We start from the raw sequence: 56,419 nt of genomic DNA, 5'->3' as shown, positions 1-56,419 counted from the left end.
CTGGTCCAGCACTCGGAATTTTCACGCCGGCAGCAGCCAATACGCTCGTTAGCGCCCTGCTTCCGCTCTCGTGGTGGGCGATCGTGCTGAGCGGGATCATTGCAGGGTGGCTTATGGGGTTGGCAACCTGGCTCGTCGCTGCCGGCCGTGATACGGCCGGTCAAGTCCTGCTGATCTGGATGATCACGGGCATTATCGGGTTCGGCCCCTTCCATCATGCCCTTCTCGGGACGACCGAAGTACTCTCTGCGATGTTCTTGGGCCAAGGTATCACTCTCGGTGAGTTCGGCCACTTCCTCGTTTGGACAACGATCGGAAACGCCGTGGGTGGGACCGTCTTCGTTGCATTGCTCAACTACGGCCAGGCGATCAAAGCGGGCGATCCCGGGGATATCGAGGTTGATCCCGAGAGTTTAGGCAAATCGTGATCCGTTTCGGCACTGTTAATTTAGCAGAGGATACAGCGAGGACCTATACGACCGAACCAAGATCGACGAGGAGATCTCAGCGTCGACGGCACAGATGTACTTCGCGTACGTTCGTGCTTTCCTGTCCTGGTGTGTTCGAGACCAACTCCTCGAGACGAACCCAGCGGACACGACCGAGGCGATGGATCCGCTCCCTGAGGACGACGGGAAGCGCAAAACGCAGTACTGGTCAGATGACGATCGCGAGCAGCTCATCAACTACGTCACCAAGCGCGTCGACATGGCGCTCGAAGGAACGATCCGGGTCGATCGAGAGACTGCGTTCCGCGATAGAGCGATCGTCGTCATGCTCGACGGAACGGGTGCGCGTGGAGCGGAACTGTTCTCAGATCCGAAAGACGAGAAACGTGATGGCCTCCGCTGGTCTGACGTCGATTTCGAAGAGCGGTCGATCGAGGTCTATGGGAAGTCACGAGACTACGAAACCGCACCGTTTCCCGAGAGCGTTCATGATGTCCTCGAGCGATCTGTGACAGTCGGTTCGTGAGGCGACGACGACCCGCTCGGGGCGGGCGACTGTACCGAATTCGCGAAGTGAAAAGTCACAGCGGGCCGGGGCGGGCCCACGGTGAATGACGATAAGGGCGGGTGGGGAGATGGGATCGCTCTGTCGCGTGGGAGAGGTACGCGACAGTGGATATGTTCGGCGCAAGGGTTAATCAACCCAGTCACGATTCTAACAGACTCGGAATCGGCTCTTCACACCCTGTCACTTGCGGCCTCGACACGGCTACCGATCTGTTGGAATCGTTGGCGAGCAAGTTCTCCGAACGGAACTGTTCGGCGAACGACACTCGATCACGAGCGCGTCTCGTACAGGGCTCTATTCGACATTCGTTGCGGCCAGTTATCTGCCGATACCTCGCTCCGCTCGGCTTTCGGACGGAATTCTCTCGCTGAATTAGGCCTAGAACACTCCAGTGCCGACAACAGTATTACGCCACCTATCTTGATGCTCCAAGTACTGGTAATTATTGACGTTTTCACACTCTGATGGACGTACGAAAAGAAGTGGCTGTCAGGCAATAGCTTCCTCTCCGATTTCGATAGTTATCTGTCTTGACCGTCCGTAAAACACTACGCGCTACTTTCTGTCAATCCTTTACAACCAAATCCAAATTTATTTGCCTTCCAGCAGCTAGTAGTATGATATGACGATTGTTGCTTCAGTTGATGACGAAGAGAGATCGAAAGCAGTAGTGAAGGAAGCGGCGACGTTAGCCGATCGCTTTGACGAACCGCTTCACATCGTGTCCGTGTATGAAGAGTCGGAGCACGACCATCTCCTCAACGAGAAAATTAACATCGATGAAAAGGCGACGGATGAGGACAGAAAAGAAATCGCTCGAACGGTCGCCGAACGGGCTTCCGAGGGGATTTCGCGGGAGCACGAAGTGATCGGACGAACAGGAAACCCCGCTGAAGAAATCCTGAACTATGCTACCGAAGTAGATTCCCGATATCTCGTGCTGGGAGGACGGAAACGATCGCCAGTCGGCAAGGCGCTATTCGGAAGCGTCACTCAATCGATCCTTCTGGACGCGGACCGACCGGTAGTCGCGGTAATGGACAGCAATTGATCTGCTTTGCTGTGTGAGCTCCCCAGATTGTCTGTTGGCTCACCAGAAGGTATTCGACGACTCGCGATCCCCTCTGAAATGCGAGTACCGGTAGTGTCGGACCGGTGAACGTATCGGCGACCGTTTTCGGATCGTCCTCCGTTCGGAGGCGGAACGTCCCGCGTGACTGATGAATCGGAGCGTGTGTGATGACAAGCACCAAATTAACTCTGTGACCTGCTCATTCCTCAAACTGGCCTAACTAGACGGTGCCGGACAGGGTGTTTTCAAACTCTTGAATGAATTCAAGTAGATTCACAGCATCAAACGCCAACGGAAGAAGTCGATATGGTAGTATCTCCGTCAGCACGGTACATAACTAACTTAACTGATTAGTCGTCGCAGAGATTCGTCACTCGCATTTTGGGCTCAAGTACGGCCGTCTGAAAATCAGCGTCAGCGACGACGAGGTGATCACCGGTCGAACGAGCGGTAGCCGCAATCATGAGATCCCGAACGGCCATCCGTTCACCTGCTGCGAGGAGTTCGTCTTGGAGCCGAGCGGCTTCGAGCGCGAGATTCTCGTTGAACTCGAGGGCACGGACACCACTGAACCGCTGTCGTTCCGCGTTGACATCGGTTGCTCCCTGTCCAAGCGTCCCAGCCAGAACTTCGTAGACGCAAATCGACGACGTGAGATAGGGCTCGTCCTGCGATTCGACGTACTCGACGGTTTCATCGACTCCCTCAAGCATGTCGATGATAACCGACGCGTCGAGAAACGTCATTGCCCGAAGCTCTCTCGAGAGCGCTCGACGGCATCACGGGCATTATCCGCTGTGTCCGAATCCCACGCACCGATAGTGATCGGTTCCTCTTCGTTTGCCAATCGCGCTAGCAACTCGTCGAAACTCTCGTCATCGCGCTTGAGGCGATCGAGTTTTTCTTTCGTCTCGTCTGAAACGCGGATGGATGTGCTCACATGTATGCATGATGTATACATACTCTAAGTCCTTTCGGTGTACCCAGTTACGTCTCCGCTAGACCACCGCTTTCTGTGAAAGCAGAATCACTCTTCTAGAGAGGGTCAGATACCCTATCTCGGCGAAAGCATATTCCTGCGTCTGTATTGCGGAGGGGGAGGGGATACTGAAACGCTCGGGCTGGCCATTTTCTGGCTCATGAGGAAAGAACGTAGAACGACTGGCACGAGACGACCCCCATTTACAGACGAAACAAAAGCTCCGAGGCGACCGATAATCGGCAGTACAGCGTCTTCATGACGAATCGCTATTCACCCTCTGCCATCGGGCACGGAGCACGCTGGGAGATCGAGAGCGGATACAAGACCATCAAACGGTTTATGGCCGCAACGACGTCGACGGACTTCGTCCTGCGATTTTTCTACTTCGGGTTTGCGTGTCTCTTGTTTTCGCTCTGGCGATCAGTCAATCACCTCGTGCTAATGGAGGTCTTCTGGCGGACACTACCTGATGCTGGCGACGACCCCACTGCGTACGACGAACAGCTTGAAGATTCCATCTCCCGGGCTCGGTTAAATGGAGAGCCAGTCAATGTGGATATCGATCGATGCTCTTTTTCGAGGGAATGAGTGTTGAACCGGGCCACCCATTCGTTGAAGCTGTTGTCAATGCTGCGGACAGCGTGGGTATAGATTCCGAACCGGTCGGGTTCAACGCAGCGAGCGATGCGCGTTACCTCCGCCGTCTTGATATTCCCACCGTCCTTTTCGGCCCGGGTAATATTGAGGACGACGTTCATACCGTTGATGAGTCCATTAACGTTGACAATCTTATTTCGAGGCCAAAACGTACAAAAACGTCCTCAACCGAACGTTAAGCAGCTAATTATCAACGTATGATTGCAACCGTCGAGGTTCGGGCAAGAACTCACAAGTCGATCTTACGATGAAATCTCAACTCCATTCGGTTTGAATAGAGGAGACGAGATTAGTTCGACGAAACGGCTGTCATTGGTCTTCCGCTAGCCGAGTGGTTGCCTATTTCCATGACGACAAGTATCGACTACCTTCGTTGCTCCGGATGCCACGATTCGTATGAAGAGCTGCTTCGCTAGAGACTCAAAATAGGGGTAGACAGTAGACGGTTGTCGAACCCACGTAACAGTATAGTCGGGGGCATATTATTTAGAGATATTGGGACACTCTATGAGTTCAGATTCGTCGTGATGGGACGGCGGTTTCTATCAACTAGTCATATAATATATCCCAATACAATTTATATATTATATACTTTTATATTCAAGTTATAGCTAATGAGTTAAATTTATTTATGATTACTATGTAGGAAGAAATATGAAGGAGAAAAACCAAGCGGTCTCCTCAGTAGATGAGCTCACAGTCGTAGATACCGATCTTCACCTGACGGAACAGCAGGATGACATCCTGCCATACCTTGAAGAACCGTTTAACAAGGTTCTTAACGTTAACAATCAGGAAAAACGAGGACAGGTAGAGGGCGGGTACCTGAGCCAGTTGTACCCTTCCGCAGGCCACCTCACTCCGACTGATACCGGTCGAGCCGAGACCGACGACGTTCGGAGTCCCGAAGACGTTGAGCGCGCGATGGAACTACTCAATCTTGACGACGCCATCCTCACGCCTGGCCTGAATCTCCGCCTCGGGTTAGTCCACCATGACGAACTCGCGGCAGGATTCATGACAGCCTACAATAATTGGTTACTTGATACCATTCTTGATGAAGGCTATCACGGTTCGATGGTTGTCACACCCCAGAAGCCCGAGAAATCAGCCGAGGAAATCGACCGGCTAGCTAGTGAATCTCAAATAAAGGCGGTTATGATTCCTGGCGGTGGTGTCCACCCTCCGTTAGGCCGTAAGCAATATTTCCCTATCTACGAAGCTGCCGAGGACGCCGGACTCCCAGTAATGATTCATAATGCTGCGACTGGCATCGTTGGTAACTACCCTATCCAGTGGCGCGGCACGAAACGCTATATCGAGGTCCACGTTCCTTACCACTCCGCTGAACAGATGTGGCACCTATCAACCATGCTCACGAACGGCGTTCCGGTCCGGTTCCCTGCCCTTGATTTCGTCATTCAGGAGTCTGGAATTGGATGGATTCCGTACTTCATGCGGCGGTACGACAACGAGTATGGCAAAAAGCAGAACGACGCGCCCTTGCTGGAAAAGCGCCCAAGCGACTACATCCGCGACCAGTTCTTTTTCACCAGCCAACCGACTGAAGGGATCGATGATCCGGAATACCTCTGTCACACTATTCGGATGTTCGGCGGTGCCGAGAACCTCATGTTCTCAACCGACTATCCCCACTACGACTTTGACTACACTGATGCACTGCTGAGTTCACTCCGCACCGAGTTCAACGCCGATGAGATACAGAATATCTACGGCCAGACTGCTGCAAATGTATTCGACCTATGAGTGGGAAACAAAAACACTTTGTTACAACTGCAGACGACCTCAACGATGGCGAACACGTTATCGTGGACATCAGGGAGCGCGAGATAGCGGTATTCAACCTTGACGGAGACTACTACGGTCTCCTCAATTACTGTACCCATCAAGGTGGTCCTGCCTGTGAGGGGCGACTAACCGGAGAACTCGTTGAAGATGATGATGGAGAACTCCGCTACGAGCGTGATGGTGAATTCGTCTGCTGCCCTTGGCACGGCTGGGAGTTTGATATTAAGTCAGGCTATAACCTCGCTCGATCCGACGAGTATCGAGTCCCTACCTACGAGGTTGTTGAGGAGGGCGGTGACCTCTACGTGATCCTCTAATTGTAGAATGTCACAGGACACATCCAGCGCCGTTGAGGCTATTGCAGACCGAGATCCCGGAGAAGATGACGACCCCTACGATGAGATTGAAGTAGCATCTCTTCCTGATTGGTGGACGGATGCAGTTCAGGAGTTTGAGGCTTACAACCTCCGAGCGTACCGACCACCGCGGTTCGCTGACGGAACGCTCAAGCGCGCCGTCGTTAAGAAACTAGAGACGAAACTCGGAGTTTCCATCCGGTTCGTCGGCCGAGACGTCTCGTATCGGGACGACTGGGAAGTCCAAATCGACGGCGAAAAGATGACCGACATTGGCCGACACCGGAGTCCAGACGGCTACACAGTATTCGAAATTGAAGCTGACGAGTTCGTCGACAAAGTTACAGAGGCACTTGAAGAGTAATGTCTGAGAATATCCCAGGGTCTACGTTTATTGAGGGTGAGAAAGTCCGACTAAAGACTGTAGAGGAGGGCGATTTCGACTTTTTACGGAACAATATCAACGACTCTCGGATTCGACGAGCGATGCTCGGTGACGGCCCAACCAACACTAAGCAGTTACGTGACAACCACACAGAGAAACGTGATTACCAGTTTGTTATTGCCACCTCAGACTCTCGCGTCGGGTATATCTCTATCCATGAGGTGAGTTACACGCACGGCACGGCAGCTATCAGTTACTGGGTTGATCCTGAGAAGCAGGGACAGGGCCATGCAACCGAAGCTATCCAGTTACTCCTTCAGTACGCATTCGACCAGTTACGACTCCATAAGGTTCGGGCCGATGTGCGAGAGTTCAATAATTCCTCGCGTCGAGTCCTCGAAAAAATTGGGTTCAAGCACGAGGGCGTACTCCGGGAAAGTCGATACGTGGACGGTAAGTATTGGCACCGCCACCGATATGGCTTTCTAAGACACGAATGGGACTCCTCAACAGTAGAGTGTCAGGAGGTTTCGACTACCGGGGATTGGGGAGACTCACCTGATTAACCCAGCACCCAGCTTATCATTCTGGACGATACCGCCGTCGCGCTGGAGTGACTTCTTCGCATTAGTGAGCTTAGAGACGTTTCGGAGGTTATCCTCGGCGAAGTTCGCGAACGCATCGTTGTACTCAACGTTGTCTGCAAGGAGTATCGCGTTGGCTTCCATTCCTTTGGCGGCAGCATCAAACTCAAATGCCATGTGGTCAGCATCGTGGTTGGAGTCATGGAGGAATAGATCTATTGTGGTCTCAGCTGCGATTTCGGGTAGAATTTCACGGGCGTCGCCAATTCTCAGGTCCCAGTACGATTGTAAGTCATCGGGAACCGTCCAACCTGGAGTAGGATCTTCAATGTCGCTCGGCAGAATTTCGGGGTCCTTAATATCGATAGAGTGCAGTGTTCCTCCTCCGTTTACGTCGAGTGCTCGAAGCAAATACGCTGAACTCAGTCCGTCGAAGACGCCAGTTTCAACCACAGTATCAGGCGCTTGGAAACGGACGAGAACGTAGAGCACGTCCCGCCAGTTCGGTCCAAGTTCGTCGGGTCTAACGCTAGTCTCAGCTAACCCAGACTCAATAATGTCGTGGAATGTCTCATCGCCTCGAATCTCTCTGTACAGCCTTCGAACACGGTCAGGCTCAACATCAAGCAATGACGTAACGAACTTGATGCACTCCTCTTCGTCTATCTCACGCTCGAAATTATAGAAGCAGTCCGAGTATGGACTATCGTTATCCATGGGATTTAATTGTCAGTAGATTAGTTTAATCTTTCGGATAAAGATTATTAGAAATTAGTCCAGAGCTATCGATCGATTCGGTACTTTTCGACGTTGGATTCATCGACGGTTATACCGAGGCCAGGCGCCTCAGGTATTGGTAGTGTCCCGTCGGATAAATCGAAGGGTTCTTCGATAATGTGCTCATCCCAAGCGTAGTAGACACTGTCCGGTGGCAGGTTAATTGCGGGTGTAGTGGCGACGAGATGAGCCAGCGCTGCGGACTTTATGCCAAGATCAAACGCACAGTGGTGGGACAGAGAGATTCCAGCATCGTCGGCGATGCCTGCAAGTCGCTTAGCGGCCTGCAATCCACCCGCGGGAACCATATCGATAACGCCCGCGTCAATGGCGTCTCGCTTGATGAGCTCGAGCAGATTGTGTCGGAAATACATATCCTCGTTGGCAGCGATAGGTGTCTGGAGTCGCTCACGTAGGCGCTTGAATGACCCGAAGTTGTCGATACGCATCGGCTGTTCGAGGTACTGGAGGTAAATTCCCTCGTCTTCGAGTGAGGCAGCGACCCTGACGGCCTCCTCGGTGGTCCAGCCCTCATTAGGGTCAAGTCGGAACTCTAGTTGGCCGTCGACCTCATCGTGCATTGCCACGATGCGTTCGATGTCCTGTCGCCAGTCGCGGCCTGCTTTGGTCTTGAGTACGTCGAACCCATGTTCGAGGGCTATACGGGCGTGTTCGCGAGACTCCGCCGGTTCAAGTACGCCAAGGCAAAACGAGACATCGACCTTCTCGCGGACCTTTCCACCAAGGAGCTTGTAGAGGGGTTGTTCGAGGTACTGACCCCACGCGTCCCACATTGCCATCTCGACGCCACCGAGGAAGGGATCAATGTCGAAGTATTGGAACGAGTCGAATCGCTCGGGAAGTAACTCAACGGCCGAAACGGGTTCATCGATGAGTTTGTCTGCAATATCAGTCTCGATGATCGCCTTTGTAGAGTCAGTCGAGAGGGTCGAGCGCATTTCACCCCACCCGGTGATATCGCTATCGGTGTCGAGTCGAATGAGGACTCGCTCCATGTCGTAGAACTCAGTGTACGTTGTCACGTAGGGTGCGATGCCGAGTGATTCTGAGAGGGGACATATGTCTAGCCGAACTGGTATCGCTTCGATTTCGGTTATTTTGGGCATTTCATATCTAATAGTTATCTTCTATGACTTTAGTTTATTGATTCAAAACTAGGTTATAATATGTTTATATCTTCTAGTTGCCTTCATCAGCTCTACTCATCAAATCTTGGCTGCTTTTTTGCTCTCATTTTACTGCTGGTCTTAACGATGGGATTTTTGGAGGGCTTATGAGATAGTTCTAAACAGGAGAACGGCCGCAACCCCACAAACGAGTGCAACAAGCACGTTCTCCGTTCGCCACATCACTAATAGCACGACGGCAGCAGCACTCCATTCCGCAGGACCAGCACTAGTCAGTTCAGGGCCAAGAATTGAGATAATAATCGCACCCGGTAACACCTCAAGTCCAGCTTCAGTCCGGTCTGAAACATTAATATGACCCAGAAGCCAGAGTCCGCCAGCCTTTGTCACGTAGGTAGCTGCACTCATCCCGATGATGACAGCAACAACTAACGGATCAAATTGGACGCTACTCATCAAAGCGAATCACCTCAACGAGACTACCGGCCACGCCTCCAAAGAGAATGTACCAACGCCCAGGCAGAAAATGCGCACCGAGAACAGCGATACTGAAGGCAGTTATCCAAGGCAGAAAACTTGACTTCCCCTCCCAAAGCCCGACAGCAATCGCAAGAAAGACCGCTGTAAGAACGAAATCAAGTCCATACTGGGCTGGCTCTCCTATCACACCGCCAGCTATCGCACCGAGAACCGTTGCAACGATCCAAAACGACCAGATTGCGAGCCCGCTTCCGAGAAGATACGCACCCTGATGGCTCCCCGATTTGAGCTTCCCCATAGTAAGTGCCCAATTCTCGTCTGCCGTGAAGAAGACGCTTCCATACGCTTTCAACGGAGAAAGCTGGCTGAACCAGGGACGTAACGCTGCACCCATCAGCACGTAACGTAAATTAACGATAAACGTCGTGCCAATAACAGTAAGTATTGGAATTGGTGTTTCCCATAGCTTGATTGCGATTAACTGAGCTGCTCCTGCAAGAACGGTTGCGCTCATAAATGCTGCTTCTGCAACACTTAATCCGGCTTGACGGGAGAGGACTCCAAAGACGATACCATATCCAGCCACGCCGAGGGCGATCGGCACACATTCAATGTAGCCATCTCGCACACCACTAAGTGAAAATTCCACAGTAGGACCTTCCGGTTCCTCTGATTGGTGTGCTGAATCAGCAGATCCAGTGCTCATCTATTCCCTCCATGATTCACACCACTTGCATTTAGTTGAAACTAGCATAGTTGCATGTTAGGTACGGGCCTATCTAAAAGTTCGGAGAAATTTATTTCTCCTCAACTGCTAGTTCTTCGTGGTTAAGGACTACATCTTCAGATACGATCCTCTGTATGAATGTTTGACCACGATTCGTCAGCGTGTATTCTCCATCTTGGGTACAAACGAAGGGTTTTAGTTTACGGAGGTGATAATTGAATTTCCCCTTATCATCAACTGATATCGATTCTCGAAGCCCTGTGTAAGAGAGTGATTCGGATTGTTCATGAAGTGCGACGAGAATTTCCAATCGGGTAGTATTCGATAGAACCTCGAATACGTTGGTTGCGTGCTCGATTTCTGAGCCTTCAAAAGAAGGAGACTGATGGGTCTCTTTATCTCCATACTGATTACCAGGCCAGATCCAACTGGGTATTGCCATCGTCAAATTTTTTGTGCAGCTCTTATAAAATATACCCGAAGTTTAGCAGATTAGAATACTACATTAGAAAACGGACCACCCCTCCAGATATATACACTGGCCTCACTGGGAGTAGTCTGTAAGGGGTTGTGATGCACAGAAGACTCAAAAGGTATCTTTGAGTGGCGAGTGAACTCGCGAAATCCGGAACTACAGGTCTGGAGGCTGGATTGTCCTTCGATTGTTCACTTCAGCACGCTCGGTGGCGTCCAATGAAGAGAGATCGTCTATCGATATGACGGGTTGGACTCTTGCCGACGATGCAGACCATACCTTCTACTTCTCATCAGGGTTCACGCTTGAATCAGGTGAGTCCGAACCATCTACAGCGGGAGCGGGTCGAACTCTGATACAGAACTATACTGGGGCTCTGTTCGTAGGTGCTCGAGACCGTCACTGATGAGTTATCGAAAGACTCGGTGCTTGCGTCGGATTTGAAAATGAAACAGGAGCTGGTCGACGAACATCTTGGCGACCGGTACGACTACATGCTGTTCGACGTGCCGGGCTCGCGAAACAAGCTCACGAACAACGCAGTCGTCGCCGCACCGAATGCGATCCTCCCGTTGATGCCTGTTCCGGAGGCGCTGAACGGACTTCGAGAGACTGCGACGCGGCTGGTCGCGCCGATCCGAGGCCAGCTCGGGGAGTTCGAAATTCTTGCGACCGTTCCCAACGACCTGAGCGCTCATATCGATCACCAGACGAAAGACCGGAAGCTACTCGAGGCGATGAACACTCAGGAGAGCTTCGCGAGTTACCTGTTGGCCGGCCGTGACGGCGTGGAGCCACAACAGGGGTCGCTCCCCGACGGCTACGATCTTGAGTCCGTGCTCGATGACCATGTTCCGCCGTTCGCGAGGATCCGACCCGACGAATGGGAGGCGATCGACGCCGGCGAGATGACGCCGCCGAAGCCACCGATTCGACACACGGGCGCGGTCGGCGACGCCTACGAACACCGCCAACCGCTGACGGCTTACCAGCCGGAGAATCCACAACTCGAGCACTTCAGCGCAGTTGCTGATATCATCGAACAGGGAGGGGTCACACAATGACGGACTTCAACCTCGGTGAACCAGCGCCCGACGCCGACGACGAACCGGAAGAAGAACAGCCCGACGAGACCACAGACACAGAACCCAATACTGAAACGATGGATGAGCCGGAGAGCAAACACTCCGAGGACGTTGGCCCAGATCCGTCAGAGGTCGATATGCCTGGGGACGACGACGCCGAGGACGAACCCGATCCGACTGAGACAGGGCCGGCGTTCCCCTACAGCGAAGTCAAACAGAGCCCGCTGTACGCTCGCGAGGAAACCTGGACCGAGTTCGAGGACGAACTGGACTTCACCGTCACACCAAAACTCCGTCGAAATGGGAATTCGGGATGACGAACTCCGTGAAGTCCATGATGTTGCTCTCGAGATTGTTATAGACAACATCGATGAGATCCCGGAGCGTCTCGCGGAGAAACGACGAGAGTCGTAGTAGAAACAAATATCTGAACAATATGGGCGCTTGGTACGCTGATACCCAACTCGAGACGCCGCTGGATCAACTCGTCACACTGCTGATATGGTTGCTAGTACTGAGTCCATCACGCCCGCGATTCAGGGACCGATTCCTGAAGAGTTGGGCCATTGCGGGCTCGAGGCGACGGACCTTCGGTAGCCGACACGCTGATTCTACCCACGCCGAAGACTTTCACCGTCTGCAACTAGTCCGAAAACCTATCAATCAATCTGGTGGCGTTCTACACGGCCGGTCGCACGGTCCGGCCGACAGGGAAGACAGGACCGTTCACTCTCTCGCCTGTCCCTGTCCGGTGGACTGACGATTCTCGAGTACCTCCACTCGCGCATGTCCCAGTCCCGAACCCAACGCTTCCGTGGCCGATCGCCGCCCGACCGCGAGCCCGGCTGGCAGGTCTCGACCGTTGCTCGCCGATCGACGAACAAATCCGGGGCGGCGGTCTGTGCCGTCACGGGTGCGACCGTCGCGCTCGAGGAGACTTACTATTTCGTCACGTTGCGCAAGCCCACCAACTCGCCGGTTCGACCGCCGGAGTATGATCATCTGGTCGTTCGCGAGGGCGCGCTCGACGAGCTGGATGAGTGGCTCGAGGGTAGCTAACTTCACTTTCACTTTCACCTCGGCACGACAACTCTTTTCTCCTTCGTGTACCTTTCAACAGTAATGATCGATATAGAGGTAGACAGTATGGATATTGATACGGACGGAATGTTAGAAGAACTCGCAGACGCCTACGCAGACCAGATCGAACAAGGTGGTATCGATTGTCCCTCTGATGGTTGTGACAGTGAGGCCTTTAATGCAGAGTTATGGACGACCGATGCTGGCGGGCTTGAGGGAGCCGCTGTATGTCGCGAATGCAATTCTCGGATAGACCTGGATCTCGAGGATTCTGACGTAAAAGAGGGTCTGAAAGAAATAGAAGACTCGCTCAGCAACATATTCTGATGGTTGCAGTTGAGACTATCGTAACTAGTGCAGGCGTATCGTTAGTGGTATCTCTTGCAGCCTTTGAGTACCGTCACCGGAGAGAACGCAGCTACGAAGACCGACAAGAGATTGAGTCATGGTATGCAGAAACAGCCGAACTGGCACGACAAGTGCAACAAACTTGGCGTAGAAAGTATAAACGCCCCTCCGAAAATGGCGCATTTGCTGACTTTGACGAAATAAAGAAGGAGATGAATCTCTATGCAAGCCAGTTGTCTTCCCACGCTAGCGGAAGTGCAGATCTAGAGGTTGACCAATCTGTGGTTGATGATTTAGAAGAAACAGCAGACTACTGCCGTGATCTCTATGATACGAGAATCAGCGTTGGTAGTGGTGCTGAGGAATTTGACGAGGTTGGTGAGAAGGTAGTCGGGAAGGCAGAAGAACTTCAAGAAGAAGCCCTTAAGCATATTTCTTAGCACGAGCAGCGAGTCAGCGTAGTCGAAAGACCCGAACCGCCCCGTTGCTTTTCGAAACCTTTGGTTTCAGACGACTCACTTCTCGAGTCGAATCTTGAGCTTCGGCCGCTGTTCTATATAGCGATATACAATTTAGATGGTTCTATTTTCAGGGTAGAAGACTCGGGAGTCCCGTGAACGCCCGATAGAAGCGTTTCGGAGAGTACTTGTCTAAATACCAGTTTAACCAAGGGACTTTACTAGGGTCGATACTGTACCCCACATACGAATGTCTACTCCCAGCGAGAAACGGGCTCACTCCCAGGAGAAGACCGTCCAAGATGCGGTCGAACGCTACCTCACGTACAAGATCCAAGCTGAAGGGTCACGGACGACGATGCGCTCGCCGCTGATGGGGTTCGCCGAGTTCTGTCGAGACGAACTCAGCATCGAGGACATTAGAGATCTCGAGCCGGCGCACATTCGGCGATACAGCGAGGACCTATACGACCGAACCAAGATCGACGAGGAGATCTCGGCGTCGACGGCACAGACGTACTTCGCATACGTCCGTGCTTTTCTGTCCTGGTGCGTTCGAGACCAACTCCTCGAGACGAACCCAGCGGACACAACCGAGGCGATGGATCCGCTCCCCGAAGACGATGGGAAGCGGAAAACGCAGTACTGGTCGGAAGACGAGCGCGAGCAACTCATCAACTACGTCACGAAGCGCGTCGACATGGCGCTCGAAGGAACCATCCGCGTCGATCGGAAGACTGCGTTCCGCGACCGAGCGATCGTCGTCATGCTCGATGGAACGGGGGCGCGTGGAGCGGAACTGTTCTCGGATCCAAAGGACGAGAAACGTGATGGTCTCCGCTGGTCAGATGTCGACTTCGAAGAGCGGTCGATCGAGGTCTATGGGAAGTCACGAGACTATGAAACTGCACCGTTCCCCGAGAGCGTTCATGATGTCCTCGAGCGATGGCGCGGACTCCTTGATCCACCGACCGAGGAGTGGCCTGTTTTCCCGACCGGCCACTATCAGTCGAAACGCGAGGTACTCGTCGAATCGATCGGTGAGGAGACGGTTTCTGCAGCACTCGAGGGTAGGGGTGGCGTGGGGAAAACTGAGGTCCTTGACCGACTACACCGTGAGCATGAGGTCCCACCGCCGTCGATCTCCAAAGAGGGAGTTCGGCGGTTGATGAAACGCCTCACGGAAGAGGCGGGTATCGAACCGGACGGCGATTACGACTATCTCACATTACATGGCGCACGACGAGCGCTCGGTCGTGATCTGTACGCGAGTGGCTTGTCCGAAAAGGCGCAAGAAGCTCTCCGCCACCAATCGATCGAGACAACACACGAAGCGTATTCGGATACTAAGATGAAGGACGTCTCCGACAGTATCGACGAAGTACGTGACTGATCTGGCCTACGAATTATGCGGTAGCAGTATGAGAGTCGAGTAAATTCTTTGCCATCTCCCAAAACTCGGCATCTGATATCGCTTTTTCGCCGTCATTGTCTCAGCGATCTCCCGGCGCTGTTCCCAAGTCAGGTCGTCGCGCTCGAGGACGTGCCGAGCTGCGGAGATGAGCGTGTCGACATCTTCCTACGTGAACGCGACGGCGTTGCTTCGGTTACAGTCGTAGAACTGGGCGGCTTTCTGGATCGCGTTGAATTGCTATTCGTTCCCGTCGTCGGTTCGAATGCGAATCGATCCAGGTGTCTCGTTGTGAGCCATGGCCGTGAACACGACCCGCTATTCCTCGTTTTTTCGGTTCACTCGAGCGGGTTCCGTTTATAAAGAGGAGCGCCTGATCCAGTCCGATTGGCGCGGGGGTCGGGAGGAGCTCCGCGGCGGCCTACGAGATCTGAACACGACTGCTACTCGGCTCGTGTTCGTATCGGGGAAATCGCTCTTTGCGACGTGCAACCGCAGAAAAGAGGAGCTAAAAGAAAGAACACAGGTTCATCTAGTCTGAGAAATCCTGGATGCTATTCGTTGTGAATTGTTTACCATCTCTAATATCTCAGATATTTCTTTTCTCTCATATACGAGAGATCTATTTGCATGCATAACTCTATTCCTAATATTGTTTATACTATGTAGGGTTTCAACATCACTTTTGGACTCAAATCCGCACTCTTCAACAAAATCGCTATCCGAACTCTGAATGACCTGCATCATTTCTAACAAGTTCATGTGCTCTGAGACATGCATATCAAGCCCATTGATTTGATCCTTTCTCCACCTTCCAATTGTAACAGGCCGCAAGTGTTTTAAAACCGTATTCGAATCAGGATATTCTGATTCGATTTTCTCCCCTAATGACGCAGAGAGTTCCGATATCACCTTATACAGCATTTGTTTCACTCCCCTTTTATTAATATCAACGAGAGTGATGATTCCGTATTGGTTGTCATATTCATATGTTAATTCGTTACTCGCAATATCTGGATATTCTTCTCGTAGTTCGTGTACTGTGAGTGGCTCTTTTTCTGAGAAGTATTCTTTAATTTCTTCATCTGAGAGTATTTCTCCTTCAATCTTCATGTGGATTTTTTCATGATGTTTTTCGACCATCCTCACTTGTGTGACATCTTTATTTTCCCCCGTATCATAGACATAGAATTCCTCATCACCTAGGAAGTCTATGAGTAAGAAAGGATACTCTTGCATTTTCCTAAGTACTTCCATCAGGTGTGTATCCTCTTCGATAATTTGGTCTTGATCTATATCTTTAATCCACCCCTGTTCAGTGTTGTAGTATTTCTCTGAAGAGGGGATTGGTATATATGTATAATTTCGTGATTCATAATGTCCAATCTGACTCTCGTATGTATCTAAGGTTTCAATGTCTGCTGGGTGAGTGCTGATTTCTGCTGCAGTGTGCAAATGACTTTCAATATCCATACAGAGCAGTTATGCTGCCCTATACAAAATTCTGTATCTCTGGTTGATCGGCTATCCTCTGTTTTGTATGCTTCAACTGGAGTTCTGCGTGCGGAGGTAGGGCAGGGCACTGTAGTTTTTTTAGTGACCTTCCCGGTAGTGCGAAGATTTATTCGACTCACCTGCTTTACTACGGTCCTAACGACCTATCTTACCTCTATCTACGAATTCAACTGAGCTGTGACACATAGAAGTTGAGCTTATGGAATAGTAACACTAGCAACTGCCAGTGCTGTCCAGATAACTGCCAAAATCGAAGTAGCAGTCTGACTTCTTTTTTGAGAGATAGCAGCTATTGATGACCGTAACTGAACATGATCTAGACCCGCTCTTGGTTGCCACTGATTGTAGAACACAGGTTCCTCATCACCGTTCTCATACCGCACTGATAGAAGATAATTGGTAGCTATCCCATATTGCATTGAGTATTCTTCAAAATAGCTGGCAAAATATTCAGGAGTACCCTTGTAATACCTAATCTCCTCGATCTCGTCAGAAACTCCAGTAAGCCATTGACTGCGTTCGACTGCCTCCTTCTGAATTGCCTCTGAGATCTGCTTAAATCCATCATCCCTCTCACTGATACTACAGTACGTTATGTTTCCTCCATTATGACCATCGTTAAGACTACTAACGAGTTCAATAGATCGATTATCCTTATGTAGATCGGTCAGTTCCTCAATTTCTTTCAAATTATCCAGTTCATCAATCCCTTTCTCCGCTTGCTTAGAGTAGTAGCTAGGATAGAACAATGGAATCAGAGTCACAAGCAGAGCAAAGAAGACATTGAAAATTTGGATGACTGGATAAATCCAGACTAGTTGAGCTACCAAGTCAGCTGAGTAAACCTGGAAATTCACAATCATAGATACCAACTCTAACTATAGCTATGTTCCATATATAGCTTAAAAATACGGCTTCGCACGTTGGGTGTTGTACGCTTCATGGGAAACAGATAACCATCAGATTGGATTGGACTTTATCAGTCTGATTCTGTAAACCTCGACTGAAAATCAATCGTCGTCACTAGTCGGCGCACCGAGGATCCAACACTTCGCTCGTTTCCACACAGGTGCCGACTCTCGCTGCTGACGCGCGCTGGATCTCTTGCTCCTCCTCAACATATCGGACAAGCTCCTGCCTCCCTTGCCGGTCCTCGATTAGCGTCCGCTTCTCGTTCTGCAGCCGTTCGACCTCTTGCTGCAGCTCCTTAACGCGCTGCTGCAGCTCTGCATCACGCTGCTGATCGTCTGCTGCAATCTCGATGCAGTGGCGCACCGCTGCTGCAGTGCTGTCGATGTCATCACGTTCCTCGAGGTCGGCGAGGTAGTTTTCGTGACTCTTCTCAGCCGTGAACGTGATGCGAGACATCTGCAGAGCTGATGCACCCCTGCAGCAAAAAGGTTCGATAGTGGATTGCTCGTAGTGGTCACCGTTGGGGTTCGGCGTAGTCGACTCGGTCATAGAGACGCTTGTTTCTGGACTCTATGATCCAGTGTTGCAATGATCGTTCTGTTAAGGGCTACAACAGAGAAAATCTGGAGTTATGGAGGACTCCACTTCCATGACGGGCCTCACCATCCACGAGAATCAGTATGATCCAATCACGCGCTTTCGGAGCATCATAGAAATCGTCTCAGCGTTGATTGCGTCCACTTCTACGATGAATTGGCCGATAAGTAGGTATACGAATGGGCGAAGTGGGAGGGGATCGTTAGCGGTCGCTGTCGGCATCTCAAGCGTCTTCTCGTGAGCAGGGCAGTCAACAGCAGAGTTCAAATGCATGTGGTGAGTTCCTCTCTACAGCGTCTAAACAGGGCCAAATGTTATTGTTTTATCTATCGAAACGCCAAGCAGAGAAATCACTAGGATCTTTACCATTATCCAGCATTTCTTTTCCCCCGGTTAAACAATTCTATAGTATGTTGTTGCCAATCCTCCAGTTCTTCTTTATCAAGTTCGTCCAACCGATCCTCTAATTCGGAGAGTTCGAAGAAGGGTTCGAGTCTCTGCGGATCAAAAAACTGTTGTTTACCGCTTTCAGCCATGGAAGCATACCTTCCTTCACTAACATATTGATTAAGAAAGAGCAGTAGATCATCTGTCTCTTGTGTATTCTGTTGAACCCATTTAACCGGTTTCTCTGAATCAGACCATTCCATCCATCTTGCGAGAACAACATCCAGATTCGGGGTCTCCAGTAGGTCGCCCTCTTCATCGGTTTCCTCAATCTTCTTAACTACAACCGATGTAAGTTCTTCAAGCTGATCGTAGTTCAGCAAACGCTCTTCCTCATCAACACCCTCACCACCCATCTCACCATGCTCTTGGTACAGAATACCGGTAATAAGACTCGATACATAAGGAGAATTTCCTACCTGAACGCTCTGTTTGAGCAGTGATAACCGTTCTTCCCGGTCCTCCATCTCTCTAAGTATACTCCAAACGATCGAGTTGATCCGGTTCCGAGTACCACCATCCATAATGCTCTTAGACGGATCTACAGCACACAGCTCATCTCCAATGAGGAACAACGCTTTCATCGCTCCCTCGAATTGTTCCTCTGAAAGCTCATCTGTATAGTCCGTGAACCGGTTCAGAAGCCGGTTTGCCTTGGACCGGCCATTTTTCCCTTCCTCTGTCGATAACCGTTTGAGCTCCTCAACGAACGCCTCTGAGTCCTCGGAAACTGAAAGCACTGATTCAATTTCAGTGGTAGTAAGCTCTCCTCGAGGCACGGTCTGGCGGAAGTAGAATGGAAAGATCTCGGGATGACAGATCCGTTTCCGTTTGCGAAACGTATTGTAGTCTTCACTGTACCGTGATCCCATAGGCGAGGATCCGGTATCGAAGCGAGGAAAGAGATACGTTAGAATAGCTTCCACTCTTTCGCGGTCGATATCTCCTGAAACATTCTCTTCCAAAAACTCGGTATAGTCATCTTCGTCCCGTAATCGGCGTGTTCTCCCTTTGTTGGTGAACTCTTCTGGATGTTCACGGATATACTCGTAAACATCAATGTAGAAGATCCGTAGTGTCTCAACTCCAACCAGGTCAATGAAATTCACTTCATCTTCAAGTTTTTTGAATGAAGATCGTATTGAATTTGATAGTCTGACAGCATCCCTCGGAGTATTCAAAGTGGGCAGGATACCATCTCCGTAGACGTTCTGCCAGTGATGCTCGTCGATCTCGAGTTCTCTGTCTCCAATTATCTGTAGAAGTCGATCTATGAAAAATTGATCAAGTGAACCCTCTTCAGGAACAGGAAGATGCTGTGGCAACTGGATAATCTTGTCCAGATACTCTTCACCGTCTTGAACTACTTCTTCTCTTTCCAGTGCATTAGTGACGACCTCGTGATCGAACGCTAAGATATAGGTTACATTTGGGAAATCGGCTACGCTTTTCACAAGCCGGAACATCTGCGCCATCTCATCCTCGGTCAATCGATCAATATCATCGAGAAAGACAACAATCCGACGGTCTGTTTTCTCAAGCGTATCTGAAATATCCTGTTTTAGCTCTTCGACATCACTGGGGGTCGGATCCAGTCTCTGGGCTAAATACTGAAGGACTCTCTGAGAAGGAACCCCTGTAACCGCCGACAAAGGGACAGTCGAGAGTGCAGAAGAGAAGTTGGACAGTTGGGTCCTAACTTTGTCGAATCCGTCCTCATGTTTTAATCCCGACTCTAACTGAGCGAAGAATCGTTCTAGCAGATCCGCTTGTCCGGAAAACCACCAGGGATTGAACCGGATTACAGCTGGCGATTCTTGACTCTGCTCGAGATAGTACTCAATAAAGTTGAGTGCTGTACTTTTCCCCGATCCCCAAGGACCGTAAATTCCTATAATGAATTCTTCTCCAGGGACTTCTGAAGTGATCGAGTCTGCGATATCCTTAGCAAACTCGTCGTATCCCAACTGATCTTCTTCCGGTTTTTCTAGTGATGAATCGGGGAGAAGTCGCGGTTCATCTGAATTAGTTGCCATAAAACAATGATAGACATGACACACTCCTTAGTCTTCCGATCACAGATATCATCAGTGATCTTTCCTATTTAAATGAGACGTTGAAGATATGATTCTATCGCCTTAAAGCAGGGGGTAGCACTGGTGGTGAGCCGACTTAGTCGCCTCTGAGTGCCGATTCTACCGAGAATAGAGGAAAAGACGACGTCCGATCCAATCACCAGTACAGCGATGGACGTTAGCTCTGTATACGAACCTCGTAGTCTGTGACGCGGTCTTCAATCTCAGCAACCCCGTTGTAAAGGAAGTCGTTGCTGAATTCCCACGTCTCCCCAGCACCAAGCTCCGTCACGTTCGTCATCCCTCTCCACAGAAGATTCCCGTTTTCAGCGTAGAAATGTGGATTCGCCTCTACGTAATCAATCGACGCATCACTCGTGTTCTCAACAGTACCGGTGATTTTCACGTTCCCCGTAGTATCCAATGATGAATCGACGAGTTCAGCACTGGGAACGCCGTAGCTCGGAGTGGTTCCGGAGTCGTGCGACGCGTCGAAATCGTAATCTGACGGAGACCCATCACCGAAGTATTCAATGAACACCTCCCATGTATCTCCTGCTGGGACACCAATCAGAGACGAAGTTTCGACGCCGAGTTCTTCGCCGCTATCGTCATAGAAGACGGCTTCTCCTTCGACAAAACCACTAACGGCGTCACCGCTATTTTCGATCCACCCATGCGCATACACTCTGTCATCGTACTCCCCTTCGTACGTTACCAGTTCGTGGTTCGTGATCTCGATACTCGGTTCGCCGGTATTCTCTGATTCCCCTTCGGAATCGTTGTTCCCTTCTTCATTATTGGATGTCGAGGAATTGTTGTTGGGGTCGTTATTCCCGTTAGCCCCCTCATCATCCGAGTCTGAATCACCGATACACCCGGCGATTAGACTCGTGGCCCCGAGAGCGATGAATTGCCTGCGGTCGAATTTCATACAGACAAATGCGTGACAATGCAGAAAAGAGTTCCTAAAATCGATGATTTCGCGCCAGATTTTTGTGCCGTTTAGAATTATGAAATTGCTAGTTTGCAGGAGAACTATAATGTGCTAGTCTAGAGTTGACTACAAGCCAGAAGTTTCACAGCTGATGCCACAACTCCACCATCTCTCATTCCTGCGGTTTTTAAAGGACCCAATACTGGCCTCAAGATTGCTTGTTATTGAGAGAGGTCCTTTCACGGCTGCCGTTGCTGTCTTATCTGTAAGCCGTTGTGATTGGCAATCGTGTCATCGTGTTTACGACGCCGATCTGGCGCTGCGCTAGGAGGCAAATTCGCCTTGTGAGCGTCTCTTCAATGAATTATTCATCTGGCAACTCTTCAGGAACTACTTCATATATTCCGTGACCAAGTGGCTTAACGATATTGTCTTGCTTCAGCCGCCCAAGACGCTCGCGAATATATTGCGAGGAATATCCCGTCTCTTCAGCAATTAATGGTGCATTCGCTCTCCCTTCGCGAAGCACGTCTACAATTGCCCAGTCAGCATCTCGCATGTCGTCTGCATCCATAGGTTGAGTTGCCCTACTCATTGGTGTCTGATAAGTGGGCGGCAATCGCCAAAAACCTATGGGTGGCAACCTACGATCAATATGTTTAATAGGGTTGCCGAAATAACACAGAATAGAGACCGAGGGTTGCCAGGAAAAATCTTGGCCGGCTGCGCCAACAGCCGACCTCGGTCTGGAGCAACAGACCAATGTCAATTCAACCACGCACAACCGAAACGGTTTCGGCTCACAGTCGCACCGACCCCCGACCAGACTACATTCTCGTCGGCATCGACACGGAGGGCGCACACCACGTCTACCGCACCACAGACGAAACCATCCACGTCATCCACACCACAGAACGCACCTACCGCTACGACCTCACCACCTGCGACCAGGACATCGATGACTGGATCAAGTACGTCCAAGCCGAACGCGGCTTTACAACTCAACACCTCTACTCGAGTCTCACGAACTCATTCGTCGACGCACTCGAGGGTGACGACCAATGAAGGTCGTCACCACCCCCACCCAACTCCTCGAGGGGTTCCCGGTCGGTGCCCACGACACCACCACGTGCCAACACTGTGAGTACCGACTGTACGAAGGCGACCGCGTGACCATCCTTGCCTCCCGTCCAGCCGACACCGACCACTGGGCGATCCATCGCCCCTACTGCGTGGCCTGCAGTCCCGACACCATCACAGAGCCAACCCTTGGCTGTACGGAACTCCTCGCCGAGTGCAGGCTCGGCACCCGCGCTGATCTGCCCACCCAGCAGACACGATTCGTCGCTCTCGAGCCCGAGATCCACGACTCGAGTCCACCCTCCAACAGGGCTGCCGAACCAGAGGCGATCCCCATCCCGAATCGGTGAGCCTCTAACACGCACTCGCGCCGACAGCCGGTGAGCCACTGCACTCGGCTGTCCGCACTCTCTGCACTCGCTTCCAGGACTCGATGGCACGCCACTCCAGTCGCCAGTCAGCACGCCCTCAGCTCGCACTCGAGGAGAGTCCACCGTGACCGACGCGGGACTCACACCGACCCAGCAGCCGCCGCTGTCCCCACAGGCCACCCTCGAGATCGACACCGATCCTGTCTCGGAGCTGTGGGACCAGCTATTCGCCCAGCAGTCGCTCCGAGACCAGTTCATCCGTGCCGTCCGTCGGTTCGCTGACGGCCGGACTGTCCCTGAGTGTTACGACGCGCTCGAGGAGCAGAATGTCCCCTACTGGTTGCGCTCCCGGATCCTCGAGGTCGCACGTGGTAATCAGCGCGAGGCTTGGCGACTGGCCGCCGACCTCGTCCCGAAGCTCGGACAGGGCCATGCAAGTCTCGAGGATCTGTTCGCGACCGCCCAATTCTTCGCTGCCCACGTCCCCGACGACCACCCACCAACGCTCGCAGTCACTATCGACCGCGAATTTGAGGACGCCCCACGACGGAAACGAGAGTCGATCTGTCGACTGCTCGCCGTCCTCGCGACTGGCTTCGACGTCCGCGTTGTCGCCACTGGGAGAACCCACCACTGGCTCGCTCGAGAGCATCGCGCAGACCTCCCCGGCGTGAGCGAATGGCGAGAGACACACCACCCTGCTGAGGACCACGTCGACGACGCCCTCGAGACGCTGGATCCGGACGGTCGAAAAGTCGAACTTCTCCGGCAACTCGCCGACGAACCCGCTGAAACACTCTCTCGACACGCGTTGCGGGCGATGCACGACGTCGATCGGAGTCGGATCTCCCAGCTCTTGGTCTCCGAGACGAACTCGCTCACTGAGCTTGGACTGGTCGCTGAGTTTGGTCCCGCCGATGATCGGACTGTCGAGTTGCTCGAGGCCGGCCGACAGCTACTCGCCACGCTCGATGCTCAGATCGGCCGTCAGCAGGAACTGACCGAGGCCGTGAGCGACACCGGAACATCCTCCCAACAGTGCCGTGTAACCCCGCGCACACGAGGGGAGGGGTGCGACCACACCAGCGAGGACAGCAACCCCTACCGAACGGCCTACCTCGACCGTCCAGGACATGCCGCCGCCGCTGGCTGTGGAGAGAACGGCGGGATCACTCTTGTTGAGGCCCCGTTCGAGGACCGTACGGACGGTCCTGATCATACTCGATACGTGAGTTTCGACGCTGATCGCGAGGAAGCCATCGTTGCCGTTCGGGCAAGTGGGCCCCTGCAGTATGTGGTGAGTCTCGCGACAGCGTTAGCCTCGCCGCGATTGCTCAACCGAGTGCTCACCGACAACCGTCTCGAGTCACTGGAAGACCCGCCGGCAATCTTGCGGGACGCTCGTTGTATTGGCGTCCTTTCCGACGAAGCGCTCGAGGATCCAGAGACGCTCCGTGAGGCGTTCATCGAGTGGGGGACTGACCTCGAGGATCTCACCGCGAAACTCGCAGCCGGCGACTATGAAGATCGCGACCGCTTCCGTGGATCGATCATGCGCTCAGCCCATGGCCTTGCTGGTTCGATTGTGCATCTGTTCGATGCTCTCGAAATCGATATCGTTCGAGAGCTTCGCGTCCCGTCGGGACTCGAGACCGATTCGCTAGACGAACTCGCAACCTCGATCAGTATTTCGGCTGCGATTCAGGGGAAATACGGTGTGTTTGCCTCATACCGACAACTGTTCGAGTCCCGCGAGGAAAAGCGTCGCACCGCACTCACACCGACTGTTGATGCAGATGACCCGTTAGGGACGCTCATTGGCTCTGTCGTCGTTCGTGGTGAGGATGTCCACCGTCTTCACCCATCTCTGGAGGAAGCACTCGAGAGGCCAGCAGCGGTCGCTGATGACGCTCCCGAATTCGCTGTCCACGTCTCCCTCTCGACGGTCGATCGAACGGGCTACGCGAGGGCTGCAACGCGGATCCTGCAGGCCAAAAATCTCCGACCGACTCGAGACGCTGTCTCGCTGCTTCACGCAGTGACCTCCTCACCGTACACCACTGCCCAAGCACTCCAGCAACTCGCCACCGAAGACGACAGCCGAGAGCTCCGACCGGACGAACTCCGCTACGCGTTGGGAACGCTCGAGTCCGAACAGTTGCTCTCCGATCTCCCACCGACAGTTGGCCGACTCGTTCAGATGCTTCTCACAGCCGAAACCCGCCTGTCACAGCGTGACCTCGCCAACCGAGCAGGCGTCTCAGCACGGTCCATCCGGACCTATCACAACCGGCTCAAGGCGTTCGATCTCATTCGGGTTGACGAGAACGGGTATCGTCTCGCACTATCGTTCCAGACTACTTCCGAACGCCGCGATCCCGTTGTTCCAGCAGTCCTCAAAGAGAACCAGACGCTCCTCGATGCCGCCGATGCATTTCTCGAGACACTCCTCCCGCCAGCGCGATACGGTGATCCTGACGGCCGACTTGGTAGCGTACTGTTCTGGCCGCCGGATCCATCGCGATTATTCGATCACCACCGAGTTGGCTCGTGGCTGCGACTAGCAGCTGCGCTCACAGCGACAGACACTCCTCGGAACGAACTCTGTGTACAGATAGGCCCACCGCTCGAGCAGCAGCCGCTTTCTTCTAAAGCTACATAGGGTCTAGACCATCGTTCTGCCTCGTCTTCTCTCTATTTGCCCGATATAGTAGCTTCAGTTGAGGGTGTCATAGAACGATCCGCATGGCGTTCTTTTCGCCCCATTCGGGCTGGACTATCCGTTCACTACAGATGCGAATGTCCCGCTGAATGTTCTGTCACCAACGAGCTATTCCTCGAAAGATACCTGCCTGTGGGAGCTACGCCATTGAACGGGTCCCTCTTAATTCGGGTGGAAGGTCCTTCAAATGATTGTAGACCAGCCTGAGAAGAGGTTCGATTTGGTTCCACTTTGGGCCTTTGATTATAGTGTGCTCGTCATCATCCCAACGTACGTATCTCTTGTCCTCAAGCTTCGGAAGATGTACGTGATACAGTTCGTTCTGTATGTTCCTCTCCTCAAACGCAAGACCTGAAATCTGGTGAAAAGATAATTCGCTGATATCTTGGCCCTGTTCATAGAGGCTAAAAAGTAGCCGACGTCGAAGGGGGTGACTCAATGTATCCAGTACCTCATCAGTTACTCTGTTACGGGAGTGGCCAAGCATATGGCAGTACTCTCAATCAAACTACATGAACCTATCTAACATTGTCAAGATTTTATCATGATTCGGTTGCTATTAACGCTGGTACCTGTACTTACCGGTCGCTTGAGAGTCACAGAGAGGGGTATGCGAACTGTTCTATGACACCCTTATATATAGTACCAAATTGGGAACCTATTCTTCAACGTCGTCCGCTGTCATCACAGTAGCCTCTATCTGAAGGAAGTCTTCAACGTCATCATCATCAATATAATCTGGTGTCTCTCCAACTAATTCTTCATCCCTGCCGTCTTCACCGTCTTCGATTTCCCAGGTCATCTGATTTCTAAATCCATCGTCAGTGTAATGTCCTCGTACACGAGCTTTCTTGTCGTGTGGCTCATCCACGAAAGAGACCTCAGTAAATTCGATATCACGGATAACTCGGTTACAGAAAACTCCATTGTATGCAATACCCTCGAGATGAGGGCATGAGTCATATTCCTCACCACAGATACTGCATATATACGAACCTACCACCATACCCGGACTCACATACTGATGGGGCGGGAACAAGAACCTCTCGTGACTTATCAATTTTTCTTTGTATCCTTCCATACCACAAAATTGAGAAATCGGATCAGCAGATTTTGCGCTGCTTGCCCATTCTTGAGCATCAATTAACGATCCCCAAGCAGATTCCCACTCCTCGTTTTTCAACTGAACCCACATCTGGAGTTCGTTACGCAGGGCCCTTGCCATACAGATGAACATGAGAATTTGATTAGCAGGGCGACCTGGGTTACCCGTCTTACCTACGCCTTTCAGGGGGTTTTGCTGAGCGACCTCAAATTTCTCTTCTACCCAGTCGAGAAACTCATCCAGATTATCAATCCTCTCTTTTTGATACTCGATTCCACGAGGTAAGAACGCAAACCGTTCAGCATCAGTTGCCACCTCATTGTATTCTTCTGCCACCTCCTCTACAGTTTCATTCAAGAGAGGTGAAGTGGGAATTTCAGTCATTGTCTTCTTCTTTCATTTCGAAATCCATTTCCAACTTGTTGGACATCTTCTCTGGGATATTCTTGAGCCCTTCAACAGATCCGGTGTATTTCATTGAGGTAGATTTATTTTCTGACTCTACGGTTACTTCCAATTCTACGTCATCAGAAGTTCGTCGTTGGTAGTATAATTGTAGAGTTTCAAAGGCCATCATTACAATTTCTGGATTGTCTTTAATGAATTCAAACGTAGCGTATAATGGTGGGAGAGAAGTCGCGTCGGAGAACTGAGCAAGCGTGCCCTTTCCTTCAATTCGCTCATGATGTACCTCATTCTGTTCCCACAGTTTTTCGACCGTAGCCGCTTCTGGTGCATCTACTAGTTTGTTTGACTCCTCAGATAGAGGGCTATAGACTGGCAAAATCACAAGTCCAGACTCTGAATCCACGTCAATGTTCTCTAAGTACTCTGGCCGTTTATCGTCAGTCTTCACCTCAAATACCATGTTGTAACGCAGTTACCAATACTGAGGGTTCAATCTTGGGATCATTAGAGGGGAAGGATACTCTCCATCGGTACAGACAAATTAAACGACACACCGGAATTGACGGTGAATACAGTGTTCAGCACGCTGTTCTTGATAGCTACCGGTTAGTTTGATAACTGCTCTAGTAACTACTCGATCTAGACTTACCGCTGATTCACTGTCTTCTGTCCGACTTTCACAGTCGGTAGTTCCCATCGAGTCAGGAGTTAGTCAGGAGTTAGTTAGAACTGAGAAGGTTAGATTCTCAGGAAGCGTCTGGATGGGTGTATGAAGTTCCTCTACCATCCAGACACCGTTCTTACGGCCTCTGACCTTGAAACCTTAGCGCTTGATCTCCTCTTTGAGATCCCAATCCCCGGAGTCGAAGGCTGCGGCTTCGACTCCGGGATTATCCGACAGACGCTCCTCCAGGCCGCTGTCGATCAGAAATCCATCAAGGCTGTTACTGATACCACTTGTGGAACGTACTCCGATGACTACACGTTTGCCCAGCTTCACACCGTTCCGGCCGCTGAACTCGAAGTTACCGTCAACCGTCTTCTCTGCCAGCAGGCGGTGATGATCCTCGGCCCAGCGCCGAGGATCATCTGCGTCGACTTCGTGGATATCCATTATCACGGCTGTCCACACGCTGAACCTGGCGAACTCTATCACACGAAGCCTCGCGATGGCACCTCCCAGTGCCATCGCTACCTCGCTGGATTCGTCCTCTGTCGGGCTAAACCACTCGTCATCGCAGTCACACCCGTCCGTAGTGACAACCCGAAGAGCGACGTGGTTGAGCGACTGCTCGACCACGTCGCGGCCCTTCCGTTCACCGTGGCCGGACTCCTCGCTGACCGTAGCTTCTACGATGGCACATCGATCGAGCGACTGGCTGCAGTTGCACCAGTCGCTCTCCCAATCATCCGCCGTGGGAAACAGATGGCCGAGAAACTGGATATGACAGTCTCCTACTGGACGGAGTACGTGATGTACGAGGGGAGCGAGCGGGAACTGCGCTTCCCGCTCGCGGTCTGTGTCTCCTCCCAGCAGGGAAACCGGGGCAAGCATGGCTTGCTCGTGCGAGCGTACGTAGCGTGCGATCTGGCCGATCGCACGCCGAAAGAAGTCGAAGCCCTCTACCGGAAACGCGCAGCCATTGAAACAGCCTTCCGGACGATGTGCGAAGCGCGTGCGCGGACCAGCACAACTGATCCAGTCGTGCGGTTGTTGTTCGTGCTGGTAAGTTTCCTGTTGCGGAATCTGTGGCTCATCGTGCGATGGGGCGTGCTCGCCACGCCACGACGCGGCGGGCGAGCACTGCCCGTCTGGTTCCGCTTCGAGATGTTCCGGGAGTTCATCGACCATTCTCTGGACGAAACGTTACGCCGCAAGTGGGAAGTGACGACCAACGATGTCGGCATCCCGGCGACCTACAACCAGCTGGACGCGGGCGGTCTCAGCCCGCGTCCAGCGGCAGTCCTGCGAACGAGCGACAGCTTCGCGTCTTGGCTGGGTTGACGGCGCTCTCACTGGCGTGAGATCGCCGTCTCTCTTTTGACTCACTGGATCGGTCGCACTGATCGCGTTCGTTTTGCTCCAGAAACCGAGTCAGTAATCAGGAACGATGGGAACTACCGATGTCTAAAGAGAATACGCGCGAAGAGGAAGCAAGCGGGGAAGTGATCACCGAGCTGCTGGAGACGGTTCGGAAACAGAAAGAACGTCTAACGGTAATCCAAGAGGATTACGTAGCTACGGCAGCAGTTGAGTACGTTCTACTCGAGTACGGCCTTTCACAAGAGCGGGTAGACGAGATTACCGAGACAATTAAAGAAGTTGACAGTAAGTTCGGGGGTGGTAGTGATGTGTGATTGCTGCGAGGAAGTGGAAGAACTCCGCGAAGAGAGCGACGAGAAAGACGAGCAGATAGCGGAACTTCGCGAGGAAAAGCAGGAACTCGAGGAGACAGTTAACGAACTGACCGACCTACTCTAGTGGAAAGAAGGTATATCTAATCTACATCGTCAAGATAAATAAAACCATGAGAATAATATAGATGATACTCGAAAGTATATCTATGCCACGTCACCGATCCAGTAGCCACCCAATTTCAGATGAGAATGTTGAAAAAGCAATAGAAGGGGTATCCGATGATTACGGCACCTATACAAATGAAGTAGTTAACGATGCTCTGGCGGCTTTTCAAGACCGATTCGAAGATGAAGATTTAGCTGAGATTCTAAGGGAGTGTTACGAAGAAGGGGCCAAATATGAATTATTGGAAGAAGGAGGGACTGGGTTAGACTGGTATATAAACACCCACGATTATGTTATTCTGGAGAACCTTTCCCCAAACATTGGCGTTGTGATGGAACAAGATTTCGATGACGAAACCGGTATTCCAGGTGATCAAGGTCTCCAAAATTGTATGCTTAAAGCGCATGACCTTCAGGCACGTGAGCTCGTGGAAACCCGAGACCTCTGTCGGATCACAGGCCAACCGGCCCTTCTCGGAGGCAGTCCAGTTGTAATACAAAAAACATACAGTTGGATTGGCGGTGAATCGCTTCCTAACAGAGAAATCAATTTCCTGCTTGAGGTTGGTCTGTCTACTGACGAAGTACTTGATTATCGGATGCTCAAGCATAGTACCCATACGAATGTTGAAAAGTGGGCTGAACGGCGAGGAAAGACGGTCAATCAGGTTGAACAGAATGCGGAACGGGCAGCAGAGAAACTCGAAAAACACTTTAAATAAGAAGGTTTCTCGACACTGGAGATACTCAACACCCAGTATCTTGAAAACCCCTCGGCTTTGCACGTTGAGGATATTATAGTTGATCAGGTGAAATGGGCGGCTGAAACCGTGTTCCAACAGGCACGGCGGCTTCAGTCGAACGCGACGTACATCTGACGACGATGGGTTGATTAGTAAGATAAGGAGGAATTCCCCCAATTGGTAAAGTAAACCAGAGAGTGGATGTATATTGGTTGTCCGATCTGCGACAACCGAGATACACAACTCTCCTGGCAGGGAACCCTACTCCGTATCTCCAATTTACATGCTATAGGCATTAGCAGAGATACTCATAGATTTGCAGCGATCTGAGTGTTGGCAGAGCTGCTAAGAGGTACTCTTTGACCCCATTAGCCGTTTGAAACAGCTGATTAGCTCGCCCTTCCCGGAGCTGCCGCCAGCAGTTTTCGAGCGGGTTCATCTCCGGCGAATGCGATGGCAGATATTCCAGAAGCAGGCCGTCTGCGGCGGCCTGCTTCTTTAGCGCCTTCGCGATGAAGTAGCTCGCATTGTCTAGGACGATCGTAAGATTTTCGCCGAACTCTTGGCGTACCGCCCGAAGGAAGTGTTTCGCGACCTCAGCATTGAACTGGTTTGGTGTGAGAGCGATGAACCGTTCGCCGTCGTCACTGACTGCACCGAGCATGTTTACCTTTCTACGAGCGCCCGAGACCGGCAGTCTCGGGCGCGAGTTCACTGGGAACCAATCGGGTTTCTGGTTGGTTGCGACCGCTTCCGTGTGCTGGTTAATCGCGACAATGCGGTAGCCAGGCACTGTCTAGCCAAAGAGCGAACAGGTCTTAGAGACGGATGCTATGACCGTCCAAGACCTGTTCACTGTCTCTCTGGAACCGCAGCCGCTTGAGTGCTGGGAAGACTGATCTGTACGCGAACGGGCTCTCAGAGAAGGCTCAAGAAGTACTGCGTCACCAGTCGATCGAGACGACGCACGAAGCCTACTCAGATACCAAGATGAAGGAGGTCTCTGACAGTATTGACGCGGTTCGCGATTGATCAGTCCTACCTATCTATCGTCGTTCGATCTCCCGAACCTTCGATATCACCCACCTTGATCTGCTCGCGTCTGATTTCAGTCCACACACGATTCTCTCAGTGATCGATAACATCCGGACTCCGGCACCAATCATCGGCGTAGCGTCTCAATCGTTGGAAATGACCTCGAGAGTACTTAACACTGGATAGTCTGTATACTCGAAAAATAACCGAATACATCGATAAAACCTGTCTGAACAGTATAGAGGATCGTTTTACTAATCTGGGACTATCTGGCTACGACTCGTTTATCCGGGGTACGTTCTCGAGCACGGCGTCGGCCAGTTCTTCACCACTCCCCGGCACACCCTCGAGTCGGTCCCGATTGGAGTCGCGCAGCTCGTCCAGCGAGTCGTACCTCCTTTCGTCGTCACCGAGACCGACGGTTCGACATCGAACTGAACTGCTCGGGTGCTGAGTGTCTCGACGATCTCCCGTCGTCGCTCTCACCAACTACGAACGCGGAGACAACCTGGGAAGCACCGTGATCACGATGTGAGAACTACTCTATGAGACCCTTGACTACAGACTTGTATCCTGATATAATACCGCTCCGAGTGGCATCCTCAGATAATAGTTCTGTCTCCTTGAGAACTTCTGGTAGACCAGACGGGCATTTGCCCGGCGTCGAAGGCCCATTGACGATAATACATCTCTGAATGTCTCCGGTCGTAGTATCAGTACGTCTTCGTAATCGAGATCGCTGTGTACCTCGGCCAGTTTCATCTCAACCTCTTTCATTGTAATGAAATTAATATAATAATTACCGTTTATATATGTTTGATTGGATATTACCTCTCCTTCAGTCGGCAGATTCGTTGTGCTTGTCTTATCAAAAATCAGACTAAACTAGAAGACGTACATTTATTGGTTGTGATGTTATTCTCACTACTATAATGGGAATCTTCGGGTCAGACGACGACTTATCCGGCAATATGAACGCCTCACCGCAAGGCAACCACGTGACCGAAAAACGCGTCAAGAAAATGGGCGATGTTATCGACGACGATGAACCCATCCACTACATGACCGCTGGCAGCACAATCGATGTCGCAGGGGACGAGTCCGGCACCTCGTTGTTCGGCAATGACAGAGGCCGGAAATCAGGGACGAAAGGCTACGTCCGGACCGCGTTCACCGATACACGAGCCGCGATTAAAATCCCGCAGTTAACCGGGACTGACGAACGATCAGTGCCATACCAAAATATTACTAGTATTGATCTGGACACCGGACTGTTGAAGAAGCGGCTGTCATTGAAAACGAACAGCCAAGCGTATCACATCGAAGTTGACAAGCCAGGGAAGGATGAGTGCCGTGAAATTGTCAAATTCCTTCGGAACAAAGTAGAAGAATTGCAGCAGACAACCGTTTCAAGCAGTGAACTGGACCCGACTAAACAGTTGCAGCGGCTAAAAGAACTACATGAGGACGATGTATTGTCCGACGAAGAGTTCGAGGAGAAGAAAGAGGAACTTCTCGATAAGATTTAATCGGCATCTTCGCCGACAGTCTTCTATCCTTCTTTGACAAAGCAGCATTATACTTCTCGAAAAACGTTAGAATACGGTAGGGAGGAGTCAGAGTGCATCAAAGGCCGGCGATCGTTACCAGTCCGACATCAGATCAGAAAAGTATCACATGGAACCTGGCGATAAGGATGATGAGATTCGATGCATACAAACCTGCAGTGACGGCCACCGGATTGAAAGTACGTTCGAACTATTAACATGACTTAGAATAAGCTACCACCCTCGTTCAACTCGTCTCGAACCTTCCGCTGATAGCCAAGCCGTGTGCCAGTATCAATCCCGTCACTATGGAGGTAGCCGTGAAATTTGTACAACTTCTGGGCCTTGGGATCAGCTCCTAATTGGCGTTCCAGCCAGTATTCAAACTCGTCCTCATCTGAGCCGTTGATCTCCTTCACTCAGTATTGCCCTCGTAGAAGCGGTCGATCCAGTTCTGGACTTGGCCTGCTATTGAGTGGTTTTGGTTATCAGCGATCTTCTGAAGGATAGTGTTTATAAAGGTTCCTCGAAAGGCAGAACTAACTTTCACTTGGCATATCTCTTACCCGCCTCAAAAGCTGGTCGAGTTCACCAGGAATCTCACCTCGTTCCATATGTCGAGAAACTATACCATTGATAGCCTTTTTACTCATACTCTGGTCCAGTTCCTCTTTACAGATTCTATTCAGAGTCTTTGCATGATTCCTCTTTCCAGCTCCATCAAGGAATTCCTCAACAACCTCCAGATCCTGAATATTGAAAGCTCTTGCAATAGGTTCTGCACTCTCAATCAAATATGACTCAATAACAGGCTTCTTTAGGACATATACATTCTCAGGACTTACCCCCAGATCCGAAGCCACCGATTTAGTCTTCTCCTCAGGATCCATCTTATCAGAATCTAAAATGAACAAATACGGCATCCGAAGCTGCCGAATTATCTTTAACATAGGCTCCGCGTCTGCAAACATATTGTCTCCCTCCAAAGAGATCAACCGAATACCTCGTTCTTTAAGGGGATATCCTAGAGTATCGGCCAATTGTTTGAAGACGACTCTATCTGATTGATCCTCAACAAAAACGACAGCACTCGATTGATAGAAATCACTCTTCTCGTACCCTAGCATCGAAAGAGTACTATCAATTTCCGTGCCTTCCACGGTCTCGAGTTCCGTGACGTTCTCCTCATTCCGGTATACAGACATAATATTCTCCGTTCCGGTTTCGTTGACAAAGACATCCGAATGAGTAGTTACGAAGACTTGTGTTCCGCTAAGAGAAATTTCTTCTATTAAGTCATATACATGCTGCTCTGCTCCTGGATGGAGATGTTGCTCTGGCTCCTCTACAAATAGAACCTCCGAGTTTTCTTTAGCACGAATAATCGCAGTTAGCAAGATGAGAATTTGTTGAGAACCAGCTGAGATCTCATCTAGCACAAAAGAATCCGTGAACCCCTCCCCAAGTACTTCGACAGTTACATTGCCCTCTTCAAGCAGTTGTACATCTACCTCCGAGACGCCCTCCATTATAGATTGATAACTCTCTGAGATTTCCTGGAAAGTCTCCGGAGAATTCATGCTGAGCGTGCCGAGCACCTGAGCAAGCTTCTCACCTGCTTCATCAATTTTATTTCTCCTGATGAGGTCCATCATCCCTTTCGGATTTCGTGTTGCACGTAGGGTTTGCCAATTCGATAGAGAGTTCTGAAGTGTATCAAGAAAGGACTTGTCAACACGGTACTTTGCAGATGTGTATGTTACTGCTGGTAGGTTTTCGAGGACTAGAACATCATTCTCCCTTGTACGGTTGCCCTCACGAGAAAGATCCTCCATTGACCCCTTGATATTGGTCCTGAAGACTTCCTCTGTGATCCCACCTTCTGAGAGATGAATCTCGTGTTGGATCTTAGAGAAGGTATCTGAATCACGGAAATCCTCAGCCTGTGATTCGCCGAAAACATCCCGTTCAGTAAGCTCCTCAATCAATGAGGATCGTGATTCGTCGGATAGTCCAAAGGTTGCCTCAAATGCAATTTCATCTACATTGTTGTTCCGAATAAGGCGGTCTGAGTACCAAGAACTCAAATCAATATCGTCATTTAGTATATCTCTATAATCTAGGATCGAATCCAGCACATTAGACTTCCCAGAATTGTTCTTCCCAATTAGCACATTGAATTTGGAGCACGAGAATCGCTCCTCGTGAATACTGCGATATCCGGAGACTTTCCATTCTTCTATCTTCATACAGCAAACTACTCCACTACCAGCAGTAAAAGCAGTTGGGAATATAACTGTATATATCAATACTGACACTCCACCAAGCCGGCCGGTAGGTGATAAGGAGATTTCTCTATTTTTATCGTTGCAGCTTATCGGAGTTGCACCGCCTCGCCAACGCATTGTAAATGAAGATCGGCTGGCTTGGATTCGAACCAAGGACACCCACATCTACAGTGCGGTGTTCTGACCAGATTGAACTACCAGTCGATGAAAGACGGCCTCGACGTAGGGTGTATGCCTTTATAAAAACCCGACGCTGTCCTGTGGTTTCGTACGTGGTTGAGAACGAGTAGGCATTACAGATGCGATAGTAAATTCGGATGGGCGCTGCAGGCTCACAGCCACTCAGACGCCCTCAGAATTCCTCTCGTTCGGTCTGACGAACGGAGGGAAATCGCGGAGTTCAGATCGACCCGTTATCGGTTCGCGACTCACGACTATGAGTCTCGAGCCAATCGATCCGGAGACAGCACTCGAACTGTACCTCACGGACAAGGAAGCCGAACTCGCCGAGAGTTCGATTCAGTCGCACAGATACCGCCTCAAGCACTTCCTGCGTTGGTGCGAGATGGAGGACATCGACAACCTTAACGACCTCACCGGTCGCAAACTCCAGCAGTATCGTCTCTGGCGTCGCGACGATGGTGACCTCTCCGTTGCCAGCGAGAAGACCCAGATGGACACGCTGCGCGTGTTCATCCGCTGGGCCGAGTCGATCGACGCCGTCGAGCAGGACCTCTCGACGAAGGTTCGTTCGCCGTCGATGACGCCGGAGCAAAACACCCGCGACGAGATGCTGGAGACCGAGGAAGCTGAGGCAGTTCTCTCGTACCTCGCTAAGTACGACTACGCATCACGTGAACACGTCACCGTCGCGCTGATGTGGCACACGATGATGCGTGTCAGCAGCGTCAACGCCCTCGACGTCGACGACTACAATCCCGGCGAGCAGTACATCGAGGTCCACCACCGCCCGGAGACTGACACGCCAATCAAGAACAAGAAAGACGGTGAGCGCCTGGTTGCACTGTCAGATGAAATCTATATGCTGCTTGACGACTGGATCGAAGAGAAGCGACCGAACGTGACCGACGACTTCGGCCGTGAGCCGCTCGTCGCGACGAGGGAGGGGCGCGCGAACAAGACTACGCTTCGGAAGTACGTCTACCAGGCAACCCGGCCGTGCTTCCGTGGAGCAGAGTGTCCTGAAGATCGGGATCCAGAAGAATGTGAGGCTGCTGTCAACGACCAAGAGGCGTTCAGATGTCCCGCGAACGTCAACCCCCACGCCATCCGCAGGGGCAGCATCACGCACTCACTCAACAGCGACCTCCCGGACAACGTCGTCAGTGATCGAGCGAACGTGAGCTCTGCGGTCATCGAACAACACTACGACCGGCGCACTGAGAAAGAGAAGATGGAACAGCGGCGGGACTATTTGGATCGACTCTGACCCCAGCATAACTTTACGCCTTTACTTTATTTCTTCTATATAATGGCAGAATTCATATCGATGGAATCCACTGTGAGCTAATATAGTATTTGACCATATGATTGCGATGCTCGGAAACGAAAATTCGCTAGCAGTTGTTGCCTGAGTCTTATTTTTTGCGCAGATTTTCGGAACGCAGTTCACCCTTCGCGTGCCACGTTCGTGGGCGCATAGCGACGATAGTTGCACCGAGATAGGATAGTGCCACAATTCCGACGACAATCGTTCCGGGAATCATGCCGATCGCGGCACTCGTCACCCATGGCTCTGGAGAGAACACAGTGATACGCACGATCCACGCAGCGAGTAACACGGTGAACAGCGGCAGATACACTCGTCGTAAACGGTGCGCTATCGCTTCCTCTGCGCTGATCTTGATCGTTGGTTCCCGATAATCCTGACTCAACGCTTCACGCCAGTCGGAATCGGGCAGTCCAGCAGAGGGGTCAAGTCCGTATGCGAAGACGTTTTCCTGCAATTTCCTGACTCTGCTTCGCCAGATGTCGTATCCTCGATACCGACGGGCCTCGATCAGCAGGAACACCGAGAGCGTGGCCACGCCGATGAGAAGGATATAGTGGGGAATGTCGGGCCGTGAGAACGCCCACGTGAGGATCGCAGAGATGACGAGAACGGCCCAGTTCGTCGTTCGATCGAGGCGCTCTCGCCAGAATTTCATACGATGTATCTCGCCCCGATAGAGGTGAGCGGTGGCCGAGCTGGGCCCCATATTTTCCTCAAGAAGGCCTTCTCCCAATTCCCTGTGCTCTGAATCGCCAGGATCGATCTCCTTCTCTGAGGGTTGTGACATTAGATGAGAAGTTGAATGTCGGATTCGGCCATGTCCTGAATCGCCGTCGCTGCCCCGACACCGACGGTGACACCGTCGTAGAAGTCGTTTTCGTCGTAGTCCATCAGATCGATTGTCATCTGACAGGCTTGGAACTCGACACCCATCTCCAGGGAGGTATCGATGAGTTCCTCGATCGTCGCCGTGTCGTTATCCTCGATCTGCCGTTCCATCATTTTCGTCGTCATGCGATCCATACCCGGAAGCGCCGCGATCGCATTCGGGACCGGCATATTAGGATTGCCGACGGAACTTAGCTTCAGGTTTTTCGACTTCTCCTCATGGAGGATGTCCAGCCCCCAGAACGTGTGGAAGACCGTCACCTCGTAGCCGAACGCAGCGGCGGTACTTGCGAGAATGAGCGGCGGGTACGCCATATCGAGTGTCCCCTTCGTCGCGATGATCGACATCTTCGGCTGTTCATCGCTGCTCTCGGACTCGACATCGCTAAGTCGGTCCTCAAGTTCCGTAATTCTCTCTTCGAGTTCTGCGCTGCTCAGAGTCTCATCGTCGGCGGTGGTCGCCTGTGTGGTGTCCGTACTCATCGTATTACTCCGTCTTGCGGACGTAGTGCGTGAAGACGTCGTCTCCCTCGTCCTGATCGACGAGCTCCACACCCTCGGTCGTATCCGCCCACCCAGCGATGTCACTCATACTCCCAGGGTCAGTCGCGAGGACTTCCAAAACCTCACCCTCCCCGAGTTCGTCGATGTTCTGCTTCGTCTTGACGACCGGCATCGGGCAATTCTGTCCCTTCACGTCGAGTGTCTCGGTGATTTCGTACTCAGTCATGATATTGACTACACTACCCAATACTATCGGCCACAATAAAAGCGTGTCGGTAGTAAATCACCGATTCAACATTACTGTAGTAGATGAAAATACTATATCGGCCTAAAAACGGCACACCACTCTTGTTATCCGTACATGGTCTTGTACAGATATAGAATTACTATGCAAAGCCTTATTGGCGAGCCGTTTGTAGAAGGGGATGACGATGACCGAAGAAGACCTTCCAGCCATTGAAGATGACGTCGAATCAATCACACCGAAACAACTGAAAGAGCGGATTGACAGCCGCGAGAACGTCTTCATTCTCGACGCGCGCTCGGAAGGTGACTTCGACGAGTGGCATATCGAGGGAGAGAACGTTGAGATCGTGAATTACCCCTATTTCCAGCTGCTTGACGGGATTCCGAAGGACCTTCTCGCAGACCTTCCCGAAGACCAGAAGATCACAGTCCTATGCGCGAAGGGCGGTTCCAGCGAGATGGTCGCCGAAAACCTCGAGGAGGAAGGATACGACGTCGACCACCTCGAACGCGGAATGAAGGGCTGGGCACGCATCTACGAATACACTGAACTCAACATCGACGTCGACGCGACGATTGCACAGTACCAGCGTCCGTCCAGCGGGTGTCTCGCGTACCTCGTCCTCTCGAACGGTGAAGCCGCAGTCATCGACCCGCTACGAGCATTCACTGACGACTACATCCAGGACGTTCGAAATCTCGGTGCCGAACTCACGTACGCTCTCGACACGCACGTCCACGCAGATCACATCTCTGGAATTCGGGCGGTGGCCGAGCAGACAGACGCAACTGCGATCATGCTCGAAGCAGCTGCGGCGCGCGGCGTCGAGTACGACCGTCAGTACGAGGCCGTCGAAGACGGCGATACGCTCACGGTTGGGAACGTTGAGATAGACGTGATTCACACGCCCGGTCACACGACGGGAATGACCGCGTACGAAGTCGGGAACGTCCTGTTTACCGGTGACGGACTGTTCACCGAAAGCGTCGCACGCCCCGATCTCGAAGATTCCGAGGCAGCCAGGGACGCCGCGAGGACGCTCTACGAATCGCTCACCGAAAAAGTGCTGACGCGGTCCGACGACACAGTCGTCGCACCTGCACACTTCAGCGATTCTGCAACACCGAACGACGACGGCGCGTACACTGCAACGCTCGGTGAGCTACGAGAGACAATGGACGCGCTGTCGATGGACGAAGACGCGTTCGTTGAGTTCATCGTCTCGGATATGCCGCCGCGACCGGCGAACTACGAAGCGATCATCGCCACGAACCTCGGCCGGGAATCGCTCGGCGACGAGGAGGCGTTCGAACTCGAACTCGGTCCGAACAACTGTGCGGCCAGTGAGGAGGCGTTGACGAACTAAAATGAACGAACTTTCACCATTGCTCGCGCTCGGTGAGCCCTTCCCGCGAGGAGTCCTGCCGTATCTCCTCGGTGGGCTACTCGTTGGGGTCGGCGCTGCGGTCATCTACCTCGCCACGGGGATCATTGCCGGTGCGAGCACGTTCCTCGAGTCGACGCTGTCGTACGTCTCCAATGTGCCCCGGTTCAACCGGTTCAAGTACGTCCAGTCACGAGACTGGCGACTCGTATTCACAGCGGGCATCGTCAGCGGCGCCGCCGTGTACGCAGTCCTCTTTCAGGGCGGGATTTGGACGACGGAGGTCCAGTGGTGGCGGCTCCTCGGCGGTGGCTTCCTCGTCGGCGTCGGGACCCGCCTCGGCAAAGGTTGCACGTCGGGCCACGGCGTTTGCGGCGTCGGCTCGCTCTCGAACACCTCGTTCGTGAACGTGGCGACGTTCCTCGCTATCGCGATCGGGACAGCCCAACTCGTGCAGGCGGTGGGGGTGGCACCATGAGCAGTACCCGTCGTAGCCAACTGTTCATGCCGATAATCTACGTGGGTGGGCTGATCTTCGGCTTCGGCCTCGCGATTAGCGGCATGGCTCGCCCCGAGGTCGTACTAGACTTCCTCCAGTTCGAGGACTTTGGCCTCTTGTTCGTCATGGGTGGTGCAGCCGTCGTGACCGGGGTCACGTTTGCCGTCGCCACCCGGTATCTCGATCGGGCGCCGTTGACGGCCAGCGAGTACACGCGCCGAGTGAAAGCGTTCGATCGCAACGTCGTCATCGGCGGGACGATCTTCGGTGTCGGCTGGGGTCTCTCGGGAATCTGTCCTGGGGCTGCCTACGCGAGCGTCGGTATCGGTAACTATCCGATCCTGTGGGCGGTCGTCGGAATGTTCCTCGGCGCGTACGCACAGGGCTACTGGCGAGCACTTCGCTCGAGCACCACCGACGACGTGACCGAAACCGCTTCCAGCTAACTATCAATATTCTCATAAAATCACCTGATACTGGGTGATCTGAGAACGGATTAACTCGCTCGGTATTGAGTCGTTTAATACCAGTAGTTGGTAATACGGTTTCTTTATTCAGAAAGAGGGTCGAAAATCACGTTCAGTATAGAGAGCACAGATAGCAATTGCTCTTCAAGCCGCTGTTTCGCTCAATCAGGGGTATTTCACATGTCTACGTCTTCGAGAACAGACGTATCATTGCTGAGGATTAGGCGGGAACAACACTCTTTAGCAGCGAGTGTTTAAACACCAGTCATACTGCAACCGGCTTTTCTTTAAATGACGACACGAAGTCCTCATTGATCGGTTGTGAATTCGACCCAGTACCGCGATTTTACGTTATTTATCAGCCTGGCGTTGATGTGGGGAACGGCGTTTCCTGCCGTGGAGGCAGCCCTTTCCTCTATGCCCCCGTTGTTGATCGCGGCCGTTCGGTTTGACCTCGTCGGGTTGTTTATGCTGGGGTATGCGCTTATGACGACCGAGAGCTGGCAACCGTCTACTCGTGGTGACATCCTCGCTATCGTGGGAGGGGGAATCCTGTTTGTCCCGGTTGGACAAGGTATCTGGTACATCGGTCAGGAACTCACTACGAGCGCCCTTTCCGGATTGATGGCCAGCCTCATACCGCTTTTCACTGCTGCGTGGTCGTGGGTTCTCGTCCCCGAAGACCGGGTGACGGGGGAGAGTTTCGCAGGACTCAGCATCGGGTTTGCGGGCGTACTCCTCGTCCTGATTCCCGGTGCCACCCCGCTGTTCAGCCAGGGCGTTCTTGGGAAGCTATTGTTATTCGTGTCGGCAATCGGGACCGCGCTCGGGAGTGTCCTGATCCGACGGGCGGAAAATGGAATCTCTACCCCTGCGGTGACTGCATGGTCGATGCTTCTCGGTGCCGGACTTATGCACGTGCTCAGCCCCGCTATCGGCGAGTCGCTGTCGGACGTAACAATAAACGCCACAGTAGTGCTCGCGGTCGGCTACCTGACAGTAGTCTCGACCGCGCTCGCATATATCGTCTACTTCACACTGCTCAACCGGCGGTCTGCTGTGGAAATCAACCTGGTCCACTATCTCTTCCCGGTCGTTGCAATCGTGGCGGGGTATATACTGTTCGGCGATACCCTCCCGCAGTCGGCAATCGCGGGTTTCGTACTCATCGTTGCAGGATTCGGTATTCTGAAACGCCGGGCGATCGTTGCGGAACTCGGTAACAGAGACTCCAGAGACCATCAGTAATGTGTTATTTGGCAGAGTCAACAATCACTCCGTAGACGTACTTAGCCAATCCCCCATCTCAGTTTCAGCTGTATTTCTAGGTGAAGAAATTGTGCTACTAACTACTGATACGGTAAGCATCGCACTCTTCTTCGGTGCGACGGCCGCGGTCAGCACTGCGATTGTGCTCGCGACGGTTTGTGTACTTCGGCAGGAGCGACTCGGAACACGGTGCCGGCTGGTGTCGTCATGGATAGGAACAGTATTGTGCTGACTATGCAAATACTTTTGAGTGACAGGCACCTAGTATCGGTAACTGATGCCTGACTCGATGAGTGAAATGCTTCGGCAGGATATGCAGTGTGAGGGCCTGCTGGAGTGTTTCCACAACCTCAAAGAAATCGACAAAGACGTGTTCCGACTGTTGAACGAAGCCAACGAGCCGCTCACCGTTGACGAGATCGCTGACGAGATCGACCGCGAGCGGTCGACCGCCTACCGAGCAGTCAAGCGGTTGATGCAGGCCGGGTTCCTCCAGAAGGAGCAGGTCAACTACGAACAGGGCGGCTACTATCACGTCTACCTTCCCCGAGACGCCGACGAGATTGCCCAGGAGATGCAGCGGATGCTCAACGACTGGTACGCACAGATGGGCCAACTCATCGGCGAATTCAGCGACAAATACGGCGACACGTCCAGCCAGACGCCGACCGTCGAAAGCTGATCAACCTCTCTACTCTCGAGTTCCGACGAGAACGAACGTCTCAGGGCGTGTAACCTCCTGATGAATTTTGAAACCGTGATTCCGAAGTGAGGAGACTGCCTCCTCGACAGTGAATCGTTCGTCCAACGGCGGACCAGCCTCCCCGTGACCGTCAGCTGTCCAGTCAGCGATAGCGAGCCGACCACCCGAACTCACGACTCGGGAGAGTTCGTGTAATGCATTCGAACTGGCGAACTCGTGATACGTCATCATCGAAACTGCCGTATCAAGGAAGTCGGTATCGAACGGGAGATCACTGATTTCCGCTGTGATGAGCTCGACGTTCTCGGGCACTCCTTTCTCACGGTAGTAGTCGTGCATCGCTTCCTGCACGTCGACCGCATGCACTTGTCCAACGTGCGGAGCTAGATCGTCCGTGTAGAAGCCGGTCCCACTTCCGAGATCGGCGATGACATCGTCATCCGACGGTGAAACGTACCAGAGGAGTTCTTCGGCAGAAAGATACCGATACCGAGACGCTGCGTCTTCTAATTTCTCAGCTTGCTCAACCTCGAACGTATGATAGCCCATAGTTCGCAGTAGTGCCAAAACTATGTAAGAGTTAACGCTGCTGTTCTCCGAACGAGGCACCATGCTTCTCTGACTCTCGATACGGGATGTGGCGAAAATGCCGAATAAATCCCCTATTGAAAGAGAAAGCAGAATTTCTCAGTGGTAGTACGACCAATGGACTTAATACGCGCTATTTCATAGTATTGGATATAATGAGCAATACTGCTATCGACCCATCGGATGTCGCTCGACGCGTTCAAGAAGACGATGCCGAGGACATCTTTGTCCTCGACGTCCGCAACGAGGACGATTACGACGAGTGGCAGATCCCAGGGAGTACCAACGTTCCCATCTACGATGAGCTGCTAGAACACGACTATTCCACGTTGGAGACGACGCTCGATGAACTACCGGAAGACGAGGAAATCGCAGTCGTCTGCGTCGGTGGTATCACGTCGGCACGCGCTGCCGAATTCCTCCGTGAGCACGGCTTCGACGCGAAGTCGATCGATCGCGGAATGAACGGCTGGGGACGTGTTCACCGCCAGTATGAAGTTGAGAGCGTCGACGGCGTCATCCAGATTGTCCGCCCCGGTACGGGATGCGTTTCGTATCTCGCCACCGACAACGGTGAGGCCATCGTCATCGATCCGAGCCAGTACATCGATCAGTATCTGGACGTGGCAGACGAGCACAATCTCGAGATTGTCGGCGTCGCAGACACACACGCACACGCTGACCACGTTTCGGGCGCTCGTCGGCTCGCCGGTGAACTCGACGTTCCGTACTACCTGCACGAGGACGACGCTGGCGAACTCGAAGGAGTCACGGAACTCGAAGACGGTGAGACGATCCCTGTCGGCAACAGCGGCCTCCACGTGATCCACACGCCCGGTCACACACCCGGGAGTGCTTCATTCCGGTTCGGCGATGCGCTCCTCTCCGGAGACACGCTGTTCCTGCGCAGCGTCGGCCGTCCGGACCTCGAGGATAGCGCCGAAGACGCGGTCCGCGAAGCGGCTGGCCAGCTGTTCGGGAGTCTCGACCGACTGACGGACCTAGACGACGAGACGCTCGTTCTGCCGGGCCACTTCACTGACGAAGAGATTCGTCCGCTCGCTACCGAGCTCGAAGAGCTTCAAAAAGAAACAACGAACGAACTCCTGAGTTACGTCGAGGACGACGACGAAACGGCGTTTGTTGAAACTATCGTCGAAAGTCTCGCCGACGAGCCCGCGAACTATAACGAGATCAAGCAGATCAACTGGGGTAAGCAGCAGCCAAGCGGGGATACTGAAGCGCTTGAACTCGGCCCGAACAACTGCGCTGCTAACTAGAGCGGGCAAATCAGTTCGATCCGTTTCCACAATCGCACAGGGGTCATCGAAATTGAATATAACTACAGAATCCACTATCAGTAATGAAGGATAAAGTTGAGGTGAAACAGGGAATCCGCGAGCACCTCGGGCAGTTCTCGCTGCACGTCCTGTTGGTGTTCGCGACGGGCCTGACAATCGGCTCGGAGCGTACCGTCGTGCCCGTGCTGGGCGAGGAGGTGCTCGGCGTCGAGTCGTTTTTCGTCATCGGCTCGTTCGTCGTCTCCTTCGGCTTCGTCAAGGCGCTGCTCAACCTCTACGCGGGTAAATGGGGCGAGGAGTACGGGCGCAAGCCGGTACTCGTTCTCGGCTGGATCACCGCGTTGCCGATTCCGGTGATCCTCATCTATGCGCCGAGCTGGAGCTGGATCACTGTCGGGAACATCCTGCTGGGGATCAATCAGGCGCTGACTTGGAGCATGGCAATCAACGCCAAGATCGACCTCGCGAGCCCTGACCAGCGCGGGCTCGCCGTCGGTATCGACGAGGCCTTTGGCTACACCGGCGTCGCCGCGGGCGCGTGGATCACCGGCGTTATCGCCGGCCAGACCAGTCTCCGGCCCGAGCCGTTCTACTTCCTCGCGGCCGTTGTGATGCTGGCGTTCCTCATCTCGATCTTCCTGATCAAGGAGACGGTCCAGTTCGCGCAACTTGAGTGCGACGACGACCACCACGACGCGAATCTTCCGTTCGTCGACGTTCTGAAGCGCGCGACCTACGGCGACAAGACGCTGTTCGCGGCGGCGCAGGCCGGCCACATCGAGAACTTCGTGGACACGCTGTTCTGGATCGCCGTCCCGTTGTATCTCACGAGCCAGGGCCTCGCGATCGAGGCCGTCGGCGTCGTCGTCGGCGTTCACAGCGCGATGTACTTCCTCCAGATCGGGACCGGCGGCCTCGCTGACCGTATCGGTCGCCGCCCACCCGTTGTCGTGGGGATGTTCATCGCCGGTGCTGGCGTCCTCGGGATGGTGCTCGTCGACAGCTACCTCCCGTGGGTCGTCCTGGCCGGCATCTCTGGTCTGGGGATGGCGCTGCTCTACCCGAACCTGATGACGGTCCCGAGCGACGCTGCCCACCCGACCTGGCGGTCGGCGGGCATGGGCGTCTACCGGATGTGGCGCGACTCGGGCTACGGCGTCGGCGCGATCCTGATCGGCCTCACGATGCAGTTTGTGAACACCGAAGCTGCGTTCTACATGACTGCGCTCTTGATGTTCTTCTCCGGGGCAGTCGTGTTCCTCTGGATGGAAGAAACTCATCCTGACTTCGGAACCCACGAACCTCCAGCTCCGGCCCAAGAAGCACCCGGGTAAGTCACACCAGAGGATTGAGAACCAACCTATTTTCTAAACGACTTGCGAGAGTGAGTTCTCTGCTCCACTAGGTGCGGGGAGTGAAGCCCGATACTCGGCTTAGTGTTCAGTCACCTCAATATAGAATATGATATGTGTTGATCAAACGTGCGTTCTGTGGTTATCTACTACGGCCGCTAAATTATAAAAACAGTCACCCGCTTGAACTGCTGGCGAAGGTCTGGTATCTACGTCAACGCCGCAGATCCATCTCTGCCAGTTCATTAATGGCGATGTTGCCTTCACCACGCTACCGATGATAGTCGGACTTTGATGATTCGAGTAGATCCAGATGATGAGTGCGTGAAGGTCTCCTCATCGACGAAAGGAGAATATGAGATTGGGCCGAACGAGGGTTCTTCGCTCGCGTGGGAGTCGAGAGAGGAGGTAGAATTCAACGAGGTCATCAAATAGGGAAATCCCAGAAGAATCAGCAAGTTATTTTTCGGAGCTCTTTACATCTATAATTGCTGCCCCGGAGGAGTGGTTATTGTAATTTCTCTTGATTAAAAACGATTTCAGCGCCTCATACCTCGAATTCTGCACAGAATCTATTGGTTTACGGGCATTTATATTCGAATGAGCGAGAGTGAGGTCACGGCATTCTGCCTGCTCGCTCTCTCAATCCATCAAGCGCGGTGAGACGTAAGGTCGTGCGATCTACGGCCGCGTAGAGGTCGTCGGCCTCTGACGGGGTGTCTGACGTGTCGATACTGCCCGCGACCCGGACGAGACGGAGACGGTCGTCGTCGGCTACGCACCTCTCGAAGACGGGGAAGCAGGTACTGAACTCGTTAACACGGAAAGTGGTTCACCACGGCGATTGATTGGCGACCATTGGTGTATAGATGACTACGCAGAAACCGATTCTCTGATTCGACTCCCTCTTGCGAGGTAGTAGGTTAAACAGGCCGAGAGGAATAGTTGTAGTTCTTGTCTTAGCACATGACCGATACGCGCGTTGTATCTCGCACGGCTATCGGAACACATCTCTGAGATGGTAGATTTCTCGGCAGTCAATACGCACGAGCTATCTAACAGCCAATTCGCTGAAGTCCGGGTGAAAACAATTTCTTGAGGACGATTCTATGACAGGGTCGTGTTCTTGTAACTAGCCAAATTCGAACTCAGCAATCGCTAATAGACGATCAGTTTAGAGACGCCAGTCAACTATTGTGTCGGGGTCAGTGGAGGAAGGAAGAGGTAGCCCGATCCCAGGTGGACCAATTCATCCCTAGTAGTTAACCTCTTCTTCGTCCTGCATGATACGCTCTATGAGCTCTTTACGAGCTTGCATCTTTTCTTCGTCGTCGTTCTTGTTGTAATACTTTTTTACCGTTCCCGGTTCGGCGTCGACGCGATCGCTCAGGACTCGCGGTGGGACTCCCTCACTACTGACGTGAGTAATGTACCCACGTCGGATGTCGTGTGGCGAGCGAGTCGATGGACAATCCGATGGCTTATCCCGATTCTCCGCTGTTTCACAGGAGCTGGGCTGCTTACCGTGAGGGCACGTTTCCCCGAGCTCACAGGGCCGTGTCCATTTGTAGACCATCCCGCGGATGGTGGAAGGATTTGCTCGACCATGGGACGTCCCTATGAGCGGCATGCGACCGTAGTCGTCGGCGACCTTGGGATGATTGTACTGGTTGCGGGTTCTACGCCGACGCCATCTCCCGGCAAGACTCGGCACACTCGCGAAGCACGTCGGCACAGACCTGACAGTGTTCTTCATCGTGTTGTTCGCACTCACTCGCACACTCTTCGCATGCACCAGCACAGGCTTCTGCAAGTTGCGTGCTGTAGTTCGAGTTCCGTGCCATGAAGCGTGCGTGCATCGTCGTGAGATCGGCGACATCCCGACAGAGACGAAGGCACTTGGCCATCCCTTCCCCTTCACCAGCACATTCATCAGCGCACCATTCACATGCTTGAGCGGCTTCGAGACAGTTGTCGATGCACTCTGCCATCTGGTCGTTCTCGCCGACGTGGTCAATTTGAGTTAACGCCATCACTCACCGTTTCAGCAACCGACGGCGTAAAACGGGGGCTGGAATAGGCAACCGTTCACTGAACACCCTGAATTGAACGACAACTCTACGTGCTTATTGAACGGTGAGCTATCCACTCCGTCTCTTGTCACCACTCAGACGCATGTCTAGAGTCAATCAGTTTACACCATTTCTCCAATCGGTCATTTGGGTGGTACTGGTACTCTTGAGCGGCATCGTCGTGCGTTATCAGCCTGTCTCACTGAGTTTAGATAGATGGATGTGATAGAGTGTGATTTGAATGCGGTCTGGACTCGGCGTTTTTCCTATCCGTTTGTGTTCTTGCTGAATCAGGTAGCTGATTAGTGCTTAAGAATCAGCACGCTGGTCAGGTCGATCCCGTAACCAACAGACTAGTATCCGTCGGTGATGATGACTGAGTACGTCAAGGATTGCATCCAGAGAAAGTTCAGCTGGTGCATCTCCTCCTTCCGAACTCTTGTCTATAGCTAATATACACCATTTCGTTTCATAAGCATGAGGTGAGAGATAGCAAGGGTATCACTTCCGAAAAGGACGAAACAGGAAGTCTATACTCAGTACGTGCCGCAATTATCACGGTCAGTTCTAGATAAAGAAAGAGCGCTACCTCTCTCAATCAGTTAGCGTTAGTGGCCATGTTCGTGACCTCCGTGGTCATCTTCGCCACTTTCGTGTCCACCATGCTCACTTTTGCCACCATTCCGGACCATCTCGTTCAGTTCGCGGATCTTCTCGTGAGTTTCGTCAGGCAGTTCAGGCTGTGGCTCAGCCATTCCTGGCTGAGTATCAAAGTTAGGATTACCGACGACAACGCATCCGATCATTCCCGTGTTTTCGTGTGGGCGACAGTAGTAATCATAGACACCTTTGGTTTCGAACGTGTGTTCAAAGGTAGCTCCTTGTTCATCAACCGTCCCACTATCCCATGCCTCAGCGTCATCAGGGATCCGCTGGGGCTTGTCATTCGCCGATGCATAAGCGGTCGTCGTATGAGAACCGCTCTCGAGCGTCCACGTGACGGTCTCTCCGGGTTCGATTTGGACGACATGGGGCTCGAAGTGAGTTCCAGAGTCATTCGTCACCATTGTTACTTCGGCTGCACTCTCAGACGTACTGTTCGGTTCATCAGGGCTGCTCTCGTTGCCAGAGTTTGAATCCGTTTCATTACTCTGATTGTCAGGACCCTTGCTCGAGTTAGCAGCCCCCTCATTCGAGTTGGTATCGTTCTCCGATTGGTCGTCTCCGGTCAGACAACCGGCAAGTCCAGTTACAATTGCACCACTAGCTATCCCGAGTACGTGCCGCCGAGATGGCTGATTGCTCATTGTGACCGCTAAATTGACGATACGTCTCCCCTGGTTTCCTTATCCGGCGTATAATACCAACAGTTATCCACCTTCCGTTAGGCGCGTATCTAATTAGATGACATTTTATCAGAAATAATATCTCTGTTGAAAAACTCTTTTTCAGACACAAACTCTCGTAGAGCCGAGGTGCTAAACTGGACAGTGCAGTTTCCATTATTATAATAATATTTGAGTTGAAATCAATCAGTCGTCTCTGAAGGCCATTGTCGTGAGTCAGAATTGACAAGACCGAGTAGCATTCTCCGTCGGTTATCTAATTCCTGAAGAGACATCTCGAAGTCTTCGTCTGAAACAGTTGGGAGACCTGCTTTTCGAAGGGCTCCAAGATCTGGTGACGAAGGAGGACTATCTGCAGGTTTGACAAATGATCCATTGAGTGTTTCGAGGTAGTTATCGACACTTGCTCTTGCACTCTGGAGAATAATTTCATCGGGTTGATGTTGCTCTGGGATCCCAAATCGGAGAAGCGTCAATGCTTCATCAAGGACAGTGATCTCAATAACAGGTGACCGATCAGTCTGGGCACTGTGAAAGTAATGAAGTATTGGATATGCTTTATGATTCTCTGTTAGAATAGTAAGCTGAGTTACGAAAGTATTCAGGGGTAGATCAAGTCCTTGAAACTCTTCACCATTCCAGCTTGTTCGAACAATCTCCTCGCTCTGTGTACCAATACCACTCACATTGCTAGCGAATGCACGTTTCTGAGTTACCGCATCAAGGACCGAAATTATATATGTAGCAGTTAACGTAACGAAGAGCATTCCACTCCCTGTTGCAAGTATCGTTACGATCTGCCAGGGGCCTTTTTCAGAGACAAAATCGCCTGTACCTAAGGTGAATATTGTGTATCCAGTGTAATAGATCCGATCATACCATGATATGGGTCCACGGTTAAGCGTATCAACAAGAATGCTTCCAGCTCCAGCGAAAATAAGTGTCCAACCACTCCAGAGTAGGACAATCCATATTGTGAGACTGAGGACAAAAACAATTGGTCCTGAGAGACTGAGTAGTCGAGGATTCTGGGGACTTATCCGTCGTAGTACTCGCCACGTCCAACCCATCAATTGAGATGTAAGTGGACCAGCACCGCCTTCAATCCAGAGTGTCGTCCAGAGAAGATCTGAAACCGTGATAAGAAGAATGAGAACGCCGAAGGTAAGATAGGTGAGTTGCATTTATTATCAGTAATATGTATTCTATGTATTCTTAATCTGCTGGTTGTGCATTGTCGGCTGGCGCTGTACCTGACAAATTCGGGATGGAAAGATTGACACGGCGGAGTAGCTGGGCATTGATTGCGACAATAACAGTACTCAGTGACATCAAGAGTGCCCCTATTGCTGGCGAGAGCAGGATTCCGATCGGAGCAAGGATGCCTGCGGCCAATGGGATGGCGAAGACGTTGTAGCCAGCGGCCCAGACGATGTTCTCCTGCATCTTCCGATAACTTGCTTTGCTCAGCTTCACGAGGCGGACAACATCTATGGGATTGTTCTGGACGAGGATAACATCAGCTGATTGAACTGCTACGTCCGTCCCGCTACCAATAGCGATGCCAACATCTGCCCGGGTCAGGGCAGGTGCGTCGTTCACTCCATCCCCGACCATCGCCACGAGCTTTCCCTGGTTTTGTAGCTCCTGTACCTTCTTGTCCTTGTCTTCCGGCAGCACTTCGGCGAACACTGTATCGATGCCCAGTTCGTCGGCCACTGAATCGGCCACGTCCTGTGAGTCACCGGTCAGCATCGCCACCTCAATATCAAGATCGTGGAGTGCATCGACGACCCGGTAACTCGATTCGCGGATCACGTCGGCCATGGCAAAGGCAGCGATCGGTTCGCCTTCTCGAACGACATATACGACCGTCTGTCCGTTCTCGCCGGCCTTGTCAACGAATTGCTGCAGAGACGACGGAACCTCGGTGTCGATGTAAGTTAGGAGGTTTGGCCCACCGACGTAGACCTCTTCACCGGTAACTCGCGCACGAACGCCTCGGCCTTTCATCGCCTCGAAGTCGCTTGTATCTGGGATACTGACATCACGTTCGTCGGCTGCTTGGCGAATGGCGCGAGCGATCATGTGCTCCGAATCGCCTTCAACCGCGGCAGCAAGAGCTAGGGCATCATCTTCCTCGATACCGTCAACAGTCGCCATATCTACCACACCATGTTCGCCTTCGGTGAGCGTTCCCGTCTTGTCGAAGATGATCGCATCTAGGTTCCGTGACTTTTCCATGGCAATGCGATCACGGACAAGCATTCCGTTACGGGCGGCAAGGGAGGTATTGATCGCAACTACGAGTGGAATGGCGAGTCCAAGCGCGTGCGGGCACGCGATTACGAGTACAGTGACGACTCGCTCGATGACTGTTGCGTTGAACGAAACTGCGGCTGTCCACGCGATAGCAGTCACAGCCGCTGCCCCTAGAGCGACATAGAACAGCCAACCTGCGGCCCGATCAGCAAGTACTTGTGTCTGTGACTTACTTCCCTGTGCTTCCTCGACAAGACGCATGATTCCCGCAAGCGTCGTCTCCTCACCTGTCGCCTCTATGCGAACACGGAGGCTCCCATCGCCGTTGATAGTCCCACCAATCACTTCGTCACCGGATTCTTTTGAGACTGGCATCGATTCGCCGGTGATCATTGACTCGTTCACATCGGAGCTGCCCTCCGCAACAACACCGTCGGCAGGAACGCTTGCGCCGGGTCGGATGAGGACAAGGTCGCCCTCGGAGAGGTCGCTTACTGGAACTTCCTCTGTCTCGCCGTCTTTTGTGATTCGCTCGGCCGTGTCAGGCATGAGCTGTGCTAACTCATCGAGAGCGCTCTGAGCTCGACGAACTGACCGCATCTCGATCCAGTGGCCGAGCAGCATGATATCGATTAGGGTGACGAGCTCCCAGAAGAATGCTGACTCGGTTGGGAGAACGACGCTCGCCAGGCTATAGACGAACGCAACTAAGATCGCCATCGAGATGAGCGTCATCATCCCCGGCGATCGATCTCGTAGTTCGGGAGCGGCCATTCGAAGGAAGGGAAGGCCACCGTACGCAAAGACAATCACCGCGAAGACCGGATTAATCCACTCGCTTCCGGGGAACGCCGGAACAGAGAATCCCAGCCACTCCTGGAGCATCTCGCTGTAGAGGAGGACCGGAATCGAGAGCAGCGTCGAGATGAAGAACCGACGGCGGAACATCTTTTCATGGCCCTCGTGCATTCCCCCATGATCACCGTGATCATGATCTTCTTCGTCATGATCCATCTGGTGTTCGTGTTGCTTTTCAATCGCCTGTTCGGCCTCGTTCGCGTCCGTGGCCTCCTCCTCAAGCATCGACTGTTCTACTTGAGGGTCTGATCCCCCCTCGCCACTACCTGCCTCGTTGGTTTTGGTAGATCGATGATTATGGTCGGAGTGGTCTTCGGACAGATTTTCGTCGTTCGTTGAGTGATTGTGGTCGTCCATGGGTTTACTCAGTAAATATAGCGGCTATGGTGATCCGTATGTTATCGTGCTGTCACTGGTTTCTGTCTCTGTATCACTGTCGAGGGGGAGAAGGCGTTGACCGAGGACTATGCCCATGACCACTACTACAAAACCAGTAATCAAGGCAAGTATTCGCCGATGCATCGACATCCAGAGCTGACAACTTCGGTTGTGGTCCTGCTCATCAAACGGACCGTGTGCGCCGTAATCGTCCGCAAGTGGCTCGTGAAGATTGTGTTGTCTATCAGGGTCTACCAACTCGTCGGTTTGCTGGGAGTTATATCCACTACTTGCCAGGTAGTGATCGAGCCAACGCGGAATTAGTCGGTTACCAAGGATCGACTTCAGCGTAGGCCAGCCAACCAACAGTTCGTCCCGATTGTTATCGAACTCGGCGACAGGCACGAAATCCGTCACTGTTGCATCTCCACTGGTGGTCCGGAACGTCGTCTCGAGGACGTTGGTGCGGTCGCGATACTGCTGGATGAATTCGAACGACTGCATCGGCCGCACAGCGAAGTGGCCGCCGCGGTCGGCATCGAGCAGCGCGGTGAAGACGCTCGGCGACTCAATATGCGAGAACGGACACCAGTCGATCGAACCGTCACGACCGACTAACGCGACCGTGTTCCCACCAATTACGCTGTATTCCTCGAGGGGTTTGTACTGCATGATCACCAGGAAGGTTGGATCGCCGTCCGCACGAATCGATCGCCGATTGTCGATAACCCGTTCATTTCTAGTCACCGATCGTCTTTCCTATTGGGCAGTCGCTCGAAAGGCCGGGGTAGTGCCAGCGACGTACGCGTTGTAGCTCCCGAAACTCGCCATGAGCGTGCCCGAGACGACGTCGTTCCACAGCGCCACGCCCTCGAGACCGAGTGCAAACGGCGCGACGACGAGCCAGAGTCCGAGGACCGCGATAAGACCCGCGCCGGTCGCGCTTACAGGTCGCCGTCTGACTGCCCTAGCATAGTTATAGCCGGCAACGAGGATGACCGCAGCGCCGACAATGACGTCGTTCCAGCGACCGACCGCTGGCGTACCGAGAACGAACGGAGCCGCGATCAACCAGCAGCCGAGCACACCGTTACCGGCTACTGTCAACTTCGTCGTTGGGTCCATGATCAGGCGCTCGTGTTTGTCTCGATCGAGAGCGAGGTGCGTTTGGAGCCACGAAACGGGGTGAACGGCGATTTCAGGCCGAAGCCATGTTTCGGCAGGTCTCCGCGCAGTCACGGAGAACATCCGCACAGACCTGACAGTGTTCGGCGTCGTGTTGCTCGCACTCGTCAGCGCACTCCTCGCAGGCGTCGGCGGTGATCGCGGCGAGATCCGAGCTGTAGTCGGAATTACGGACCATGAACCGTGCATGCATGGTCGCTAAGTCAGCGACGTCCCTGCAGAGCCGTAGACACTCGGCCATCGCTTCGCCTTCGCCGGCGCACTCGTCGGCACACCACTCGCAAGCCTGAGCGCATTCGAAGCAGCTGTCGATACAGTCCTGCATCTCTTCACTTTCGCTGACGTGGTCAATCTGGGTTAGTGCCATTACGATCGAACGATCAGCGGCGATCAGTTTTGTTATCCACACCCCACGACGAACGGACTGAATGGTGAGGAGCGACACCCGTAGCGGATAGCACGGTATGTCTAATCGGTGAGTCCGGATTCACGAATCATTACCACCGATCAAAGAGATGGTTTCGCCAGCGGGTAGCCGAGATCCATCCTCTCCCATCGTAAATGGCGCCGGCTCGTTTGTCCACTCGAGCCAGTGAGATCGCTTAGTTCGACGGGAATCGTCGGCTATGTCCTGATATAGATCAGCGGGATGTGTCCCTCGAACCGCTTGAGAGTCCTTTACTTTCCGATCTCTTACCGGCCGTTGGTCGAATCATCCACACGCTTCTCACAACTGAGTGTCGTCTTTCGCAGCGTGAGTTCGCTGACCAAGCAAACGTGTCGGCACGAACAATCCGAAACTATCACGACCGACTCGAGGCGCTCGATCTCATTCGTGTCGACGAGAGCGGATATCGACTAGCGTTGTCGTTCCGAACGGCCACCGAACGTCGCGAGCCTCTTGTTCCGACCGGCCTCGAGGAGAACCAGACGCTCCTCGATGCTGCCGACGCACTCCTCGACATACTTCTTCCACCAGATCCGGGACGGTTACTCGATCATCCCAGAGTCGGTCTGTGGCTACAGCTGGCAGCTGCGCTCACAGCGACAGACTCCACCGAGAACAACCAGGCGGTGCAGATGGGCCCACCGCTTAAGCAGCAAGCGCTTTGCACTTGACACCTTCTCGCGCCTGACCAGTAGATGGTAGCACGATTCCTCATTCAGAACTCTATCTGAAACTGAATCGGGTGTTCGGTAAGTACGTGTGCGTACTTATCATGACGATCAACTAAAAATGTAGGATGGAGAGAAATAATTATCCCCTGTGCGAACGGATATATACATATGGATGAAACAGGACTACTGATATTGCTACTCGGAGTTTTCGTCGCATACAGAGTCCTCCAAGGAGTTGCAGAAGCATGGCGCGGATACAATGGTAAACCTGAGTAATCGGTCCTGCCAGGCTCTTCGCGATAATTCGGGATCAACGTCTTCGTAGTGTACGCTAAACTCCGTGAGTGCCACGGCCTCGAGCAGGTCGTCTCGACGATTGGTTTCGGACATCAAACCTTCTGGCTGCGGTTTTCTATTTAAAGAGTAGTATGAGAAACGCTGGGGTGGCGTTGGACTCCCCACAACTGGTGGTTCTGCCAATCGGTTGGTGGTTCGATGATCGTGCCTCTGACGTTGGATTGACTCATGTAGCGAGTCCGGTGTCTCAGCTTGGACGGAGCCTGTTGGCAACGACAGTCCCCACTCCGCCAGATGGATAACTCGACCAATTTGGGTTAAGCGTAATGGCTGACTGGTAAGTGAATACCATCATAAAGAATAAGGATGGTCTATGAAATCGAGAGTAGGCTCCAAAAAATGGCTGATACTTCTAGTGTTGAAAGACAACAGACGCGGATTCAAGAACTACTCAGAGACGCTCAAACAGAGGCTGAGCAGCTTCCTGAGGAACTGAACCTGAACCAAACGATTAGTGAACTTCAACGGACCATAGAGGCGCTTAATCGGATCGAGTCTCAGACCGAATAGGACTACAACTGATCGTCATCAGCATCGGACGGAAGCCAGACAATCTCGAGCCAGAAATTCTTGAGACTGCGGACGACATCGATAAACTCGTCGGGATCGACGGGTTTCTGGACGAAAGCGTTCGTGTGGAGTTCGTACGATCGCGCAACAGCTTCGGCGTCGCTAGAGTCAGTGAGAACGATTACAGGAATCTCGGCCAATTCGGAATCATCAGTGAGTTCCTCAAGTAGGTCATAGCCATCTATTTCAGGGAGGTCAACGTCCAGCAGGATCAGATTAGGTCGGGGTGCGTCAGTGTGGTTGCCGCGTTGATGGAGAAAATCGAGTGCTTCGGTACCGTCGGAGACTGTGTGAACATGATTGGCGATTTTCTCGTCGTTGAGCGCGTCTAGAAAAAGCTGGGTGTCCTCAGGATTTGGATCGATTAGCAATACCTCTGCGGATTGGCGGGGTGGCACAAT

General features: G+C 52.5%; 61 protein-coding genes, 1 tRNA gene and 4 pseudogenes (1 of these 66 only partly in view). 32 read left to right on the top strand and 34 right to left on the bottom strand.

Annotated features, from left to right (window positions below; genetic code table 11):
• The 3 genes from WD430_RS20465 to WD430_RS20455 all read left to right on the top strand — a co-directional run.
• Positions 1–428: the 3' portion of a formate/nitrite transporter family protein gene (locus WD430_RS20465; protein WP_339105969.1), read on the top strand. The gene continues 421 nt to the left of window position 1, outside the view; the window shows 428 of its 849 coding nt (coding positions 422–849); its start codon lies beyond the left edge, outside the window; it ends in the stop codon at positions 426–428.
• Between the two features lie 94 nt (positions 429–522).
• Positions 523–975: a hypothetical protein gene (locus WD430_RS20460; RefSeq protein WP_339105968.1), complete on the top strand. Its 453-nt coding sequence runs from the start codon at positions 523–525 to the stop codon at positions 973–975.
• 664 nt (positions 976–1,639) lie between these two features.
• Entirely contained in the window at positions 1,640–2,068 is a 429-nt protein-coding gene (locus WD430_RS20455; protein ID WP_339105967.1) for a universal stress protein, read from the top strand.
• A 371-nt stretch (positions 2,069–2,439) separates the two neighbouring features.
• Here the strand turns inward: WD430_RS20455 and WD430_RS20450 are convergent, their stop codons facing one another.
• Together WD430_RS20450 and WD430_RS20445 are read right to left on the bottom strand one after the other, a co-directional pair.
• The gene (locus tag WD430_RS20450; protein WP_339105966.1) at positions 2,440–2,835 is read right to left on the bottom strand and encodes a PIN domain-containing protein; all 396 of its coding nucleotides are present in this window, start codon (positions 2,833–2,835) and stop codon (positions 2,440–2,442) included.
• Positions 2,832–3,029 carry an antitoxin VapB family protein gene (locus tag WD430_RS20445; protein WP_339105965.1) on the bottom strand — a complete coding sequence of 66 codons (198 nt, stop codon included), beginning with the start codon at positions 3,027–3,029 and terminating at the stop codon, positions 2,832–2,834. The genes WD430_RS20450 and WD430_RS20445 overlap by 4 nt, the downstream gene beginning before the upstream one ends.
• Before the next feature lie 216 nt (positions 3,030–3,245).
• On the opposite strand from WD430_RS20445, the pseudogene WD430_RS20440 reads away from it, so the two are divergent.
• The 6 genes and pseudogenes from WD430_RS20440 to WD430_RS22645 form a co-directional block, all read left to right on the top strand.
• A pseudogene (locus tag WD430_RS20440) lies at positions 3,246–3,521 on the top strand (transposase); the annotation flags it as partial.
• A 116-nt stretch (positions 3,522–3,637) separates the two neighbouring features.
• Positions 3,638–3,907 (top strand): M20/M25/M40 family metallo-hydrolase, encoded by a 270-nt coding sequence (locus WD430_RS20435; RefSeq protein ID WP_339105964.1) that lies wholly within the window; start codon positions 3,638–3,640, stop codon positions 3,905–3,907.
• A 475-nt stretch (positions 3,908–4,382) separates the two neighbouring features.
• Positions 4,383–5,495, top strand: a complete 1,113-nt coding sequence (locus WD430_RS20430) for an amidohydrolase family protein (RefSeq protein WP_339105963.1) — start codon at positions 4,383–4,385, stop codon at positions 5,493–5,495.
• Positions 5,492–5,854: a Rieske 2Fe-2S domain-containing protein gene (locus tag WD430_RS20425; protein ID WP_339105962.1), complete on the top strand. Its 363-nt coding sequence runs from the start codon at positions 5,492–5,494 to the stop codon at positions 5,852–5,854. Before WD430_RS20430 ends, WD430_RS20425 begins: the two co-directional genes overlap by 4 nt.
• 7 nt (positions 5,855–5,861) lie before the next feature.
• Positions 5,862–6,257 carry a hypothetical protein gene (locus tag WD430_RS20420; protein ID WP_339105961.1) on the top strand — a complete coding sequence of 132 codons (396 nt, stop codon included), beginning with the start codon at positions 5,862–5,864 and terminating at the stop codon, positions 6,255–6,257.
• A complete protein-coding gene (locus tag WD430_RS22645; protein WP_407067151.1) occupies positions 6,257–6,844 on the top strand; it encodes a GNAT family N-acetyltransferase in 588 nt (195 codons plus the stop codon). Before WD430_RS20420 ends, WD430_RS22645 begins: the two co-directional genes overlap by 1 nt.
• On the opposite strand, the gene WD430_RS20415 is transcribed toward WD430_RS22645, so the two are convergent.
• The 5 genes from WD430_RS20415 to WD430_RS20395 all read right to left on the bottom strand — a co-directional run bounded on the left by WD430_RS20415 (position 6,833) and on the right by WD430_RS20395 (position 10,436).
• Positions 6,833–7,579: a class I SAM-dependent methyltransferase gene (locus tag WD430_RS20415; RefSeq protein ID WP_339105960.1), complete on the bottom strand. Its 747-nt coding sequence runs from the start codon at positions 7,577–7,579 to the stop codon at positions 6,833–6,835. The two genes, WD430_RS22645 and WD430_RS20415, sit on opposite strands and share 12 nt — an antisense overlap.
• Before the next feature lie 65 nt (positions 7,580–7,644).
• Positions 7,645–8,766: a mandelate racemase/muconate lactonizing enzyme family protein gene (locus WD430_RS20410; RefSeq protein ID WP_339105959.1), complete on the bottom strand. Its 1,122-nt coding sequence runs from the start codon at positions 8,764–8,766 to the stop codon at positions 7,645–7,647.
• Positions 8,767–8,931: 165 nt separating this feature from the next.
• The gene (locus tag WD430_RS20405) at positions 8,932–9,243 is read right to left on the bottom strand and encodes an AzlD domain-containing protein (protein WP_339105958.1); all 312 of its coding nucleotides are present in this window, start codon (positions 9,241–9,243) and stop codon (positions 8,932–8,934) included.
• A complete protein-coding gene (locus WD430_RS20400; RefSeq protein WP_339105957.1) occupies positions 9,236–9,973 on the bottom strand; it encodes an AzlC family ABC transporter permease in 738 nt (245 codons plus the stop codon). The genes WD430_RS20405 and WD430_RS20400 overlap by 8 nt, the downstream gene beginning before the upstream one ends.
• Positions 9,974–10,064: 91 nt before the next feature.
• On the bottom strand, positions 10,065–10,436 hold the full coding sequence (locus WD430_RS20395; RefSeq protein ID WP_339105956.1) for a citrate synthase: 372 nt from the start codon (positions 10,434–10,436) through the stop codon (positions 10,065–10,067).
• Positions 10,437–10,855: 419 nt separating this feature from the next.
• Between WD430_RS20395 and WD430_RS20390 the strand changes: the two genes are divergently transcribed.
• From WD430_RS20390 to WD430_RS20365, 6 genes are all read left to right on the top strand, one after another.
• Entirely contained in the window at positions 10,856–11,533 is a 678-nt protein-coding gene (locus WD430_RS20390; protein WP_339105955.1) for an AAA family ATPase, read from the top strand.
• On the top strand, positions 11,530–11,871 hold the full coding sequence (locus WD430_RS20385; protein WP_339105954.1) for a hypothetical protein: 342 nt from the start codon (positions 11,530–11,532) through the stop codon (positions 11,869–11,871). The genes WD430_RS20390 and WD430_RS20385 overlap by 4 nt, the downstream gene beginning before the upstream one ends.
• Before the next feature lie 469 nt (positions 11,872–12,340).
• The gene (locus tag WD430_RS20380; RefSeq protein ID WP_339105953.1) at positions 12,341–12,613 is read left to right on the top strand and encodes a hypothetical protein; all 273 of its coding nucleotides are present in this window, start codon (positions 12,341–12,343) and stop codon (positions 12,611–12,613) included.
• 63 nt (positions 12,614–12,676) lie between these two features.
• Positions 12,677–12,961, top strand: coding sequence for a hypothetical protein (locus WD430_RS20375; RefSeq protein WP_339105952.1), 285 nt, complete (start codon positions 12,677–12,679; stop codon positions 12,959–12,961).
• Positions 12,961–13,422 carry a hypothetical protein gene (locus WD430_RS20370; protein WP_339105951.1) on the top strand — a complete coding sequence of 154 codons (462 nt, stop codon included), beginning with the start codon at positions 12,961–12,963 and terminating at the stop codon, positions 13,420–13,422. Before WD430_RS20375 ends, WD430_RS20370 begins: the two co-directional genes overlap by 1 nt.
• A gap of 268 nt (positions 13,423–13,690) precedes the next feature.
• On the top strand, positions 13,691–14,833 hold the full coding sequence (locus WD430_RS20365) for a tyrosine-type recombinase/integrase (RefSeq protein WP_339105950.1): 1,143 nt from the start codon (positions 13,691–13,693) through the stop codon (positions 14,831–14,833).
• A gap of 6 nt (positions 14,834–14,839) precedes the next feature.
• Here WD430_RS20365 and WD430_RS20360 read toward each other — a convergent pair.
• From WD430_RS20360 to WD430_RS20330, 7 genes and pseudogenes are all read right to left on the bottom strand, one after another.
• Positions 14,840–15,151: pseudogene (locus WD430_RS20360) on the bottom strand (hypothetical protein).
• A gap of 228 nt (positions 15,152–15,379) precedes the next feature.
• Complete coding sequence (locus tag WD430_RS20355; RefSeq protein ID WP_339105949.1) at positions 15,380–16,324, bottom strand: hypothetical protein; 945 nt, start codon at positions 16,322–16,324, stop codon at positions 15,380–15,382.
• 239 nt (positions 16,325–16,563) lie between these two features.
• Positions 16,564–17,229 carry a hypothetical protein gene (locus tag WD430_RS20350; protein ID WP_339105948.1) on the bottom strand — a complete coding sequence of 222 codons (666 nt, stop codon included), beginning with the start codon at positions 17,227–17,229 and terminating at the stop codon, positions 16,564–16,566.
• Between the two features lie 160 nt (positions 17,230–17,389).
• A complete protein-coding gene (locus WD430_RS20345; protein WP_339105947.1) occupies positions 17,390–17,734 on the bottom strand; it encodes a hypothetical protein in 345 nt (114 codons plus the stop codon).
• Positions 17,735–18,243: 509 nt separating this feature from the next.
• On the bottom strand, positions 18,244–20,358 hold the full coding sequence (locus WD430_RS20340; RefSeq protein ID WP_339105946.1) for a KAP family NTPase: 2,115 nt from the start codon (positions 20,356–20,358) through the stop codon (positions 18,244–18,246).
• Positions 20,359–20,575: 217 nt separating this feature from the next.
• Positions 20,576–21,331, bottom strand: a complete 756-nt coding sequence (locus WD430_RS20335; RefSeq protein ID WP_339105945.1) for an FxLYD domain-containing protein — start codon at positions 21,329–21,331, stop codon at positions 20,576–20,578.
• Between the two features lie 367 nt (positions 21,332–21,698).
• A complete protein-coding gene (locus WD430_RS20330; RefSeq protein ID WP_339105944.1) occupies positions 21,699–21,908 on the bottom strand; it encodes a winged helix-turn-helix transcriptional regulator in 210 nt (69 codons plus the stop codon).
• A gap of 188 nt (positions 21,909–22,096) precedes the next feature.
• Here WD430_RS20330 and WD430_RS20325 point away from each other — a divergent pair, with 188 nt between their 5' ends.
• The 3 genes from WD430_RS20325 to WD430_RS20315 all read left to right on the top strand — a co-directional run bounded on the left by WD430_RS20325 (position 22,097) and on the right by WD430_RS20315 (position 25,447).
• Positions 22,097–22,399 carry a hypothetical protein gene (locus WD430_RS20325; protein ID WP_339105943.1) on the top strand — a complete coding sequence of 101 codons (303 nt, stop codon included), beginning with the start codon at positions 22,097–22,099 and terminating at the stop codon, positions 22,397–22,399.
• Entirely contained in the window at positions 22,396–22,764 is a 369-nt protein-coding gene (locus WD430_RS20320) for a hypothetical protein (RefSeq protein ID WP_339105942.1), read from the top strand. Before WD430_RS20325 ends, WD430_RS20320 begins: the two co-directional genes overlap by 4 nt.
• A gap of 145 nt (positions 22,765–22,909) precedes the next feature.
• Positions 22,910–25,447, top strand: coding sequence for a hypothetical protein (locus WD430_RS20315; protein WP_339105941.1), 2,538 nt, complete (start codon positions 22,910–22,912; stop codon positions 25,445–25,447).
• 718 nt (positions 25,448–26,165) lie between these two features.
• On the opposite strand, the gene WD430_RS20310 is transcribed toward WD430_RS20315, so the two are convergent.
• Together WD430_RS20310 and WD430_RS20305 are read right to left on the bottom strand one after the other, a co-directional pair.
• Complete coding sequence (locus tag WD430_RS20310) at positions 26,166–26,996, bottom strand: hypothetical protein (RefSeq protein WP_339105940.1); 831 nt, start codon at positions 26,994–26,996, stop codon at positions 26,166–26,168.
• Positions 26,989–27,480, bottom strand: a complete 492-nt coding sequence (locus tag WD430_RS20305) for a hypothetical protein (protein WP_339105939.1) — start codon at positions 27,478–27,480, stop codon at positions 26,989–26,991. The genes WD430_RS20310 and WD430_RS20305 overlap by 8 nt, the downstream gene beginning before the upstream one ends.
• A 309-nt stretch (positions 27,481–27,789) precedes the next feature.
• Between WD430_RS20305 and WD430_RS20300 the strand changes: the two are divergent.
• The 4 genes and pseudogenes from WD430_RS20300 to WD430_RS20285 form a co-directional block, all read left to right on the top strand.
• Positions 27,790–28,941, top strand: a pseudogene (locus WD430_RS20300) (ISH3 family transposase); the annotation flags it as partial.
• Positions 28,942–29,144: 203 nt separating this feature from the next.
• Positions 29,145–29,378 (top strand): hypothetical protein, encoded by a 234-nt coding sequence (locus WD430_RS20295; RefSeq protein WP_339105938.1) that lies wholly within the window; start codon positions 29,145–29,147, stop codon positions 29,376–29,378.
• Positions 29,371–29,502: a hypothetical protein gene (locus WD430_RS20290; RefSeq protein WP_339105937.1), complete on the top strand. Its 132-nt coding sequence runs from the start codon at positions 29,371–29,373 to the stop codon at positions 29,500–29,502. Before WD430_RS20295 ends, WD430_RS20290 begins: the two co-directional genes overlap by 8 nt.
• 82 nt (positions 29,503–29,584) lie before the next feature.
• Complete coding sequence (locus tag WD430_RS20285; RefSeq protein ID WP_339105936.1) at positions 29,585–30,265, top strand: hypothetical protein; 681 nt, start codon at positions 29,585–29,587, stop codon at positions 30,263–30,265.
• A 316-nt stretch (positions 30,266–30,581) separates the two neighbouring features.
• Here WD430_RS20285 and WD430_RS20280 read toward each other — a convergent pair whose 3' ends face one another.
• Positions 30,582–31,079, bottom strand: coding sequence for an IS630 family transposase (locus WD430_RS20280; RefSeq protein ID WP_339105935.1), 498 nt, complete (start codon positions 31,077–31,079; stop codon positions 30,582–30,584).
• Between the two features lie 104 nt (positions 31,080–31,183).
• On the opposite strand from WD430_RS20280, the pseudogene WD430_RS22640 reads away from it, so the two are divergent.
• Positions 31,184–31,318 (top strand): annotated as a pseudogene (locus WD430_RS22640) (integrase); the annotation flags it as partial.
• Between the two features lie 561 nt (positions 31,319–31,879).
• Here the strand turns inward: WD430_RS22640 and WD430_RS20275 are convergent.
• Positions 31,880–32,098, bottom strand: coding sequence for a hypothetical protein (locus WD430_RS20275; RefSeq protein WP_339105934.1), 219 nt, complete (start codon positions 32,096–32,098; stop codon positions 31,880–31,882).
• A 155-nt stretch (positions 32,099–32,253) separates the two neighbouring features.
• Here WD430_RS20275 and WD430_RS20270 point away from each other — a divergent pair, with 155 nt between their 5' ends.
• Complete coding sequence (locus WD430_RS20270) at positions 32,254–32,850, top strand: PH domain-containing protein (RefSeq protein ID WP_339105933.1); 597 nt, start codon at positions 32,254–32,256, stop codon at positions 32,848–32,850.
• A 242-nt stretch (positions 32,851–33,092) separates the two neighbouring features.
• On the opposite strand, the gene WD430_RS20265 is transcribed toward WD430_RS20270, so the two are convergent.
• The 3 genes from WD430_RS20265 to WD430_RS20255 form a co-directional block, all read right to left on the bottom strand.
• The gene (locus tag WD430_RS20265; protein WP_339105932.1) at positions 33,093–33,287 is read right to left on the bottom strand and encodes a hypothetical protein; all 195 of its coding nucleotides are present in this window, start codon (positions 33,285–33,287) and stop codon (positions 33,093–33,095) included.
• Between the two features lie 120 nt (positions 33,288–33,407).
• Positions 33,408–35,117, bottom strand: coding sequence for an AAA family ATPase (locus WD430_RS20260; RefSeq protein ID WP_339105931.1), 1,710 nt, complete (start codon positions 35,115–35,117; stop codon positions 33,408–33,410).
• Positions 35,118–35,285: 168 nt separating this feature from the next.
• A tRNA-Tyr gene (locus tag WD430_RS20255) sits at positions 35,286–35,360 on the bottom strand.
• A 232-nt stretch (positions 35,361–35,592) separates the two neighbouring features.
• On the opposite strand from WD430_RS20255, the gene WD430_RS20250 reads away from it, so the two are divergent.
• The gene (locus tag WD430_RS20250) at positions 35,593–36,606 is read left to right on the top strand and encodes a site-specific integrase (protein ID WP_339105930.1); all 1,014 of its coding nucleotides are present in this window, start codon (positions 35,593–35,595) and stop codon (positions 36,604–36,606) included.
• Between the two features lie 148 nt (positions 36,607–36,754).
• Here the strand turns inward: WD430_RS20250 and WD430_RS20245 are convergent, their stop codons facing one another.
• From WD430_RS20245 to WD430_RS20235, 3 genes are read right to left on the bottom strand one after another with little or no spacing between them, the layout of a single operon-like run.
• Positions 36,755–37,456, bottom strand: a complete 702-nt coding sequence (locus WD430_RS20245) for a DUF2270 domain-containing protein (RefSeq protein WP_339105929.1) — start codon at positions 37,454–37,456, stop codon at positions 36,755–36,757.
• Positions 37,456–38,040 carry a DsrE/DsrF/DrsH-like family protein gene (locus WD430_RS20240; RefSeq protein ID WP_339105928.1) on the bottom strand — a complete coding sequence of 195 codons (585 nt, stop codon included), beginning with the start codon at positions 38,038–38,040 and terminating at the stop codon, positions 37,456–37,458. The genes WD430_RS20245 and WD430_RS20240 overlap by 1 nt, the downstream gene beginning before the upstream one ends.
• Before the next feature lie 4 nt (positions 38,041–38,044).
• Positions 38,045–38,287: a sulfurtransferase TusA family protein gene (locus WD430_RS20235; protein WP_339105927.1), complete on the bottom strand. Its 243-nt coding sequence runs from the start codon at positions 38,285–38,287 to the stop codon at positions 38,045–38,047.
• Between the two features lie 205 nt (positions 38,288–38,492).
• Here WD430_RS20235 and WD430_RS20230 point away from each other — a divergent pair, with 205 nt between their 5' ends.
• From WD430_RS20230 to WD430_RS20210, 5 genes are all read left to right on the top strand, one after another.
• Positions 38,493–39,674: an MBL fold metallo-hydrolase gene (locus WD430_RS20230; RefSeq protein WP_339105926.1), complete on the top strand. Its 1,182-nt coding sequence runs from the start codon at positions 38,493–38,495 to the stop codon at positions 39,672–39,674.
• A gap of 1 nt (position 39,675) precedes the next feature.
• Complete coding sequence (locus tag WD430_RS20225) at positions 39,676–40,170, top strand: YeeE/YedE thiosulfate transporter family protein (protein ID WP_339105925.1); 495 nt, start codon at positions 39,676–39,678, stop codon at positions 40,168–40,170.
• Entirely contained in the window at positions 40,167–40,637 is a 471-nt protein-coding gene (locus WD430_RS20220; protein ID WP_339105924.1) for a YeeE/YedE family protein, read from the top strand. The genes WD430_RS20225 and WD430_RS20220 overlap by 4 nt, the downstream gene beginning before the upstream one ends.
• 342 nt (positions 40,638–40,979) lie before the next feature.
• On the top strand, positions 40,980–41,906 hold the full coding sequence (locus WD430_RS20215; RefSeq protein WP_339105923.1) for a DMT family transporter: 927 nt from the start codon (positions 40,980–40,982) through the stop codon (positions 41,904–41,906).
• Between the two features lie 298 nt (positions 41,907–42,204).
• On the top strand, positions 42,205–42,609 hold the full coding sequence (locus WD430_RS20210) for a helix-turn-helix domain-containing protein (protein ID WP_339105922.1): 405 nt from the start codon (positions 42,205–42,207) through the stop codon (positions 42,607–42,609).
• 9 nt (positions 42,610–42,618) lie between these two features.
• Here the strand turns inward: WD430_RS20210 and WD430_RS20205 are convergent, their stop codons facing one another.
• Positions 42,619–43,179, bottom strand: coding sequence for a class I SAM-dependent methyltransferase (locus WD430_RS20205; protein ID WP_339105921.1), 561 nt, complete (start codon positions 43,177–43,179; stop codon positions 42,619–42,621).
• A 194-nt stretch (positions 43,180–43,373) separates the two neighbouring features.
• On the opposite strand from WD430_RS20205, the gene WD430_RS20200 reads away from it, so the two are divergent.
• Together WD430_RS20200 and WD430_RS20195 are read left to right on the top strand one after the other, a co-directional pair.
• Complete coding sequence (locus tag WD430_RS20200) at positions 43,374–44,498, top strand: MBL fold metallo-hydrolase (RefSeq protein ID WP_339105920.1); 1,125 nt, start codon at positions 43,374–43,376, stop codon at positions 44,496–44,498.
• An 83-nt stretch (positions 44,499–44,581) separates the two neighbouring features.
• Positions 44,582–45,853 carry an MFS transporter gene (locus tag WD430_RS20195; protein ID WP_339105919.1) on the top strand — a complete coding sequence of 424 codons (1,272 nt, stop codon included), beginning with the start codon at positions 44,582–44,584 and terminating at the stop codon, positions 45,851–45,853.
• A gap of 1,697 nt (positions 45,854–47,550) precedes the next feature.
• Here the strand turns inward: WD430_RS20195 and WD430_RS20190 are convergent.
• The 9 genes from WD430_RS20190 to WD430_RS20145 form a co-directional block, all read right to left on the bottom strand.
• Entirely contained in the window at positions 47,551–47,904 is a 354-nt protein-coding gene (locus tag WD430_RS20190) for a four-helix bundle copper-binding protein (RefSeq protein ID WP_339105918.1), read from the bottom strand.
• A gap of 647 nt (positions 47,905–48,551) precedes the next feature.
• Positions 48,552–49,010 (bottom strand): plastocyanin/azurin family copper-binding protein, encoded by a 459-nt coding sequence (locus tag WD430_RS20185; protein WP_339105917.1) that lies wholly within the window; start codon positions 49,008–49,010, stop codon positions 48,552–48,554.
• 461 nt (positions 49,011–49,471) lie between these two features.
• On the bottom strand, positions 49,472–50,473 hold the full coding sequence (locus tag WD430_RS20180) for a potassium channel family protein (RefSeq protein WP_339105916.1): 1,002 nt from the start codon (positions 50,471–50,473) through the stop codon (positions 49,472–49,474).
• Between the two features lie 31 nt (positions 50,474–50,504).
• On the bottom strand, positions 50,505–52,520 hold the full coding sequence (locus WD430_RS20175) for a heavy metal translocating P-type ATPase (protein WP_339106171.1): 2,016 nt from the start codon (positions 52,518–52,520) through the stop codon (positions 50,505–50,507).
• A 270-nt stretch (positions 52,521–52,790) separates the two neighbouring features.
• Positions 52,791–53,534 carry a trehalase-like domain-containing protein gene (locus WD430_RS20170; RefSeq protein WP_339105915.1) on the bottom strand — a complete coding sequence of 248 codons (744 nt, stop codon included), beginning with the start codon at positions 53,532–53,534 and terminating at the stop codon, positions 52,791–52,793.
• Between the two features lie 12 nt (positions 53,535–53,546).
• Positions 53,547–53,912: an SPW repeat protein gene (locus tag WD430_RS20165; RefSeq protein WP_339105914.1), complete on the bottom strand. Its 366-nt coding sequence runs from the start codon at positions 53,910–53,912 to the stop codon at positions 53,547–53,549.
• Positions 53,913–53,985: 73 nt separating this feature from the next.
• Positions 53,986–54,339, bottom strand: coding sequence for a four-helix bundle copper-binding protein (locus WD430_RS20160; protein WP_339105913.1), 354 nt, complete (start codon positions 54,337–54,339; stop codon positions 53,986–53,988).
• 947 nt (positions 54,340–55,286) lie between these two features.
• Positions 55,287–55,481 carry a hypothetical protein gene (locus WD430_RS20150; RefSeq protein WP_339105911.1) on the bottom strand — a complete coding sequence of 65 codons (195 nt, stop codon included), beginning with the start codon at positions 55,479–55,481 and terminating at the stop codon, positions 55,287–55,289.
• Between the two features lie 479 nt (positions 55,482–55,960).
• Positions 55,961–56,389, bottom strand: a complete 429-nt coding sequence (locus WD430_RS20145) for a response regulator (protein ID WP_339105910.1) — start codon at positions 56,387–56,389, stop codon at positions 55,961–55,963.
• Between the last annotated feature and the right edge of the window lie 30 nt (positions 56,390–56,419).

The sequence above is a fragment of the Haloterrigena sp. KLK7 genome (genome assembly GCF_037914945.1).
GTDB classification, from domain to species: Archaea; Halobacteriota; Halobacteria; order Halobacteriales; family Natrialbaceae; genus Haloterrigena; species Haloterrigena salinisoli.
Note: the sequence above shows the minus strand (reverse complement) of the source record. Positions and strands in the feature narration are given on the sequence as shown.

Coding starts and splice junctions, on each gene's coding strand:
- WD430_RS20165 (WP_339105914.1), bottom strand. CDS start 53,912: ATGGACCCAACGACGAAGTTGACAGTAGCCGGTAACGGTGTGCTCGGC.
- WD430_RS20350 (WP_339105948.1), bottom strand. CDS start 17,229: ATGATTGTGAATTTCCAGGTTTACTCAGCTGACTTGGTAGCTCAACTA.
- WD430_RS20160 (WP_339105913.1), bottom strand. CDS start 54,339: ATGGCACTAACCCAGATTGACCACGTCAGCGAAAGTGAAGAGATGCAG.
- WD430_RS20395 (WP_339105956.1), bottom strand. CDS start 10,436: ATGGCAATACCCAGTTGGATCTGGCCTGGTAATCAGTATGGAGATAAA.
- WD430_RS20275 (WP_339105934.1), bottom strand. CDS start 32,098: ATGAAAGAGGTTGAGATGAAACTGGCCGAGGTACACAGCGATCTCGAT.
- WD430_RS20190 (WP_339105918.1), bottom strand. CDS start 47,904: ATGGCGTTAACTCAAATTGACCACGTCGGCGAGAACGACCAGATGGCA.
- WD430_RS20150 (WP_339105911.1), bottom strand. CDS start 55,481: ATGTCCGAAACCAATCGTCGAGACGACCTGCTCGAGGCCGTGGCACTC.
- WD430_RS20225 (WP_339105925.1), top strand. CDS start 39,676: ATGAACGAACTTTCACCATTGCTCGCGCTCGGTGAGCCCTTCCCGCGA.
- WD430_RS20310 (WP_339105940.1), bottom strand. CDS start 26,996: ATGACTGAAATTCCCACTTCACCTCTCTTGAATGAAACTGTAGAGGAG.
- WD430_RS20230 (WP_339105926.1), top strand. CDS start 38,493: ATGACCGAAGAAGACCTTCCAGCCATTGAAGATGACGTCGAATCAATC.
- WD430_RS20185 (WP_339105917.1), bottom strand. CDS start 49,010: ATGGTGACGAATGACTCTGGAACTCACTTCGAGCCCCATGTCGTCCAA.
- WD430_RS20460 (WP_339105968.1), top strand. CDS start 523: ATGTACTTCGCGTACGTTCGTGCTTTCCTGTCCTGGTGTGTTCGAGAC.
- WD430_RS20410 (WP_339105959.1), bottom strand. CDS start 8,766: ATGCCCAAAATAACCGAAATCGAAGCGATACCAGTTCGGCTAGACATA.
- WD430_RS20420 (WP_339105961.1), top strand. CDS start 5,862: ATGTCACAGGACACATCCAGCGCCGTTGAGGCTATTGCAGACCGAGAT.
- WD430_RS20405 (WP_339105958.1), bottom strand. CDS start 9,243: ATGAGTAGCGTCCAATTTGATCCGTTAGTTGTTGCTGTCATCATCGGG.
- WD430_RS20295 (WP_339105938.1), top strand. CDS start 29,145: ATGTCTAAAGAGAATACGCGCGAAGAGGAAGCAAGCGGGGAAGTGATC.
- WD430_RS20285 (WP_339105936.1), top strand. CDS start 29,585: ATGCCACGTCACCGATCCAGTAGCCACCCAATTTCAGATGAGAATGTT.
- WD430_RS20205 (WP_339105921.1), bottom strand. CDS start 43,179: ATGGGCTATCATACGTTCGAGGTTGAGCAAGCTGAGAAATTAGAAGAC.
- WD430_RS20435 (WP_339105964.1), top strand. CDS start 3,638: ATGCTCTTTTTCGAGGGAATGAGTGTTGAACCGGGCCACCCATTCGTT.
- WD430_RS20425 (WP_339105962.1), top strand. CDS start 5,492: ATGAGTGGGAAACAAAAACACTTTGTTACAACTGCAGACGACCTCAAC.
- WD430_RS20180 (WP_339105916.1), bottom strand. CDS start 50,473: ATGCAACTCACCTATCTTACCTTCGGCGTTCTCATTCTTCTTATCACG.
- WD430_RS20400 (WP_339105957.1), bottom strand. CDS start 9,973: ATGAGCACTGGATCTGCTGATTCAGCACACCAATCAGAGGAACCGGAA.
- WD430_RS20220 (WP_339105924.1), top strand. CDS start 40,167: ATGAGCAGTACCCGTCGTAGCCAACTGTTCATGCCGATAATCTACGTG.
- WD430_RS20305 (WP_339105939.1), bottom strand. CDS start 27,480: ATGGTATTTGAGGTGAAGACTGACGATAAACGGCCAGAGTACTTAGAG.
- WD430_RS20340 (WP_339105946.1), bottom strand. CDS start 20,358: ATGGCAACTAATTCAGATGAACCGCGACTTCTCCCCGATTCATCACTA.
- WD430_RS20380 (WP_339105953.1), top strand. CDS start 12,341: ATGTCCCAGTCCCGAACCCAACGCTTCCGTGGCCGATCGCCGCCCGAC.
- WD430_RS20335 (WP_339105945.1), bottom strand. CDS start 21,331: ATGAAATTCGACCGCAGGCAATTCATCGCTCTCGGGGCCACGAGTCTA.
- WD430_RS20370 (WP_339105951.1), top strand. CDS start 12,961: ATGGTTGCAGTTGAGACTATCGTAACTAGTGCAGGCGTATCGTTAGTG.
- WD430_RS20385 (WP_339105954.1), top strand. CDS start 11,530: ATGACGGACTTCAACCTCGGTGAACCAGCGCCCGACGCCGACGACGAA.
- WD430_RS20240 (WP_339105928.1), bottom strand. CDS start 38,040: ATGAGTACGGACACCACACAGGCGACCACCGCCGACGATGAGACTCTG.
- WD430_RS20195 (WP_339105919.1), top strand. CDS start 44,582: ATGAAGGATAAAGTTGAGGTGAAACAGGGAATCCGCGAGCACCTCGGG.
- WD430_RS20375 (WP_339105952.1), top strand. CDS start 12,677: ATGATCGATATAGAGGTAGACAGTATGGATATTGATACGGACGGAATG.
- WD430_RS20250 (WP_339105930.1), top strand. CDS start 35,593: ATGAGTCTCGAGCCAATCGATCCGGAGACAGCACTCGAACTGTACCTC.
- WD430_RS20290 (WP_339105937.1), top strand. CDS start 29,371: ATGTGTGATTGCTGCGAGGAAGTGGAAGAACTCCGCGAAGAGAGCGAC.
- WD430_RS20210 (WP_339105922.1), top strand. CDS start 42,205: ATGCCTGACTCGATGAGTGAAATGCTTCGGCAGGATATGCAGTGTGAG.
- WD430_RS22645 (WP_407067151.1), top strand. CDS start 6,257: ATGTCTGAGAATATCCCAGGGTCTACGTTTATTGAGGGTGAGAAAGTC.
- WD430_RS20415 (WP_339105960.1), bottom strand. CDS start 7,579: ATGGATAACGATAGTCCATACTCGGACTGCTTCTATAATTTCGAGCGT.
- WD430_RS20355 (WP_339105949.1), bottom strand. CDS start 16,324: ATGGATATTGAAAGTCATTTGCACACTGCAGCAGAAATCAGCACTCAC.
- WD430_RS20450 (WP_339105966.1), bottom strand. CDS start 2,835: ATGACGTTTCTCGACGCGTCGGTTATCATCGACATGCTTGAGGGAGTC.
- WD430_RS20245 (WP_339105929.1), bottom strand. CDS start 37,456: ATGTCACAACCCTCAGAGAAGGAGATCGATCCTGGCGATTCAGAGCAC.
- WD430_RS20260 (WP_339105931.1), bottom strand. CDS start 35,117: ATGAAGATAGAAGAATGGAAAGTCTCCGGATATCGCAGTATTCACGAG.
- WD430_RS20365 (WP_339105950.1), top strand. CDS start 13,691: ATGTCTACTCCCAGCGAGAAACGGGCTCACTCCCAGGAGAAGACCGTC.
- WD430_RS20320 (WP_339105942.1), top strand. CDS start 22,396: ATGAAGGTCGTCACCACCCCCACCCAACTCCTCGAGGGGTTCCCGGTC.
- WD430_RS20270 (WP_339105933.1), top strand. CDS start 32,254: ATGGGAATCTTCGGGTCAGACGACGACTTATCCGGCAATATGAACGCC.
- WD430_RS20325 (WP_339105943.1), top strand. CDS start 22,097: ATGTCAATTCAACCACGCACAACCGAAACGGTTTCGGCTCACAGTCGC.
- WD430_RS20455 (WP_339105967.1), top strand. CDS start 1,640: ATGACGATTGTTGCTTCAGTTGATGACGAAGAGAGATCGAAAGCAGTA.
- WD430_RS20330 (WP_339105944.1), bottom strand. CDS start 21,908: ATGGATGCAGACGACATGCGAGATGCTGACTGGGCAATTGTAGACGTG.
- WD430_RS20175 (WP_339106171.1), bottom strand. CDS start 52,520: ATGCACGAGGGCCATGAAAAGATGTTCCGCCGTCGGTTCTTCATCTCG.
- WD430_RS20200 (WP_339105920.1), top strand. CDS start 43,374: ATGAGCAATACTGCTATCGACCCATCGGATGTCGCTCGACGCGTTCAA.
- WD430_RS20430 (WP_339105963.1), top strand. CDS start 4,383: ATGAAGGAGAAAAACCAAGCGGTCTCCTCAGTAGATGAGCTCACAGTC.
- WD430_RS20345 (WP_339105947.1), bottom strand. CDS start 17,734: ATGTCTCGCATCACGTTCACGGCTGAGAAGAGTCACGAAAACTACCTC.
- WD430_RS20235 (WP_339105927.1), bottom strand. CDS start 38,287: ATGACTGAGTACGAAATCACCGAGACACTCGACGTGAAGGGACAGAAT.